This is a genomic window from Phaeobacter sp. A36a-5a, assembly GCF_037911135.1.
GTDB lineage: Bacteria > Pseudomonadota > Alphaproteobacteria > Rhodobacterales > Rhodobacteraceae > Phaeobacter > Phaeobacter bryozoorum.
This window is the reverse complement of record NZ_JBBLYU010000003.1, coordinates 56,494-112,633: the sequence shown is the minus strand read 5'-3', so window position 1 is coordinate 112,633 and position 56,140 is coordinate 56,494. Positions and strand designations below refer to the sequence as shown.

Here is a 56,140-nt window from a genome sequence, read left to right as displayed (position 1 = left end):
TCGTGAGGCAGGGCACCGGTGGGATCCACCATACCCCAGAGCATTTCCGGCACGTCAAAGTCGCGCAGCAACACACCGAGGGCGAAATCCTGCTCTTCGTCGGATTGAGCAATCGGCATGGTCAGTTTGAAGGCGGCTTCGGCCATGGACAGCGCCAGCGGGAACGGCAGGTCCGAGCTGGTGATATTGGTTTCGGTGCGATTCTGTTTGACGTCATAGGTCAATCCGTCGAGACCCATGCTGAAGCCAATTGCTCCGCCTTCTGAGTTGCTATCCAGCGCAAAGGTATCGGTACCATCCTGGCCGCTGATTGCGCTGTTGCCACTTACAAAGTCAAATGTACCTTCAGCGTTGAAGCCACCGCGCAGCAGCGCCGCCATATCGTTGGTTTCCAGCCCTTCGGGAACAATTGTCGTGCCCGCGAAGCGCACACCCTGCATCGCCCCTTTGAAAGAGCCGCCATCGTTGGTTTCAGGCACCGTGATCGTCGCGTCAAAATTCAGCGATTCACTGGTCATTGTCTGGTTGTAGGCGCGGACGTCAGAGTTGGTCATGACCGTTTTTGTCACAACATCCGCCAGCGTCATGGTCAGCTGTACGGTTTCGGCAGCGATGTCTTCGTCCGGGATCTTCAGATCCGTCAGCGAGATTTTCATCAAGCTGCTGGCATAATCATAGGTCATCTCATCCGTGTCGCCGGAAACCAGCATCGGGCTGCCGTCGTGGGTGTAAACAATGGTCCCGCTGGCGACACCCTCTGGGCCGTCCATTTTGAACATCATCGGCATGTCTGCGGGCAGCATGATATTGACTGTGCCATCACCGTTTTCGACGAACTTGATGTCGGGGAGGGTCAGCGTGCCGCTGGTGTTTTCCTCCATGATTGGCATGGCCATAGAGATGTCAGAGACGGTCAGCGTATCGCCGGACATAGTCTCGGTGCCATTCACCGTATAACCGGTGGCCGTCATGTAGGACTTCCAGTCCGACCAGACATCTTTTGCCGTTACATCTGCCAGGGCCGCCTGCGCAGAAAACGCCATAACAATCGCAACACCGCTGCTGCGGGCGAGGAAAACGGACATAAGTATACCTTTCGTGGTCTATTTTGCGCCATGGTTGGCCGGAGGAGGTGCCGGGTCAAGGGGGCATCCCACTGGACCGTTCCCCCTAACCAGTCTACCACATTTCAAAACAGGGATTTGGAGATTAATAGTATGGAGATCAAGGGCAAGACAGTTGTGATAACCGGCGCGAGCCGGGGTATCGGTGCCGATACGGCCCGTGTGTTTGCCGCTGCCGGGGCCAATGTGGCCTTGCTGGCAAGGAGTGAAGACAGCCTCGCCGAGCTGGCAAAAGAGATCGGCGGAAATGTGCTGACCTTCGCCTGTGACGTGGCCGACTACCAGGCTGTAGCGGCCGCTGTCGCGCAAACCGAGGCGCAGTTTGGGCGGATTGATATACTGATCAACAATGCCGGTGTGGTCGATCCGATTGCCCGTCTTGAAGCGGCCGATCCTGACGACTGGGCCCGGCTGATCGACATCAATGTGAATGGTGTATTCAACGGAATGCGTGCGGTCCTGCCGGGGATGAAAGCAGCGGGTGGTGGAACAGTCCTGACCGTCAGCTCGGGTGCTGCGCATAACCCGGTGGAAGGCTGGAGTGCCTATTGCGCCTCCAAGGCGGCTGCCGCGATGCTGACCCGGTCCCTGCATCATGAAGAAGCGGCAAATGGGATTCGCGCCATGGGGCTGTCTCCGGGCACCGTAGCAACGGAAATGCAGCGGGTGATCAAGGCCAGCGGCGTCAATCCAGTCAGCCGGTTGGATTGGTCAGATCATATTCCGGCCGAGTGGCCGGCACGGGCTCTGCTGTGGATGTGCAGCGCGGCGGCGGACGACCTGGTCGGAACCGAAATCTCGTTGCGTGATGACGGCATCCGCAAGCAGGTCGGCCTGATATGATCGACCTCGACATCGGAGAGGACGGTCTTTGGACGGTCACCTTGAACCGGCCGGACAAGGCCAACGCATTGACCGTTCAAATGCTGGAGCAGCTCTGCGATATCGCGGACCGCGCGCAAGGCGCGCGTGGGCTGATCATCACGGGGGCTGGCCGTGTTTTCAGCGCCGGTGCGGATCTGGATGCGGCGCGGGCCGGTCTTGCCACATCGCCATTGTGGGAGCAGCTGTCGGGAGCCATTGCCGACCTTCCCTGTCTTACCATTACGGCGTTGAACGGCACTTTGGCGGGCGGGGCAAATGGGATGGCACTGGCCTGCGATCTGCGAATCGCCGTGCCAACTGCGAAGGTGTTTTACCCGGTCATGAAGCTTGGCTACCGCCCGCAACCCTCTGACGCGCGGCTCATGTCGGCGTTGATCGGTCCGGCGCGCACGAAGCTGATCCTGGCCGCTGGACAGAAGATCTCCGCCGAGGAGGCGCAGCAGTTTGGGTTGATAGACCGGATCGTGCAGCCTGAGGACTTGATGGAGACAGCCCGTGACCTGATGGCGGATAGCCTCGCCGCCGAGATGGATATGGCGCAGGCGATCCTGTCCGATTGCACACGAGTCTAAACGCCGGCTAGTCAGCGTTTCCGCCGTCCTCCCGGTACCCGCGACTGAAAGGACGGCGGGCGTTTTTGCACCCAGGCGATGAATTTTGCTAGCCGGGGATGTTGGCGCAGGGCTTCGACCGTATGGAAGGACCGCGCCAGTTCCGCTTCGCTGAGTGCCGAATGGATTTCCTTGTGGCAGATGTGATGCAGCAAAACCGTTGGTCCGCCCTTACCGCCCTTCAGCTTGGGGATCAGGTGATGCAGGCTTTGTGCGACCTCTCTTGGGATCGGACGGTGGCACAGCGGGCATATGGGATCGGCGTCGGCAGACGGTGACATTGGCGCAGTCTCTGAGTATGGCTGGTTCAACCGTAGGACATGCGCCTGTGTCGGTCATCGGCAAGGGCAAGCGCGCAAGGAACCGTCTATTTGGGACAGGAACTGGAAAACTGGGACGCCGTGATCATCGGTGCTGGACCTGCGGGTTTGCGGGCTGCCGAAGAGCTCGGGGCAGCTGGTCACCGGACGCTTATAGTTGATGCCAAACCGTCGGTTGCCCGAAAATTCCTGATGGCCGGTAAATCGGGCCTCAACCTGACGAAAGACGAACCACGTTCGATGCTGCTCAGCCACTACGGCGCGGCGGCGGACTGGCTGGCGCCGATGATCGCGGAATTTGATGCGGCAGAGGTGATGGATTGGGCGACGGGGTTGGGCAGCACCTTGTTCACCGGCACCACAGGACGGGTTTTCCCCAGCGAAATGAAAGCCTCTCCGCTGCTGCGGGCGTGGCTGGCCCGGTTGGACGGATACGGGGTGGAGCGCCGCACCCGCTGGCGCTGGCTGGGGTGGCAAGGTGACGCTCTGCAGTTCGACACACCGGACGGCCTGCGGCAGGTCACGGCCGGGGCGACAGTTCTGGCCATGGGGGGCGCCAGCTGGGCACGACTGGGATCCGACGGCCGCTGGGCAGAGACACTGGCCGCCGACGCTGTGCCGCTTGCACCCTTCCAGCCCGCCAATGCCGGGCTCTTGATCCCTTGGTCAGATCACATGGCCCAGCATTTTGGCGCACCACTAAAGGGTATCGCATTATGCGCCGGTGCGGTTCGCACCCGTGGTGAGGCGGTGATCTCCCGGCAAGGGCTCGAAGGGGGAGGGGTCTATATGGTCTGCGCCGCTGTGCGCGAGGGCGCAGCGCTGCATATGGATCTGCTGCCCGATCTGTCGCTGGATCAGGTCATCGCACGTCTGACCCGCCCGCGCGGCAAATCCAGTTTGTCGACCCATCTGCGCAAGGTACTGAAACTGACACCGCCGCGTCTGGCGGTGATGCAGGAATTCGCGCGGCCATTACCAGCGGAGCCCGAGACGCTGGCCCGGCTGGTGAAGGCTGTGCCGATCCGCCATGCCGGGCTGAGGCCGATGGATGAGGCGATTTCCACCGCTGGCGGTGTTCAGGCCCGGGCTGTTGATTCAGGATTGATGTTGCATGCGCGTTCCGGCGTGTTCTGCGCCGGGGAAATGCTCGACTGGGAAGCCCCAACGGGAGGGTATCTGCTGACCGCCTGCCTGGCGACAGGGCGTTGGGCGGGGCGGTCAGCCCTTGACTATCTGGCCGGTAGTTACGCTACCGATGCTGCTACCGCCTGAAAGGCGGGACGTGCGCGCATGCGCTTGCTATAGGCCAGAAGGACGTCGCTCTCGATTGGGAACTTGGCGCTATAGGCCCAGTTCAGGCAATGGGTGCAGATGATGTCAGGTATGGTGAACTCCTCGCCCATCATAAATGGACCAGCCATCATGTTTTCAAGCCGCGCGAGATTGCGGGAAAATTCCCACTTCAGACTGTCTTTGACCTCGGGCACTCGTTTGTCTTCGGGCAGAATGAAACTGTGGCGCGCCCCGGTCCACAGCAAAGCGTCCAGCTCGTCCAGAAGAAGATGTGTCATTGCATCCTGCTTTGCCCGCGCAATCGTGCCGGCAGGGGCGGTCAATTGCCCGTGCTTGTCCGCCAGATAGGTGATGATCGCTGTCGAATCGGTGATCACATCGTCCCCGTCCTTGAACACAGGGACCTTGCCGGAGGCGTTGAGGGCTAGAACCTCCTCGCTTTGCGGAGAGGCCGGGTTCAGCTCATAGGGCTGGCCCATTTCCTCAAGCGCCCAAAGCACGCGGTAACTGCGGGTCAGCTGTTTGCCGATAACGGTGTACATTTCGAGATCTCCCTGCGGTTTCTGTCCGAAACGGAACCGGGTTCCGGCTGTGGGGTCAAGCCATTCTCAAGCAGCCGTGATCTGGACGCAGCGTCTGGACCCGCCCGACAGCCAAGGGCTCACCCGACGCGGCTGAGACGCGCCAGTTGGATCAAGGCGCGTTCCATCAACGCAAGAGCCGGTGCGGTCTGTCCGGCTGAGCGCAGCTGTAGATCGGTATCGGTCAGCAGGGTCAGCGCAGTTTCAAGTTTGAAAGCGCCCCAGCTCTGGGCCTGTCGCAGAAGCCGGTCGCGACGTTTTCCGTAGGCCGGCGGCCGCAAGCGCCCGATGCCCTGTGCTGGACCTCCGGGATCGGAGGCAATTGTGTAGAGGGTCCGAAAATGCCGGGTCGCGCCGATGCAAAGCGTTACGGCGTTGGTGCCCTGTGCCTGCAGACGACCCATGAGCGGGCCAATTTCGGCACCGCGCCCCTCTGCCACGATATTGAGCATATCATCGACTGCAGCTTCGGTGGATTGCGGCGCGATCGCCTGAATGTCTTCGAGCGTCAGCTGCGTGCTGTCCTCGTATTTGTAGAGTGCAAGTTTCTCAACCATGCGGGAGAAATCACCGGGTCCAATATCATTCGCGATATCGACCAGCGCAGACATACTGTCCACAGGGACGTCACGGATCCGGGCTTCGATCAGGATACGTTCGATTTCGCTGCGTGATGGCGGATCATCATAGATCCCCGTGGCATAGGCGTTCCGGTGATTTTCAAAAGCCTTGCGCAGCTTGGACGTTGCCTTCAATTGTCCGGCCGTCACCACAATCTGCGCGTCGCCCGGCTGCCAGGCCTCAAGCGCTGCGATAATAGCTGGTGCTGCGGTGTCATTGGCTTCTTCGACAAATACCGCGCGGATGCCGGGAAAGAACCCTACGGCCTTGACCGCATCCATCAACAGGGCTGCGTCCTTGCGCAGATCCGCAGCCGACATCCGCGTCAGACGCATCTCTTCTTCTGCGGTTGGTCCCAGGAGTGCCGCCAGCATCTGCTGTCGCTTCAACGACACCCGCATGGCGTCGGGGCCGTAGATCAAAAGACCTGTCTTCGCCGGATCCGGTTTGGCGAAATATCCGTCCGCCTCGCGCGGGCTCAGTTTCATTTGGAAGCAGCCGGGGTCTGGCTCCCGCCGGTCTGGCCGAGATCAGCCGTGCTCAGCAGATCAGTCGTGATCTGATCCGCGAGGATCATCATGAGCCGCCGGTGAGCATCACGCTCACCGGCAAGAGTTTCAACAGTGGTTCCGGTTGCGGAATAGCCGGTGAAATTCTCCACGTCACCACTTGCGACGATGGTGCCGTCGGACTGCCGGGTCAGCACATAGGCTGCCTGCCCGACGATGGAATAGCGGGTGATTTCATTGTCGGCGGTGATCGCCTGACCTTCGCTTCGGGTGCGCAGTTTCAGGTCCAGTGCATAATCTGCACCAGATCCGCGTCCCAACCGGCTTTCGAGATTCTGGACCAGGAAATAAGCGTCGGTATCATCCGTAGCGCCCAGCGTTTCCGGGGCTTGCACCCTTACCGCGCCATAAAGCACGGATCCGCTGCCACCGGGCGCGTAAACCGGAGTGAAACCGCAGGCCGCCACCAACAAAGAAGCGGCCAATGCGATGAGGTATTTTGGCCTACGCCACGACATTCACAATCCGACCCGGCACGACAATCACCTTCTTTGGAGCGGCGCCATTCAGCGCCTTTTGCACAGCTTCATGCGCGAGGGCGATTTTTTCAACCTCATCCTTGCCGAGGTCTTTGGCAACGGTGATTTCACCGCGGCGTTTGCCGTTGACCTGAATCGGCAGGGTGACGCTGTCTTCCACCAGCATCGATTCATCCGCAACTGGCCAAGGGGCAGTTGCGCACAGGCCTTCGCCCCCCTGATGGTTCCAGATGTCCTCAGCCAGATGCGGCGTCATCGGAGACATCAGCTGGGCCAGTGTCATGATCGCCTGCTTCTGCGCGGCAGCCCCGGCCTTGGATTTGGCAAGGGTGTTGGTGAAGCTATAGAGCTTCGCAATCGCCGCATTGAAACCAAAGGTTTCGATGCTGAGGGTAACATCGCGGATTGCCTTATGCATATCGCGCAGCAGCTCATCGTCGCCCTCACCGCCAGCGCTCGGGTCCATCTCGCCGATGCGATCGCAGAGATTCCAGACGCGGTTCAGGTGCTTATGCGCGGCTTCTGCGCCAGAGGCCGTCCATTCCACATCTCGTTCAGGCGGTGAGTCGGAGAGCACAAACCAGCGTGCGGTATCCGCCCCATAAGACGAGATGATGTGCAGCGGATCGACAACGTTGTTTTTGGATTTCGACATCTTGGCCGAGGGGATGACCTTGACCGTTTCGCCGGTTTCCTTGACCACAACCGCACCGTCGCGCTCCTCGACCTCTTCCGGGTAGTGGTAGATCGGGCGGTCATTCTCAGTGCGGCGTTCCGCGTTTTCATAGATTGCATGTGTCACCATGCCTTGGGTGAACAGCGCGTCAAAGGGTTCCTTGGCCTTCTCGGGCAGGTGACCGCAGATCTGCATGGCACGGGCAAAGAAGCGCGAATAAAGCAGATGCAGAATCGCGTGCTCGACGCCGCCGATATACTGATCGACGTTCATCCAGTAGTTGGCATCCTCCATCCGAGTCGGTGTTTCGGCGTCGGGCGCGGTGAAACGGGCGAAATACCACGACGAATCAACGAAGGTATCCATTGTGTCGGTTTCGCGCTGCGCAGGCTTGCCACAGGCAGGGCAGGCACAGTTGCGCCAGCTGGGATGACGATCCAGCGGGTTGCCGGGGATCGAGAAGTCAATCGCCTTGCCGTCTTCGTCATAGGGCAGCGCGATGGGCAGGTTTTCCTTCTTCTCCGGTACCACGCCGCAGTCCGGGCAATGCACCACGGGAATCGGGCAACCCCAGTAGCGCTGGCGCGACAGACCCCAGTCGCGCAGGCGGAATTTGGTGACACCTGCACCCCAGCCTTCGCGTTCGGCCTTGTCGACGGCGGCATTTACGGCCTCTTCACCAGTTTGCTCATCCGCACCGGCGAAGCCTTTGACATAGCGAACCTTCTCGGCCTTGGTCGGGACATAGGCCTCGGTCAAGGGGCTGTCATCTTCAGGGTTCTGGAACACCGGAATGATGGGCAGGCTGTATTTGGTCGCGAATTCGAAGTCGCGCTGGTCATGTGCAGGGCAGGCAAAGATCGCGCCGGTGCCGTAGTCCATCAGAATGAAGTTCGCGATCCAGACCGGCAGCTCCCAGTTCGGATCCAGCGGATGCTTCACGCGGATACCGGTGTCATAGCCCAGCTTCTCGGCGGTCTCGATGGCCTCTTCGGTCGTGCCCCCCTTGCGGCATTCGGCGACAAAGGCGGCGACTTCTTCCGAGTCGGCTTCCAGCGCCTTGGCAATCGGGTGATCGGGAGAGATGCCCACGAAAGATGCGCCGTTCAGCGTATCGGGGCGGGTTGTGTAAACCTCGATCGGATCGCCGCCGTCGCTGCGGGTAAAGCTGAACTGAAGGCCGCGTGATTTTCCGATCCAGTTCTCCTGCATCAGACGCACCTTGGCGGGCCAGTTTTCCAAAGTGTCCAGCGCGGTCAGCAGCTCATCCGAATAATCGGAGATCTTGAAGAACCACTGCGTCAGCTCGCGGCGCTCGACCAAGGCGCCGGAGCGCCAGCCTCGGCCGCCTTCGACCTGCTCGTTCGCCAATACGGTCATGTCGACCGGATCCCAGTTCACCACGGCATTTTTGCGGTAGACCAAACCTTTTTCGAGGAAATCGAGGAACAGAGCCTGCTGCTGGCCATAGTAGGATTCGTCGCAAGTGGCGAACATCCGCGACCAATCCAGCGACAGGCCCAGCGGTTTCATCTGTTCGACCATCGTGTCGATATTCGCGTAGGTCCAGTCCTTGGGGTGACCGCCGCTGGCCATCGCGGCGTTTTCAGCGGGCATACCAAAGGCATCAAACCCCATCGGGTGCAGTACGTTATGGCCGGTCGACAGTTTGTAGCGCGCGATCACATCGCCCATGGTGTAATTGCGCACGTGCCCCATGTGCAGTTTGCCCGATGGATAGGGGAACATCTCCAAGACGTAATACTTCGGTTTGTCAGCCGAGCGTTTCGCCTGAAAGATCCCGGCTTTTTCCCATGCGTCCTGCCAACGCGCTTCGATTTCCGGGGCAACATAACGGGGCATCAGAGCTGTCCTTCGTAGATAAAAACGCCAGGTTTGGGGCCTGGCGCTTGTGATAGTGATGTTTGCCCGCCTGTTCCAGAGGGCAGAAGAGGGGGATGCGCCGGGTTAAAGCTTGCGGTCGGCGATGCGCAGCTGGCGGGCCCGAGAGAGAATCGCATCCTCGATCGCGCGTGCTGTACTGGCGCTGACTGGGCCGTTGCGGGTCTGAAGCGACACGTTTAGCGAGCGGGCATCCAGTGCGGGATCCTTGATATGAACCGTTGCACGATAGGCGCGCCCGCCACCCGGGGGAGTACCGTAACCTGTGACGATCACACCGGTGTAGGGTTCGACGGTTTGCAGCGGCAGGAAGTCCAGCACATCCAGCGTTGCGGTCCAGAGGTAACGGTTCACCTGAACAATCTGTTCGGCCTTCGTGGGTTTGAAGGCATCCCAGATTGTCGTGCCTTCTATGTTCTCCGGGTTCCGCGGGTTGCCGCCAATGACGTTTTCATTATAGGCCGACGGGCCGCCGCGGTTCTTGCCGCCGAATGCGCCACAGCTGGCGGTGACAGCCAGAAGCGAGATGAGTCCAAGTTTCGTGAGCCAGCGCATGATGGGCAAGATCCGTTGCTATTCCGGTTGCGGACTAGTCCTAGCCAAGCGATAGGGCGGCAACAAGCCTATTCTTTAATAGACTCTCTCTGTGCGAAGCCGTTGATGCCGCTCGGGTTAAGATACTGTGACATGGTTGCATCAACTTCGGGCCGAAAGGATTTGCCGCCTGCGCCCAAGCTTGCGTAACGACCCCAAAAAGAGCGAAACGGAGGGCGTACTCAGACTTGTGCCACTCAGCGCCTGTTTGAGCTTGGACATTTAAACCCGAGGGAAAAACATGAAAAAGATTCTCTTCGCTTCGACTGCGCTGGTCGCCACCGCTGGTGTTGCAGCAGCAGACGTTTCGTTCGGTGGCTACGGCCGCTTTGGTATCGGCTACGTTGAAGATCGTACCGTTGGTGGCACTTCCGACACCGTGATCGTCAGCCGTTTCCGCATGAACATCGATGGCTCCGCTGAAACCGACGCAGGCGTGAAGTTCTCCGCTCGCGTTCGTATGCAGGCTGACGAAGATGCAGCTTCCGGCGAAGCAAACGCAGCTGGCCTGAACGGCGCGCGTTTCTCGGTTGAGTACGGCGGTCTGCGTGTTGACGTAGGTAACGTTGCTGGCGCAATCGACAACCTGCCCAACTACTACGGCAACGAGCCGGGCCTGGAAAACTTCGTTGGTCAGTACTCCGGCGTTAACTACGACTTCGTTGGTTACTCCTCCGGTGGCGCAGGCGTGAACGGCGTTTACGCTCGTTACGCAGTTGGTGACTTCGCTGTTGCTGCGTCCTACGACCAGGCGGCAAACGGTGGCGACGGCGACCGTTTCGACATCCACGCTGCTTACACCTTCGGCAACATCACTGCCGCTCTGGCATACGGTGAAACCGACAACGGCGCAGCAGACGACGACGACATCGTTGTTCTGTCGCTGGGCGGCACCTGGGGCGCATTCTCCGGCACCCTGCTGGTTGGTGATGAATCCATCGCGGGCAACGTTGCTCAGTCCGACACCTTCTACGGTATCTCTGCTGCTTACGACGTAAGCTCCGCGACTACCCTGACCTTCGCTTACGGCGACGGTTCCGGCGACGGCGACACCCGCAACGTTGGTCTGGGCGTGATCCACGACCTGGGCGGCGGTGTCTCCCTGCGCGGTGGTATCGGCGAGAGCAAAGTGGGCAGCGCCGACGGCCAGATGCGTGCCGACTTCGGTGCTCAGTTCAGCTTCTAAGCTGACCTGAACCACTACGGTTCTTGGGGCGGGCTCTTACGAGCTCGCCCTTTTCTTTTGTGCAGAAACTGTGTTTTTCTGCGGCAACATCTGACCATAGTGAGACTGCCCCATGTCGCTTCAGGAGATCCAATCCCGCATTCATACCGCCGAAGAAAAAGCTGGCCGCCCTCGAGGGTCGGTGCAGCTGATCGCGGTATCCAAGGTTCAACCCAACGACAGGGTCGCGGCGGTTCTGGAAGAGGGGCATCGCTGTTTTGGCGAGAATCGTGTGCAGGAAGCCGCCGGAAAATGGCCGGACTTCGCGACGCGCTACTCGGAACTGGATCTGCACCTGATTGGCCCGCTGCAAACCAACAAGGCGCGGCAGGCGATGGATCTGTTTCAGAACATTCATACTGTTGACCGCGCGAAACTGGCCAAGACCATCGCGCGGCTGGCGCAGGAACTGGGCCATTGTCCAAAGCTGTTCGTCCAGGTCAACACCGGCGAGGAGCCGCAGAAAGCCGGGATCCCTCCGGGTGAAGCAGATGCCTTCATTCGCGAATGTCAGGATATGGATCTGCCCCTCGAAGGTCTGATGTGTATTCCGCCCGCAGCTGAGGAACCGAGCATGCATTTTGCTCTTCTCCGCAAGATCGCAGAGAGAAATGGCCTAACGGGCCTGTCGATGGGCATGAGTGGTGATTTTGAAACTGCTGTTGCGTTAGGCGCGACCCATGTGCGTGTTGGATCGGCCATCTTCGGTGCGCGCGCTTACGAGCTCTGATAGCCTGCGCGGCAACGTCTCAGCGCGCCAGCGGTGGCACCACAAGGCGTGTACCGGGCAGAACCAGTTTGGCCAGCCAGTGTAAATCCTGACGCGAAAAAGCGATGCAGCCCTCGGTCGGGAAGCCGGGGCGCCGCCACTGATGCAGGAAGATTGCCGACCCACGGCCGGGCTCGGCAACCGGCCAGTTCCAATCCGTGACCAGGACCAGATCATACAACGGGTCAGCACGTCTGAGGGCTTCATGGCTGTCGGAGTATGGCGCGCGGACGTGTTGGTTGTAATCCTCGGCGTCGGAAGCGTCGGACCACAGGTCGCCGGGCCCGATCGGCTCAGCCCAATCGGTTGGTGATGCCATTCGGTCCGGTCGATAGAGCATACCGACGACAAGATGGCAGCCGATTGGCGTTGCACCATCGCCCTCGACCTTGTTCGGACTCAGCCCACCGCGCCCGATTGAACAGGGCAGGGTGCGTCCAGCAAAGCGCAGGCCCCTTGGGGTGAGCAGCATATCGGTTGACCGCAGGTCACGCGGGATGCCCGATCTCATAGCATGTGACCGGATTTGGCGGCTTTTGTCGCGAGATATTCGCGGTTGAACGTGGTCTCCCCGACCTTCAGCGGTACCCGTTCGGTGACTGTGATACCGGTTTTTTCCATCATGGAAATCTTGTTGGGGTTGTTGGTCAGCAGTCGCACCGAAGAAAAGCCCAGCTCCTTCAGGATTGCCGAGCCTAGGCGAAAATCTCTCTCATCATCTTCGAACCCAAGGCGATGATTGGCCTCAACCGTGTCAAACCCCTGATCTTGCAGGGAATATGCGCGCATTTTATTGGCTAGGCCAATGCCGCGCCCCTCTTGGTTGAGGTAGAGCAGTACGCCCTGTCCTTCGGCGCCCATCTGGTTCAGCGCTCCATGCAGCTGGGGGCCGCAATCGCATTTGAGCGAGCCAAGAACATCGCCTGTGAAACACGCGGAATGCAGTCGGGCAAGGACTGGAAGGCTACGGTCAGGTTTGCCGATTTCGATGGCATAATGTTCTTCCGCGCCATCTTCCGGGCGAAAGATGTGCAGCCGCCCGGCTTCGGCTGCAGCGATTGGAAGACGAGCCGCGGCGACGGGATGAAGCGGCGAACTTTCGACCATCAGCGGTGCAACTGCGGCGAGCGGCAGGGTTGTCAGCCCATGGCTCTGGGCGAATTGTGCGGGATGTTGCAGGGGGCAAACCACCGCGGCAGGCAACAGGCGGGCCGATTTGGCCAAGGCAATGGCCAACCGGTGCAGCTCTGCATTGCCTTCGCGACCGCTTTGCAGCGGGCCCTTCATCGGTGTGCTCAGATCGTCAGCGGGGTCGGCAACGGCCTGAAGCCAAGACAGATCCGCTGAATTTGGAACGCTGATGCGGGCAACATCGCCATCATAGGCACGGGCCTTCAGAGTACTCGCCCGCCGGGCTGTCACGGCCAATGTCAGTGGGCCAAGCGTGCGCAGGCTCGCCAGTCGGGTGCTGTCCAATGGTTCAACCGCGACGGCCAATACCGCCTGATCGGGCGTGGTCAGGACGACCGGCAAGCCCATACGCAGGTCCACCCGCGCGCGGGCCAGTAGGTCGATCATCGTGGGCATCAGACTCATGCGGAAATCCTGTGGGTCATTGACGTCTTGGGGCGCGGCACCGCTGCGGTGAACAGTCTTTAAGTAGTCATAAACTGTGGGAAAGTGAAACAATTCCCGCCCCATGGACACGTCGGCGTGAAACTCTTGCAGCATAACTTGTGATCGGGCGGCGGACTGCGCATCTGTTGTGCACGGCACAGGAGGACAAGGTTATGGCCCAACTGAAGAAAATTCTGCTTGTAGACGATGATGAAGATCTGCGCGAAGCCCTGAGCGAGCAGCTGGTTATGACCGAAGACTTCGACGTGTTCGAAGCCGAGAACGGTCAGACAGCTATGGAGCGCGCAAAAGAGGCGCTTTATGACCTGATCATCCTGGATGTTGGCCTCCCCGATACCGATGGCCGCGAACTCTGCCGCCTGATGCGCAAACAAGGTGTGAAAGCACCGATTCTGATGCTGACCGGGCATGACAGCGATGCGGATACGATCCTCGGGCTGGATGCCGGGGCGAATGACTATGTTACCAAACCGTTCAAGTTTCCGGTCCTGCTGGCCCGGATCCGCGCGCAACTGCGCCAGCATGAACAATCCGAAGATGCCGTATTTGCACTTGGTCCTTATACGTTCAAACCGGCGATGAAACTGCTTCTGACCGAGGACGATCGCAAGATCCGCCTCACCGAGAAGGAAACCAACATCCTGAAATTCCTGTACCGCTCTAACGAGGGGGTTGTGCAACGCGATGTGCTGCTGCACGAGGTCTGGGGCTACAATGCCGGGGTTACAACCCATACGCTGGAAACCCATATCTACCGACTTCGCCAAAAAATTGAACCAGATCCGTCAAATGCACGTATACTAGTCACAGAGTCGGGTGGCTACAAACTGGCCATCTGACACCTCAGCGCCACAGAATCGCCCGGACTGGGAGGTATGGTGGTCATTGAGACAAGTGCGACGGCACTGACGAGAGATCCCGTGCATGTCCGGGTTATGACATGTTCCTCCCTGTTGGACTGCCGGGCCTAGTGCCCGGCTTTTTTTCGTTCATAGCAGCGCGAATGATGAAGACACGGCGATGATTTCGCCGTTCTCTCGATGCCATTTGTGCACTGGTATCACCGCGCCAGAGCGGGCAGTATCCGGCCAACAGCACAGACATTTGAGAAAGAGGCGCGCGATGTCGTTTACCCTAGCCACCTGGAATATCAATTCGGTTCGCCTGCGGGAGCCGATTGTCTGCAAGCTGTTGGCAGAGGAGGGGCCGGATGTACTCTGCCTGCAGGAGTGTAAGAGCCCGGTCGACAAGATTCCCTTGGAGCAATTTGCCGAGCTGGGCTACGGCCATATGATCGCCCGCGGCCAGAAGGGTTACAACGGCGTCGCAATTCTCTCCCGGCTGCCGATCGAGGATGTCGGTGACAAGGATTTTGCCGGTCTTGGCCATGCCCGCCACATCGCGGGCCGTCTCGAAAATGGCGTTACCATCCATAACTTTTATGTCCCCGCTGGCGGCGATGTGCCTGACCGCGAGGTCAATGAGAAATTCGGCCAGAAGCTCGACTATCTTACTGATATGCGGGATTGGTTTCACTCTGAGCGGCCGGAGAAATCCATCCTTGTCGGAGACCTCAATATCGCGCCGCGCGAAGATGACGTCTGGGATCACAAGAAGCTGCTGAAAGTGGTGAGCCACACTCCGATTGAGGTCGAACATTTCGCCGATGTCATGGAGGCGGGTGGCTGGTCGGATGTCACCCGCAATGATATCCCGGATGGGCGGCTCTACAGCTGGTGGAGCTACCGTGCCAAGGATTGGGATGCGGCGGACAAGGGGCGCCGACTGGACCATGTCTGGGCCAGCTCCGACATCAAAAACTCCTCCCATTCCAGTCGGGTAATGCGGGATGCGCGTGGATGGGAGAAACCAAGTGACCATGCGCCTGTCTTCGCGACATTTGACCTCTGACCGCCGATGATCGGTGGCGCTGGTCCGGGACAGGTTGCCGGCGCCACGGAATAGTGATTTTCACGCCGCTCGTGATTAGCTACACTGCCGCCAAAATACGCCCAGTGATTTACAAGAGGCAGAGGCAATGAGCAGAATCATAGGCGCCATGATCCTATTGCTGATCGTGGCATCCTGCGGAGGTGGCGGTGGCTCACCGCCGCGCAATCTCGACAATGCGTGCAGCATCATCAAGCAACGGCCCGAGTATCTGAAGGCGTTCCGCGCCACAGAGAAGCGCTGGGGCGTTCCCATGCATGTGCAGATGGCCATCATCCATCAGGAAAGCCGTTTCCGGTCCGACGCGCGCACACCGCACCGCTTTGCACTAGGGGTGATCCCGATGGGGCGGCAGTCCAGCGCTTATGGCTACAGTCAGGCGCTCGATGGCACCTGGGACGATTATCGCAAATCTGCCGGCCGCCGCGGCGCCAAGCGCAACCGGATCAAGGACGCCACCGATTTCATGGGCTGGTATATGAACCAGACGCGGGACCGCAACGGTGTGTCGCTCTATGATGCGCGCAACCAGTACCTAGCCTACCATGATGGCCATACCGGTTTCGCCCGCGGAACCTACCGATCCAAACCATGGCTGCTGCGGGTTGCTGCCAAGGTGCAGGCGCGGGCTGAGATGTATCAGACACAGCTTGCCACCTGTCGCCGCGCACGCTGACTGTTGCGATCATTACGACATGAGACCCCCCGTCCGATTGTTCGGGCGGGGGGTCTCATGTCTGACGTCGCCGCTCTTTAGCGCGACGGGGCTGAACTGGTGTTGAACAGTTTGGAGGACAGCTTGACCCCGGTTTGCAGCCCGCCAAGGATCACCGTGGTCTTGCCGCCGGAACCATCGTGGATCACCCATTTCCGCAGCTCAACCGGGTTGTCGGTGAACATCATTTCGATACTGCCATATTCCGGGTTTTTAGGATCCTGCGCGCGGATAATCGTGGAGGTGCCATCGAAGCCGTGACCCACCACCATATTGGCGCGGCCCAGGTTCACATTGCGGGCCAGGATCAGCGAAAGTGGCGTCCGGTTGAGTGGATAGGTCTCGGGCGGCTGGTTTGACTTCGGATCCTGAATCAGAACAGCGCCCGCGCCTGCAACCACAACCCCCTTGTTGGGTGGATCATATTCGAACCGCATCCGTCCGGGCCGGTGCATATAAAGCTTGCCGGTAGAGAGGCTACCATCGTCATTAATCTGGCTGAACGGGGCTGTCGCAGTAGAGATCCCGTTCAAATATTGCGAAACGTCGTTCAGGCTCAGTTTCTCGGCTGCCCATGCAGCCGGGGCACAGAGCGTCAGCGCTAGGGCGTAGGCAAGTTGTTTCATGGTTTCTAGATAGGGAGACATTGGCAAATGTGAAGAGGCGGGACCAATTGGCCCCGCCGTGAAACGACTATTGCTCGGGAACCAGAATTTCCCTTTTTCCGACGTGGTTTGCAGGAGAGACGAGCCCTTCTTCCTCCATCTGCTCAACAAGACGTGCTGCCTTGTTGTAGCCGATGGCCAGTTTTCGCTGGATATAGGAGGTCGAGCATTTGCGATCCTTGATGACGATCTGTACCGCCGTATCGTATAGCGCGTCCTCGGTATCGGTATTGCCACCGGTAGAGAGACCCAGCACCGCATCAATATTGTCGGCCTTATCGTCATCCGGGCCGTCAAGCACATTGCCGATATATTCGGGCGGTCCGAATTGCTTGAGGTGGTTGACCACCTCTTCGACTTCTTCATCTGACACAAACGGTCCGTGGCAGCGGGTTATCTTCGCGCCGCCCGCCATATAGAGCATGTCGCCCATACCCAGCAGCTGCTCGGCGCCCATTTCGCCGAGAATGGTCCGGCTGTCGACCTTGGAGGTCACCTGGAACGAAATCCGCGTCGGGAAATTCGCCTTGATCGTACCGGTGATCACGTCGACCGAGGGCCGTTGCGTGGCCATGATCAGGTGAATGCCCGATGCCCGGGCCATCTGCGCCAGACGCTGGATGCAGGCCTCGATCTCCTTCCCCGCAACCATCATCAGGTCGGCCATTTCATCGACGATGACCACGATATAGGGCAACGCCTCGGGCGCGAATTCTTCGGTTTCAAAGACCGGTTCGCCCGTGTCGTCGTCAAATCCGGTTTGCACGGTGCGGCTGAACATCTCGCCTTTGTTAAGCGCTTCTTTCACCCGGCCATTGTAGCCCGCAATATTCCGCACGCCCATTTTCGACATCTTGCGATAGCGATCTTCCATTTCGCCGACTACCCATTTCAGGGCGACGACGGCCTTTTTCGGATCTGTCACCACAGGCGAGAGAAGATGCGGAATGCCATCATATACGGAGAGTTCCAGCATCTTAGGGTCGATCATGATCAGACGGCATTCTTCGGGCGTCAGCTTGTACAGCAGCGACAGGATCATGGTGTTGATCGCCACCGATTTACCCGAGCCGGTGGTCCCTGCGATCAGCAGGTGAGGCATTTTCGCAAGATTGGCGACCATGCTGTCACCGCCAATATCCTTGCCAAGCGCCAGTGGCAGCGCATGGGTGCCATCGCCAAAATCGCGTGACGCAAGAATTTCGCGAAGGACAACTTTCTCACGCTTGTCGTTGGGCAGTTCGATACCGATCACGGTGCGACCCGGCACGGTAGAGACCCGCGCGGACAGTGCCGACATGGAGCGTGCGATATCATCGGCCAGACCGATCACGCGGCTGGCCTTGAGACCCGGTGCCGGCTCCAGTTCATACATGGTGACAACAGGACCGGGGCGCACCGAGACGATGTCACCCTTGACGCCATAGTCATCCAATACCGATTCCAGCATTCGCGCGTTTTCTTCCAGCGCCTCGTCACTCAGGTGGTGGCGTTCGATCTGTGCCGGGCTGGTCAGCAGCGAGAGCGGCGGCAATTCGAAATCACTGCTGGCATCTTCAAAGGCCAAGGGGGGCTGTGCTTCGGCCTTTGCGCGGGCCGATGGCTGCGGCGGCTTGCGGACTGGCTGTTCCACAACAGCCCGACGTGGCTCTGCCACCGGAAGTGTCACAGGGGGCGTTACGGGCGGGGCGACCGTCGCCGCTGCCGCATGAGATGCGGCGGCGCTTTCTGCGGTACGGCGCAGAACCTGCGCACCGCTGGCGTCTGGGGTCGGAGCGCTTGGCAGCCCTTCGGAGGCGACATGGTCGACGAACCCAGCGGACGCCGGATGCTCATATGCAGCACTATTGTACCCCTGGTGCGGCTCAGCATCGGGGGAATATCCGACCTCTGGTGCGGGTGGAACAGGCGGGACCGTTCCCATCGCCGCCTCCATAGCGTCCATCGACGCACCGGTCAGCGGTGGTTCGGGCGGAAGACCTTCGACGTTGTGATTAGGGTTAAAAATCAGGGGTTCCGGTCGACGTCCACGGCCCTTGGTCAGCGGGAAATCCACTTCGGGTGCCACATCAGCAGCGCGGCGCACGCGTACGGCACTGGCAATTTTTTCGGCGATCCGCTCATCGCCGGGAAGGGTGTCCAGATCCGCTGCCCTGCTCGCCTCACTCAGGACGGGTTCAACAAGTTCCGGTTCGGGCATCACTGGTTCGGCCCGGCGGATGAGGTTCGGCACACGGGCAAACAGGCCAGTCTTTTCCTTGACCGGTTCGGGCTCATCTTCGTGGCGCATGTCAAATGCCGGTTCTACCCGGCCATAAGGGGCGGCTGCCGGCCCAAGCACCGGAGCACCAAGCGGCGGCGCTGCTGTGGGCCCGTCGTCGAACTCCAACGGCTCGAACATCTGCGGGTCGGTTTCGGTGCTGTCGACGACATCTGCCATCGCGACCGCTGCTGCTGTACGTTCGGCGCGGCGGCTTCGATAGTTGAGCGCTGCCTGCATGCCGCTTGCTGCGCCCCGGCCAAGGACACCGGCGATCGCACCGTAGATCAGAATGAGACCGACCAATACGAACCGCAGACCACGGGTGACTTCAGCGCGGGTAAAGCCGAGGACGGTGGCGCCCAGGCCCAACATTCCAAGCGCGGTGAGGAGTGAGAGGAATTTGACCAGAAAGATCAGCCCAACTGGCAGCAGGGCCAACAGCATCCCCAGAAAGGTATATCCGATCATACCGCCGAGACCGAAGGTATGCGCCGATTTCCAGGCGTCGGATGGGACCAGCGTTTCCAGATGCAAGGAGACCAGCAGCAGCCAGGGCAGCGACAGCAGCAGCGGCCACAGGAACCGGTCTTCGCCGCGATGCAAGATGCAGCGTCCACCCCAGACGGTCAGGAAGAGCGCGATCGCCCAGCTGGCCTTGCCAAAGAGCGTGATCAGAATGAAGGCCAGCGATGCCCCGGTGCGACCCAGCATATTTTGCACCGGGGCATCAGTCGAGACCATCCAGTTCGGATCATCTGCCGAATAGCTGCCGATCATCAGGGCAACCATCAGGCCGAGGCCAATCAGCAGTGCGCCAATCAGTTCCTTGCCACGCTTCTCGATGGCCGCCTGCATGTTACTGTCCAGCAATGGATCGCGGCTGCGCGTCTGAAATGCCATGCCTACCTCGTTTCATCTTGTCCGTCGGGGCGTCCCGCTTCTTATGCGCGGGTTTGGGCCCCATGACTTTTTTATTTTGGCGCCGCTCGTTGAAAGGGGCGCATCGAATGGGTCATCAGTAGAGGCAGTTGCGCAATTTGCGCAGGGCTACCTCGGTCTGATCTGCGGGGGCGACCAGTGCCACCCGAATATAACCGGCGCCCGGGTTCTTGGTGCCGTTGCCCTGGGCCAGATAAGATCCGGGCAGCACCCGTACGCCGGTGTCCAGCCACAGTTTCAGTGCCGCCGCCTCTCCGTCCTCGACCGGTAGCCAGAGGAAAAAACCTGCCTCAGGTGCCATGTAACCGTCCAGCCCGTCAAAAACCTGATCCGCAATCCGGTATTTTGCCTGATAAAGCGCGCGGTTCTCCACGACATGCGCTTCATCCGCCCAAACTCGGGCTGCAGCGGCCTGTAGCGGTGCGGGCAGCGGGGCGCCGGAATAGGCGCGCAGCTGATGCACCCGCTTTAGCGTTTCCGATCCGCCGGCGATGAGGCCCGAGCGGAGACCAGCAAGATTGGAGCGCTTCGAGAGCGAATTGAACAGCACCACCCGTTCCGGGTCCGCACCCATTTCTTGTGCGACGCTCAGGGCACCCACCGGTGCGCTATCCCGGTAGATTTCAGAATAGCATTCATCGGCAAAGATGCGGAAATCATACTGCTCGGCCAGTTGGATAAGCTGGGTCCAGTAGTCCCGGCTGGCTACGGCACCCTGCGGGTTGGCGGGCGAACAGATATAGGCGACAGCAGTGCGGTTCAGCACCTCGGGCGGCAGGCTGCTATAATCGGGCAGATGACCCGTCGCAGCCGTCGCGGGTAGAAAAACCGGCTCTGCTGCAACCGAGATCGAGGCAACCATGTAGACCTGATAGAAGGGGTTCGGGATCAGCACGACTGGTTTCTGGCCGTTTTTCTGTTCCGGGCAGAGCGCCATCGCTGCATTGTAGAGCCCTTCTCGGGTGCCGTTCAGCGCCATGACCTGTGTCATTGGGTCGACGCTGACATCATAGCGGCGCTTGATCCAGTCGCTGATGGCGCCGCGCAGCTCGGTGCTACCCTCGTTGGGAGGGTAGCTCTGAAAGCCGGCGGCGTTTTCGACGATCACATCCGTCACCCAGGCCGGGAAATCATGTTTGGGTTCGCCGATGGTCATATGCACCACATCGCCGCCCGGCGTGTGATGGTCCAACAGGGCCCGCAGTCGCGGGAACGCGTATGGCGGCAGGTTTGAAAACCGCTCCGGAAAATTCATGTGTTTGGCCTCAGGTCCGGGATCGTTAATGCCCCGTTCACAAACAAACTACAGAGCGGATCCCCCTGCGTCCAGCCGCGCGAAGGTGGGCTTGGCAAAATGTGGCTTTCACGCCAATGCCCGCTCCACAGCTGCGCCGACGCGCAAGAGGGCCTCTTCGCAGTCAGGTTGCCCCAGGATCTGCAAGCCACATGAGGGGACGCCAGTGGGCAGTGACAGGCCACACAGTCCCATCAGATTGCCAATCCGGGTGTTGCGCAAGGCCATCAGATTTGAATGGATGTAGTAGTCGTGATCGTTCTGAAGCCGTTCGACATCAGGTGGCAGGATCGGAGAGGTCGGGCAGAGAACGCCGTCAAACCCTGCGGTGGCCAGATCCCAGTCCATTCGATACTGCTCCAGCTTGGCCCAGGCGGCGACATAGTCCGGACCGCTGAAACCGGCCCCGGAGCGGAACCGCTCCAGAATCTCGGGAAACATCATATGTGGTGCTGCCTCGATCACATCTTTCCACAGGCCGTAGGCCTCCGCTGTAAAGAGGATCGCACTGAGCGACATGGCCTCCTTCAGCACAGGAACCTCCAGCGGGACAATATCTGCTCCGGCTGCGCGTAGTTTATTCAGGGCGTCGCTGTAGGCCTCGGCAATCTCAGGGGCCAGATCCTCCTGCGCCACGGTCCGCAGGTCGGCAAAGCGACGTCCCTCCAAGGTGGTTCCGCGCAGATCGGGGCCATGGGTGCCCTCCAGGATACCTAGACAAAGCGCGGCGTCCTCGACCGATCGTGCCAGAGGGCCGACGGTATCAAACCTGAGGCAAAGCGGGACAACCCCTTCCAGGCTGATCCGGCCGGAGGTCGTCTTTAGTCCGACAAGATCATTCCAGGCCGAGGGAATTCGTACAGATCCCCCAGTATCAGAGCCTATTGCACAGGCCGCCAGACCGAAGGCGACGGAAGCTGCCGCACCGGAGGACGATCCGCCAGGGGCTGCCTGATCACCATGGATGCAAGGCGGTGTTGCCTTCACCGGATTGAGACCAAGCCCGGAGAAGGCCAGCTCGCTCATATGTGTTTTGCCGAGGCAGACAGCGCCCATTGATGTTGCCGTCTGCAGAACCAGCGCATCGCGTTCGGGGACCCGCTCGGCCAGCAGATTGGACCCGGCTTCGGTTGTGATATCAGCGCTGTCAAAAAGATCCTTCCAGCTGATCGGAACGCCGTCTAGCAGCGACAACCGCTGTCCCTGCGCCGCGCGCAGCTTTGCCGCCTCGGCCTCGGCAAGGGCGCGGTCATGGGTGACGATGGTGTAGATCCGGTCGCGCTTGGGATGGGCGTCAATGGCCTCCAGATAGGTTCTGGTCAAGGCAACCGGGCAGATTTCACCTGCCTCAATGCCACGGCCCAGATCCGCTGCGGTCTGCGTCAGCCATTCTTGCATGTGCGCCTCTCCAAATTGCTCGGGATGAGGCGACGGTAGCGGCACCGCGCCCCATGGACAATCCCAATCGCAGGCGCATATTGCGGGGCATGAAAAACACAACCGACATCCTGATTGTGGGCGGTGGCCTGAATGGTCCGGCCCTGGCATTGGCGCTGGCCCAGACAGGCCACACGGTGACGCTGATCGACGCGCTGCCGCGGGATCTGCGCGACGATGACGGCTTTGATGGGCGCAGCTATGCGCTGGCGCTCGCATCACAGCGGTTGCTGGAGCAGATTGGCGTCTGGTCGCAGGTCGCGGACAAGGCCCAGCCGATGCTGGACATCAAGGTCACCGATGGTCGCGCGGGTCAGGGACCATCGCCGTTCTTCATGCATTTCGATCATGCCGAGATCGAAGATGGTCCTATGGGATACATGATTGAGGATCGCTATCTGCGTCGTGCCCTGCGCCGCGCGATGGAGGCGGATTCCGCAATCACGCTGGTGGATGAGCAGACAGTCGTCGCGCAGCATGTCGACGCCACTGGTGTGACCCTTACGCTGGCCTCTGGTGACGCGCTGCGTGGGGGAATGATCGTCGGGGCGGATGGTCGGCGCAGTGGCACCGCAGCACGCGCAGGTATCAAACGGACCGGCTGGGATTATGGTCAGACGGCGCTGGTTTGCGCCATTCAACACGAGGCGCCACACAACGGCGTCGCCCATCAATTTTTCATGCCCGCTGGCCCATTGGCGATTCTGCCGTTGCCGGGCAATCGGTCTTCCATCGTCTGGAGTGAACGGAGCCGGGTTGCTGAAGCGATCCAGGCCCTGGACGAGGCGGACTACCTTGCGGCGCTGCGCCCCCGATTTGGCGATTTTCTGGGCGAGATCAGCTTGGCCGGTGACCGTTTCACCTACCCTTTGAACCTGACCCTCGCCAATGCGTTTGTGGCTGACCGGCTGGCGCTGGTTGGCGATGCCGCCCATGGGGTCCACCCGATTGCAGGGCAGGGGCTGAATGCAGGGCTTCGCGATGTCGGCGCATTGGCGGAGGTGCTGACGGAGGCAAAGCGCCGGGGCGAAGATATTGCCTCTCCGCTTGTGCTTGCGCGTTATCAACAGTGGCGTCGCTTCGATACCGCCAGTCTGGCGGCAGCTACCGATGCGTTCAACCGGCTGTTTTCCAACGATAACCCGCTACTGCGCTTGGGGCGCGACGTTGGGATGGCCGTGGTTGGCGCCTTTCCGGGGCTGCGCCGCACCTTTATTCGTGAGGCAGCCGGACTGACCGGGGATCTGCCGAGATTGCTTCAAGGGCTGCCGATCTGAAGCTGGCCATGGTGCGGGTGCAAATCAAATTGGCCGGACAAAACTTGCCCGGCCACATCAAGATTTCAGCTTCAATCGCATTGCGGCAGGTATCGGCCTAGTCCAGAACGCGCGCCTCGCCCTCAAGCATGACAGGAATGCCATTGCGGATCGGAAAGGCCAGATTGGCCGCGCGCGATATCAGCTCCTGCGCTGAGGCATCGTATTCAAGGACCGTCTGCGTGCGCGGGCAGACCAGTGCCTCAAGCATCCGGCGGTCAAAGGGCGCCTCACTGGCTCCGGTGGAAGACGGTTCAATGCTCATTGCAGAATTTCCTCATGCGAGCCGCCGCGAAGGGCGAATTCGATCAATGTGATTAGGGTCTCGCGCCTTGTGGCAAGGCAGGGCGCTTCGAGCAAGGCCTGTTTGTCTTCGGGGTCGAAATCGAGCATCATCGACAAGGAGTTGATCAGTAGCTCGTCCTCTGCGTCCTTCAGGGCATCCCAATCTGTCGAAAGGTTGCGCGATTCAAAGAAACGTTCGAGCAGCTCTAGAAAGCGGGCGCGGTTGAAATCGTCGTCCGCCTCAACCCGGCCCAGATCGCGATGAAACCCGTCCCAGTCGACATCGCACCGCCGATATGGCGTGAACCCATTGATCTCGGTCTTGATCCGAAACCGTGAGACGCCGGACAAGGTAATCAGATAGCGGCCATCTTCGGTTTCCGAAAACTGCGTCACCCGTCCGGCGCAGCCGATGCTGTGCAGGCTATTGTCGCCGGTTTTCGACGGGAACGGCTGTATCATGCCGATCATCCGGTGTGGCGTCTTGAGCGCATCCTCCAGCATTTGCAGGTAGCGCGGTTCGAATATGTGCAACGGCAATCGCGCCCGGGGCAAGAGCAACGCCCCGGGCAGCGGAAACACCGGCAGAGTGTCGGGCAGATCAGCAACCTGTATCATGCTAGGGACTGTAGCGCTGGCGCCGCCCTAGGCAAATATGATGGAGCTGAGTTTGCGCCGACCATTGAGGACAATCGGATCGTTTGGCTTCAGAGCGTCGAAAATTGTGAACAACTGTGCTTTGGCCGCTCCGTCGTTCCACTCTTGGTCTTTGCGGAACAATGTCAGGAGTTCATCCACTGCGGCTTGGGTGTCGCCAGCTGCGTGCAGGGCCTGTGCCAGATCAAACCGGGCCTGATGGTCCTCGGGGTAGGCGTCCACGGTTGCGCGCAATTCCGTCACGGGACCTGCATTCTCGGCCTGACGAGCCAGGGCGATCTGGGCATGAGCGGCCTCGATTTCTGCGGCATCGGAGATATCGGCAGGTGCGCCATTGAGCACCGCCTCCGCCTGGTCGAGATCTCCCATGGCGACATGGGCGCGTGCCAGCCCCCCGTAGGCGGCGGCGCTGTGATCATCTTCGCCAAGCACGGCGGCGAAGGTCTGCGCCGCATCCGCGAAATCACCATCGGCCAGCATCTGCTCGGCCGCTTCGACAGCTTCGCCCAGCCCGCCGTCCGCGCTGCCACCGGCTGCTTCGATTGCACGTTTGATGAATGCGTCGATTTCAGACGGCGCTACCGCGCCCTGAAACATGTCAATGGGCCGCCCCTGAACAAAGGCGACAACCGTCGGGATTGACTGCAAAGGAAGTCCTTGCTGCGAGAGTGCCTGAACCAGACGTTGGTTCTGATCCACGTCGATCTTCGCCATGGTGACGGCGCCTTTTGCCTTGGCCACGGCAGCTTCCAGCGCGGGTCCAAGTGTTTTGCAGGGGCCACACCAAGGAGCCCAGAAATCGACGATCACCGGCGCGTGCATCGACGCATCGACAATGTCCTGCATGAATGTTGCCTCGGTCACGTCTTTGACCAGATCACCTGCGGGGGCCATATCTCCCGCGCCGCCAAGAATATCGATCATGCGCTTGCTCTCCATTTCCAACTTGCCCCCTATATGAAAGCTGGCTGCCCAGAAACCAAGGGTTCATCTGCGCAAAGCCCTGCACCCGAGCGCTATCGCGGCTGTTTGCCGAGGGCTCAGAAGGCGCAGGTATATGGCGACAGCATTGTTCTATCGTGAATGACACAGTGTTTCCGGCGAAACCGGGCCGTGGATTCGACATTTTCCCTTGTCGCAGAGTATCATGAGGCGATAGGAACAGCATTCATGCTTAGAACGCGCGCAAAATATAATCTGGGACAGGTTGTCCGTCACCGCAAACATCCCTTTCGCGGAGTTGTGTTCGACGTCGATCCAGAGTTTGCCAATACCGAGGAATGGTACGAGGCCATTCCCGAAGACAGCCGCCCGGTGAAGGACCAGCCGTATTACCATCTGCTGGCGGAAAACGATCAGACCTACTACGTGGCCTATGTGTCGGAACAGAACCTGATCGCCGACTATTCCGGCGAACCCGTGGGGCACCCCGATATTCCAGAGATGTTCGGCAGTTTTGACGAAGGCAGCTATGAGCTGCATTATCAACTGAACTGATATAAGCGGCAGGCCTCTGGACCTCAGCCTTATGAACTCCGCACTGGCGCGGCCAAAGTGCGAAGATCCATTTCTCTCAATTGCGGTCTTGTCGTGCGGTTTAATACCCCAGAGCGCAGCCATCTTTCCGAGGGTCGCTGGCACCTTCCAGCACACCTGAGCGATGAATCTGGATCGCTTGTGCTCCGCCAATTGCGGTCTCCGGTATCGCGATGTTGTGTCCCATATCCGCGAGCTCTTGTCTCACCGCATCGCTGTAGCCGCGTTCGACCTTCAGGGTGGCGCCATCGGCAAAGGCGCGGGGCAAATCGATCGCCGCCTGGGGATCCATGCGAAAATCCGTCATGTTAGAGACGAATCGCGCGTGACCATTGGGCTGATAGGCACCACCCATCACGCCAAAGGGCATGGAGACCGCGCCTTCCTTGCACAGCATTCCCGGAATGATGGTGTGCATTGGCCGCTTGCCGCCTGCCAGCATGTTGGGGTGGCCCTCTTCCAAGGTGAAGCCTGCGCCGCGGTTTTGCAACAGAATGCCAAACTTGTCGGAGGCGATCCCCGATCCGAAACCGTGGAAGATCGAATAGATCAGCGAAACGGCCATGCGGTCCTTGTCGACGACGGTGATATAGATCGTGTCTTTATGCACTGCCTCGCTGATCGGAGCAGGTGCAGCCATCGCGCGCTTCGGATTGATCAGCTCGGCCAGGCGCACCGCCGTTTCCGGCGCCAGCATATGGTCCAAACGGGCCGTGTGATCTGGATCCGCAATGAACCGGTTGCGCGTATCATAGGCGAGCTTTGCGGCTTCGGCTTCGATGTGAATACGTTCTGCGCCAACTGGGTTCATGCCTGCCATATCGAAATGCTTCAGGATATTCAGCATCAGAATAGCGGTGGCCCCCTGACCATTTGGCGGGTGTTCGACCAGCTCGATATCCTTGTAGCTGCCGACAACCGGTATGGTGACGTCAGCCTGCGTAGCGGCAAAATCCTCGCTGCGTTGCAACCCGCCGCGGGCTTGCAACGCAGCAATCATATCTTCGGCGACCTCGCCCGTATAAAACGCATCACGCCCGTCTTTGGCGACGCGCCGCAATACCTCGGCCTGACCTGGAGCGCGAAATATCTGCCCGATCCGCGGTGGCTCACCATCAAAAAGATACTGGTCGCGGGCGCTGCCCTGAAGCGTGTCGGCATCGTTCTGCCAGTCAAAGGCCACTCGCGGAGCCACCGGAACCCCAACTTCCGCATAGTGGATAGCAGGGGCAAGGATGGCATCCAGCCCCAACCGCCCTTCGGTATCGGAGAGTTTGCAGAAGGCATCGATTGCACCGGGTATGGTCACTGCATGGGCGCTGGTCAGGGGAATCGCGCTCAACCCATTCGCCCGCAGCCCGGCCGCGTTGGCGGCCGCGGCGGCACGCCCCGATCCGTTCAGGGCCATAACCGGCGAGCCGGGGCGGGAGTAAAGAACAAAACAATCGCCACCAATCCCGGTCATTTGCGGTTCACAGATGCCAAGCAGCACCGCGCCAGCGATTGCGGCATCCATCGCGTTGCCGCCGCGTTTCAGAATGTCTATGGCCGCGCCCGCCGCCAGCGGATGAGATGTGGCGCAAAGACCATTTTCGGCAAAGACCGCCGACCGTCCGGGGAAGTGAAAATCGCGCATGGTGCCTCCTGTAACTGGAAGGCAGCTTAGGTCGCACGGACGCAAAGGCAACGACAAAGGAGGATGAATGAGTCGCCGCTGTCGCTACGGCGCAATGCGGAATGGCGCCGTTCCGGCGCAGATCATCTGCACTGGCGCCGCCTGTAGCCCGATGAACCGAGCGATAAAGAGGAGAGAGGAGGTCTGGTGTTCGCCGCCGGGTGGCCAATGTGCCGTCCGCATGGTAGCGATGGATGCCGGAACTCGGGCGCTAGACGTCACGCGCTATTGGCGTTGCGCATCTGAATTTCGAAACACAGGGAAAGGTTGTTGCCGCTGTCATCTCGCTTGTATTGCACATCTGAGGTGAGTTCGCGGATCAGCAGCCAGCCAAAGCCGCCTTCTGGCAGCTGGTCGGTCTCAACAGTCAAGTCATGCGCGGTCGCGATCGGCAATTCGCCATCCTTGAACGGAGCGCCGCCATCGCCAATCGAGATCCACAGCTGGTCAGGGTGCAGATTGCACCGTATGCGGACATCCCCGATGTCCATGCCGGCATAGGCATGTTCGACAACGTTGTTCACCGCCTCAGTCAAGGCGATCTGCACCTCATCCGCCCGGGCTTCCGGGATGCCCATTTTGCGCAGCCGCGCCACAACATCCTGTACACCGGATCTGGCATCCAGTTCCGTTGCCGTGAACGTGCAGGAAAAGGTTTCTACCATAGTCTTTTCGCTCCGCGTTACAATCACGCGTGGGGTCAAGAATCGATGCGGGTGGCAGTCGTTGCGTCGCTCAGTGACGCATACAAATCAAAAACAGTATCCATTCGCGTCAGTCGAAACACCTTGTCGACCATCGGCGTCAGCCCGGCGAGGTCCAGTTTCCGGCCCTGTCCGAGCTGCTTCATAGCAGCTACAATAGCACCAAGACCGCTGGAATCGATGAATTTTACTTCGGACAGATCAAGAATGACGCGATCAGGGCCATTTTCGGTGGTCGCGCGCATGTCTTCTTTGAATTGGATGGCCATCGCTGCATCAATGCGTTCGGCATTGACGGTCACGATCTGTGTACCATCTGCTGTTGTGCTCGTCAGGCTCATGAGTGTCCCCGCGTCAATATGTGTTGACGATCAAACTAGACGTCAATCCTTACGATTTTGTATGCACTATTTCGAGATTAGGAGGAATATTAGATGAAAAATGTAGTGATCGCAGGCGCGGCCCGAACCCCGATGGGAGGTTTTCAGGGCATGTACGACGGCGTCGCGGCCGCCGACCTCGGCGGCGCTGCAATCCGCGCAGCTCTTGAGGGGGCAGGCGCCAGCACGGTGGATGAGGTCCTGATGGGCTGCGTCCTTCCGGCGGGCCAGGGCCAGGCGCCCGCGCGACAGGCCGGGTTTGCGGCTGGCCTCGGAGAAGAGGTGCCTGCAACGACGCTGAACAAGATGTGTGGCTCCGGGATGAAGGCCGCGATGATTGCTTATGATCAGATCGCGCTTGGGCAGACCGATACCATGGTTGCGGGCGGTATGGAGAGCATGACCAATGCGCCTTATCTTCTGCCGAAGATGCGCAATGGCGCGCGGATCGGGCACGGGCAGGTGGTTGATCATATGTTTCTCGACGGCCTCGAGGACGCCTATGACAAGGGCCGCCTGATGGGGAGCTTTGCCGAGGATTGCGCTGAGACCTATCAATTCACCCGTGAAGCGCAGGACGAATACGCGCTGACATCGCTATCCAATGCGCTGGCCGCACAGGAAAGCGGTGCGTTTGCCGGTGAAATCGCGGCTGTCACCGTAAAAACTCGAAAAGGCGAGGTCGTGACGGATGCCGATGAGCAGCCGAAATCGGCGCGCCCCGACAAGATCCCGACGCTCAAACCGGCCTTCCGCAAGGATGGCACCGTAACGGCAGCAAATGCCTCCTCGATCTCCGATGGCGCGGCGGCCTTGGTTCTGGCCTCGCAGGAGGCTGCCGAGGCGCAAGGCTTGACCATACGCGCCCGGATCATGGGGCATGCAAGCCACGCACAGGCGCCGGGTCTGTTCACAACTGCTCCAGTCCCAGCAGCGAAGAAGCTGATGGAGAAGATCGGCTGGACCACCGATGATGTCGACCTGTGGGAGGTGAATGAAGCCTTCGCAGTTGTGCCCATGGCCTTCATGCGTGAAATGGGGCTGCCGCGCGACAAGGTGAATGTGAACGGCGGTGCCTGCGCGTTGGGGCATCCGATTGGGGCCTCTGGTGCGCGGATTATTGTAACCTTGCTCAACGCGCTGGAAAAACGCGGTCTCAAACGGGGGATCGCTGCCATCTGTATCGGCGGCGGCGAGGGAACGGCAATCGCGATCGAGCGGGTGTGAATGTCACCTTTACCAAAATACTCTCGGGGGTGAATTGACCTGAAGGTCAAGAGGGGGCAGACAGCCCCCTCTGCTACACTTGAGGAGGGCTGCTCTTGCAGGTCGAGTACGAAACACTTGCCAAGACTATCGCTGCACTGACTGAGGGCGAGACTGACGAAGTTGCGCTGATGGCAACCGTGAGCTGTGAGGTCCACCACAGCGATGATCGGTTCAACTGGACTGGGTTTTATCGGGTAGTGGCGCCGCAATTGCTGAAGATTGGCCCCTATCAGGGTGGTCATGGATGTTTGCAGATCCCGTTTTCACGCGGCGTCTGCGGAGCAGCGGCGCGCAGCGGTGAGGTGCAGCTGGTCGCTGATGTTGACGCCTTTCCGGGCCATATCGCCTGTGCGTCATCGACACGGTCCGAGCTGGTGCTGCCGGTATGGAACCGCGACGGAGCGCTGATCGGCGTGTTTGATATCGACAGCGATCAGCCGGATGCCTTCACGCAAGAAGACGCAGAGCAGCTGACGCTCATATTGAAGCAGGTCTTCAGCCGCGCCGATTGATTCGGTGATCAAGGGGCGTTGCCCCTCGGCCTGACGGCCTCACCCCAGAGTATTTCTGGAAAGATGACGAAGCCGGGCGCCTTTATGGCCCCGGTTTTTGTTTGTCGGGGCCGTTCATGAAAAAAGGCTTTGAAATTTCACAAAGCCAGTGCATCGTGAAAAAATGACCCGCTTTTTCATGGAGCCCCTGTGACAGATCAATCACCATATCACGCAACACTCGGTGCGGATCTGCGCGCCTTGCGTAAGGCGCGTGGCGTGACGCTTGCCGATCTTGCGGGGCGTCTTGGTCGGTCTGTTGGCTGGTTGAGCCAGGTCGAGCGGGATATGTCGGAACCGTCGATTTCTGATCTTAGAGCGATTGCCAGCTCGTTGGATGTGCCGATGTCGATGTTGTTTGCCCATTCGGCGGCGCCGGTTTCAGAACAGGGGTACATTGTCCGCGCAGGCGCGCGCCGTCCGATGGGGTCGGGCGACGAAGGTCTGATCGAAGAACTGCTGTCGCCCGATCTGACCGATGACTTCGAGATGGTGCACTCCACCTTTCGTCCGCATTCGCGGATGCAGACCCCCGCCGACCGCCCGACGCAGGAGGTTGGCTACATGATTTCAGGCCGGTTGGACCTGCTGATCGGGGGGCGCAGTTTCACCGTGGGGCCCGGCGACAGTTTCCGGATCAAGGAAGAGCCGTACCAATGGGCCAACCCCTATGACACGCCGGCCGTCGCGGTCTGGGTTATTGCTCCGCCGGTGTATTGATGAGTATTGATGCCTGGATCATATTTGGGTTGTTCTGGGCTGTCTTCGTGACCACACCCGGGCCGAATGCGGTGAATTGTATCTCCAACGGAATGGCCTTGGGGTTTGGGCGTGCAATGGTCGGTGTTCTGGCGATCCTGACGCAAGCGACGTTGTTCCTATTGCTGTCGGCCCTGGGGGTGACGACTCTGATCGCAGCCTCGCCCACCGGATTTCTGGTGGCCAAGCTGATTGGCGCCGGGTTTCTGATTTATCTGGGTTGGCGTGGTTGGCGCAACGCGACACGCCCGGTTCCGGCCACTGTCCGGCCCGCCCGTCACATCTACCTGCACGCCTTGGCGGTGGCCGTGATCAATCCGAAGAGCGTGGCGGGTTATCTCGCCGCGTTCTCGCAGTTCATCCAGCCGGACGTGCCGGTCTGGGACCAGATGCTGGTGATCGTGCCCACTGCCTTGGGCCTGACCACTCTGAGTTACACCGGTTTCACCCTGCTGGGTGCCAGCCTGGGAAAAGCTGCAATGAAAGCCGTCTTCAGCGTCTGGATCCGTCGCCTGCTGGCAATTTGTTTCATTGTTTACGGCGTTCTGCTCGGCGCGAGCAGCGCTCCCAACCTGGAGGTTGCAAGATGATCAAGGGGTCCTGTCTTTGCGGGGGTATTCATTATGAGACATCCGCCCAACCGCAGGGCGCCTCGATGTGTCACTGCGGCCAATGCCGTCGGCAATCCGGGGGTATATGGTCGTCGGCTCGCGTGCCGGAGGCAGAGCTGATGATCTCCGGCGAGGTGAGCTGGTACGCGGCCAGTCCGGTGGCGAAACGGGGTTTCTGCGCCCGTTGCGGATCGTTTCTGTTCTGGAAAGCTGAAGATGGGGACGCGATCTGTTTTTCGCTTGGCTCGGTCGAGGCACCTACCGGTGTCTCCCTAGAGAAGCATATCTTTGTTGCGGACAAGGGCGACTACTACGACATCGCGGACGGCGTGCCGCAAGAGGACTGACATCAGGGAGCAATCATGTCCGATTTTCCAAACAAGGCCCGTGTGGTCATCATCGGCGGTGGCGTCGTCGGCTGTTCGGCACTGTATCATCTTGGGAAGAAGGGATGGACGGATTGCGTCCTCCTGGAAAAGAACGAACTGACAGCCGGTTCGACATGGCATGCGGCGGGCAATGTTCCGACATTCTCGACCTCTTGGGCGATCATGAACATGCAGCGCTACTCGACCGAGCTGTATGCCCGCCTCGGTGAAGAGGTCGACTATCCGATGAACTATCATCAGACCGGCTCTATCCGTCTGGCCCATACCAAGGAGCGAATGCAGGAGTTTGAACGCGCCTGCTCCATGGGCCGCTATCAGGGCATCGGGATGGAGATATGGACGCCTAAGCAGGCCAAGGAGCGTTATCCGTTCCTGGAGACCCACGACCTGAAAGGTGTGCTGTGGGATCCGTCAGACGGCGACATCGACCCGGCGCAGGTGACGCAGGCGTTGGCCAAGGGCGCCCGCGACATGGGCGCGAGGATCATCCGCTTCTGCCCGGCAACCGGCGTCAGCCAGAAGGAAGACAAGACCTGGATCGTGCATACCGATAAGGGCGATATCGAATGCGACTATGTCGTGAACGCCGCCGGTTATTATGCCCAGCGTGTCGGAGAGTGGTTCAAGCCCTATGGCGGGCGCACCGTGCCGATGATGGTGATGAGCCACCAGTATCTGCTGACCGAGCAGATCCCCGAGATCGAAGAGCACACCAAGAAGACCGGCAAGAAGCTCCCGCTGATCCGCGATGTGGATGTGTCCTACTACCTGCGGCAGGAGAAAAACGGCTACAATCTCGGGCCATATGAGCCGAACTGCAGGGGCCACTGGATGACCGAGGACGACCGGATGCCGGACGATTTTTCGTTCCAGCTGTGGTCGGATGATCTGGACCGGATCGAGGATATCGTCACCGACGCGATGGAGCGGGTGCCGCTGATGGCGTCCACCGGCGTCTCCAGCGTGATCAACGGCCCGATTCCCTATGCCCCCGACGGTCTGCCGCTGCTGGGCCCGATGCCGGGCGTGGACAACGCGTTCGAAGCCTGTGTCTTTACCTTTGGCATCGCCCAGGGCGGCGGTGCCGGCAAGGTGCTGGCGGAGTGGATCGCCGACGGCCAGACCGAGTGGGACATGTGGTCCTGCGATCCGCGCCGCTACACCGACTACACCGACCAGGAGTACTGCAACAAGAAAGGCATGGAGGTTTACGGCAACGAATACGCCATGCACTTCCCGCACCACGAATGGCCCGCTGCGCGAGACAAGAAGGTCAGCCAGGTGCACGGCAGGATCAAGGAACTGGGCGGCCAGATGGGCGCCTACAACGGCTGGGAGCGCGCCAACTGGTTTGCAAAGGATGGTGACGACACCTCCGAGGAGGCCACTCATACCTGGGGCCGCTCCGGCCCGTGGCAGCAGCGGATCAAGGAAGAATGCGAAGCGGTCCGCGACGGCGTCGGCGTGCTGGACCTGCCGGGTTTCTCCCGTTTCAACCTGAGCGGCGACGGCGCTGCGGAATTCCTGCGCGGCATGATCACCGGCGGTCTGCCCAAGGCGGGCCGGATGAACCTGGTCTACTTCGCAGATAACCGCGGCCGCATCCTGACCGAGATGTCCTGCATCCGTCATGGCGAGGACCACTTCACCCTGATCACCGCGGGCTCGGCCCAGTGGCACGACTTCGAGATCCTGAAGAAGGCGCTGCCCGAGGGCCTGACCCTGACCGACCGCACCACCGAATTTGCAACCATGATCGTCACCGGCCCGAAATCGCGGGAGCTGCTGGCGGGCATCTCGGATGCCGATCTGTCGCTGGGCTGGCTGACCCATCAGGAAGCCACGGTCGCGGGCAAGCCCGCCTTCCTGGCGCGGGTGTCCTTTGCTGGCGAACTGGGCTGGGAGGTCCATTGCGCCAACGCGCATCAAACGGAGATTTACGAGGCCCTGCTGGCGGGCGGCGCCAAGCCGTTTGGCATGTACGCGCTGAACTCCCTGCGCATCGAAAAGGGTTACCGCACCTGGAAGGGTGACCTGTCCACCGACTACTCGCTGCTTGAAGGCGGGCTGGAGCGGTTCGTCAAGCTGGACAAACCGCAGGATTTCCCGGGCAAGGCCGCGATCCAGGCCGAAAAGCAGCGCGGGGTGAAGAAATCCTTTGTCACCCTGATTGTCGATGCCGGGGAGGCGGACGCGCCCTATATGTCCTGCATCTGGAAGGATGACGAGATCGTGGGCGAAACCACCTCTGGCGACTGGGGCTACCGTGTGAACGCCTCCATCGCGCTGGGCATGGTGCGACCTGAGTTGGCGGTGCCCGGAACCGAACTGGAGATCGAAATCTACGGTGAGAAATACCGTGCGGTGGTTCAAAAAGACGAACCACTGTGGGATCCGGGCAATGACCGGCTCCGGGCCTGACCCTCGCGCGACCTCCGGGGGCCCCGCCCCTGGGGGACGTCGGTGGCAGGTTGATATCCTGCTGAGCGAAGGTTTCGTCCTTACGGAATTTTCCGCCGTGGTGGAGCCGTTGCGCTTGGCCAATCGGGTGTTGGCGCAGCCACCGTTCTCCTGGACCATTCGCTCCGCAGCGGGTGGTCAGATCGGCTGCCGGGCGGGTGCCTTTGTCGAGACGGAGCCTTTTGCAAGCCGCGCCGAGGCGGATTGTGTTTTTGTTCTTGGCAACACGGATCCCGATTGCCCTGCGCTGTCGATGGGGCCGCTGATCAGCAAATATCGCGCGCGCGGAGCCAAAGTCTATCTGCTGGCTGAGGCGGCAAGCAGGTACATCCGCGACAGCGGAAAGCAGGGGGCGCTCCACACGACACATTGGGAAAACGCCACTTTGATGCGCGAACGTATTGGATTGTTTGACGCCAACTTCGCGCTTGCAAGCGAGGATGGTCAGGTTGTGACCTGTGCCGGAATGGGGTCGACGGTGGATATCGTTCTGGCCCTGATTGGACAGCTGACAACGGCCGCCGCCCAGGTGACGGTTGCCAATATCCTGCTGCATGACAAGATACGCGATTACGCATCGCTGCAACCCTTCTCAGGTGTGAAGCCAACGGTTACCGGTGATGCTGACCTTGATCAGGCCATTCGCGTGATGCAGGAGCACATCGAAGACCCGTTGCCGATCAACGAGATCGTGGATCAACTGGGGATTTCGACCCGATCGCTGGAGCGCAAGTTCAATACTTTTCTGGGCACCACTCCAAACGGGTTTTACCGCGAAATGCGGCTGAACAAGGCGAATAATCTGCTGCTCAACACCACTATGAGCGTGCGGGAAATCGGATTGGCCTGCGGATTCTCCAACGGGTTTTCGACCCTGTATAAGGCTTTTTTCGGCATTACCCCATTTGCCCTGCGAAAGTCACGACGCGCTTCCCAGTCCATGGAGCGACGTCGGAAACACGCCGATTAGCGGCGGAGAATACAGCGGCAAGATTGGCGTTTTTCATACATTTCCTGTCGCCTATCTGTGGCAGGGTCTGATCAAACGAGATCAGGAGACACAAGATGAGCGATCTTCCCAACAAGGCCCGTGTTGTCATTATCGGCGGCGGCGTGATCGGCTGCTCGGTAGCTTATCACCTGACCAAGCTCGGCTGGAAGGATGTGGTGCTGCTGGAGCGTAAGCAGCTGACCTCCGGCACCACATGGCATGCCGCGGGGCTGATCGGCCAACTGCGCGCGTCCTCCAACATGACCAAACTCGCCCGCTATTCGGCCGAGCTCTATTTGGGGCTTGAGGCAGAAACCGGAGTCGCGACGGGTATGCGTCAGGTGGGGTCGGTGTCCGCTGCCCTGACCCATGAGCGGCTTGAGGAGCTCTACCGCAACGCCGCCATGGCGCGCGCCTTTGGCGTGCCGGTGGAGGAGCTGTCGCCCAAGGAGGTGAAGGAGCGCTACGAGCACATCAATCTGGACGGCGTGACCGGCGGCGTCTGGCTGCCGACCGACGGGCAGGCGGATCCGGCCAACATCGCGCTGGCCCTGGCCAAGGGCGCCCGCCAGCGCGGCGCGCTGGTCAAGGAGCGCATCAAGGTCACCGGCATCTCCAAACAGGGCCGCCGCGTCACCGGTGTGGACTGGGTTAGCGACGATGGCGGGGCGCAGGGCCATATTGAATGCGACATGGTGGTGAACTGCGCCGGCATGTGGGGGCATGAGGTTGGCCGCATGGCAGGCGTCAACGTTCCGCTGCATGCCTGCGAGCACTTCTACATTGTCACTGAAGGTATCGAAGGCCTGACCCAGATGCCGGTGCTGCGGGTGCCGGATGAATGCGCCTACTACAAGGAAGATGCAGGGAAAATCCTGCTCGGTGCCTTCGAACCCAATGCCAAGCCCTGGGCAATGAACGGCATCCCCGACAGCTTCGAATTCGACCAGCTGCCGGAGGACTTCGATCATTTCGAACCGATCCTGGAGGCCGCCTGCAACCGGATGCCGATGCTGGCGGAGGCAGGTATCCACACCTTCTTCAACGGCCCGGAATCATTCACCCCGGATGACGCCTACCACCTGGGCCTGGCGCCCGAGATGGACAACTTCTGGGTCGCCGCAGGCTTCAACTCGATCGGCATCCAGTCCGCAGGCGGCGCCGGCATGGCGCTGGCGCAGTGGATGGAAGACGGCCAGAAGCCGTTTGACCTCGGCGATGTGGACATCTCCCGGATGCACCCGTTCCAGGGCAACAAGCATTACCTGTTCGAACGCTCGAAAGAGACCCTGGGCCTGCTCTATGCGGACCATTTCCCCTACCGCCAGAAGGCCACCGCCCGCGGCGTGCGCCGCACCCCGTTCCACTACCACCTCAAGGAACAGGGCGCCGTTTTCGGCGAAATCGGCGGCTGGGAGCGCGCCAACTGGTTTGCCAATGAAGGCCAGGAGCGTGAGTACCAGTACAGCTGGAAGCGTCAGAACTGGTTTGAAAACTCCGCTGCAGAACACCGCGCCGTGAGGGAAAATGTCGGCATGTACGACATGTCCTCCTTCGGCAAGATCCGCGTCGAAGGCCCGGATGCGGAGAAATTCCTGAATTACATCTGCGGCGCCAATGTCTCGGTTCCGGCGGGCAAGATCGTCTACACCCAGTTCCTGAACAGCCGCGGCGGGATCGAGGCGGATGTGACCGTCACCCGCCTGAGCGAGACCGTCTATCTGGTGGTGACCCCGGCGGTGACCCGTCTAGCGGATCAGACCTGGATGATGCGCAACAAGGGCGGTTTCAACGTCGTGCTCACCGATGTCACCGCAGGCGAGGGCGTGCTGGCGGTGATGGGGCCGAATGCCCGCAAGCTGCTGCAGAAGGTCTCCCCCAATGATTTCTCCAACGAGGTGAACCCCTTCGGTACCGCGCAAGAGATCGAACTGGGCATGGGCCTCGCCCGGGTGCACCGGGTCACCTATGTCGGCGAACTGGGCTGGGAGATCTACATCCTGGCGGAAATGTCCGGCCACGCGTTCGAAACCCTCTGGGAGGCGGGCCACGACATGGGGCTTAAGCTTTGCGGCATGCATATGATGGACAGCTGCCGGATCGAGAAGGGCTTCCGCCACTTCGGCCACGACATCACTTGCGAAGACAATGTGATCGATGCAGGGCTTGGCTTTGCGGTTGCCGTCGGCAAGGACGACTTTATCGGCAAGGCCGCGGTGCTGGAGCGCAAGGAGAGCGGCCCCAAGAACCGCATGGTTCAGTTCAAGCTGACCGACCCCGAGCCGCTCTTGTTCCACAATGAGCCGATCATCCGCGACGGCAAATACGTGGGCTATCTCAGCTCCGGTAACTACGGCCACACGCTGGGTGCCGCCATCGGCATGGGCTATGTGCCCTGCGAGGGGGAAAGCGCAGCGGATGTGCTGGGTTCGGTCTATGAGATCGACGTCTGCGGCGTGAAAGTGAAAGCCGAAGCTTCCCTGAAGCCGATGTATGATCCGAAATCGGAGCGGGTGAAGGCATAGGTCACCTCTAAGGATCCCAGGGGGGGGCGAGATCAGCGGGAGAATATGTGCGCAGTTCGCGCACTCTTTCCCCGCCGATCCGATAAGGCCGTCTACCATCGCCGACAGCAGTGTTTTTTGTGCTTCCGCTCTGTCAATTGCGCGCTGAGCTGTCATAAACGCGGCTCAGGGAGATTCCACGATGACCTCATCAGTTGAGAACAAAGACACGCCGCAGGGCCTTGCCTTTGCAGTTTCCGCCTATCTGATGTGGGGATTTCTGCCGATCTATATGAAAGCGCTGGCACATATGCCCGCCGCCGAAGTTGTCGCGCATCGGGTAATCTGGTCGGTGCCCGTGGCGGGTGTGCTACTCATTATCCTGCGTCGAACCCGTGATCTGCGCGCGGCGCTGACCTCGCCCAAGGTCTTGATGATGGGGGCGGTGACAGCGGCGCTGATCTCAGTGAATTGGGGCATCTATGTGTGGTCGATTGCAACTGGGCATGCGCTTGATGCGGCGCTGGGGTATTATATCAACCCGCTGTTCAGCGTTATGTTGGGTGCACTTTTGCTAGGAGAGAGATTGTTGCCGGCACAGCTGGTCGCAATCGGTCTGGCGGCACTGGCGGTGCTGGTGCTTGCCGTTGACGCCGGGCGCCTGCCGTGGGCTGCCATTGGTCTTACTCTCAGCTGGGGGTTCTATGCGTTCTTCAAGAAATCCCTGCCGGTCGGCCCCAATCAGGGTTTCATGCTGGAAGTGCTGATCCTGACGCCTCCGGCGCTGGGATATCTGCTCTATCTTACGGCCTCCGGTGACGCGCATTTCGCGGGAGCGTTCAGTGACACCGCGTTGCTGCTGGGCTGTGGTTTGGTCACAGCGGTGCCGCTGATCACCTACGCCAATGGCGCCAAACTGCTGCGGCTCTCCACCATCGGTATCCTGCAATATATTGCTCCGACGATGATATTTCTGGCAGCGGTGTTCATTTTTGGCGAAGACTTCGGTCGCGCGCGCATGATCGCCTTTCCGATGATCTGGCTGGCGCTGGTGATCTACTCGGTCTCATTGGTGCGGCAGATGCGCCGGGCCTGAGGGGCGGGCCGGGATGTGCAGGACAGTTCCGCGTTGATGGTCTCTGCTAAGGTTTCAGCCCAAAGAGAATAGGCGGCTGCCGACGGATGATAGCCGTCCTGCGCTGCCAGCGCTGGGTCGGGCGCCATCGTGAATGGCAGGTGGATGAGATCGTGATTCCCTGCGGCCAAGTTGGATAGAACCCGGTCCAGCCGCGCCGCGTGGCGACCCAGGACCCAAGCCAGCGGTTGGGGAAGGGCTGGAAAATATGCCATTGGTGGCACTCCTGACAAGACCACGAGCCTGACACCAAACCGGTCCCGCAGGAGCTTGATCAGCGCGCACTGTTCCATGTGAAACCGTCGCCGCCGCGCAAGCCGGGTCACGTCATTGACCCCCAATGCCAGAACCGCAACGTCAAAGGTCTGCGGCGGCAGCGCACGCACCCGCGCCAGAGCATCTGCGCTGCGATGCCCGGTTGTGGCCTCCAGCCGCCAGGTTAGATGCCGACCCTGCGTCAGGCGCGATGTCAGTTGACCGGAGAGCGCATCGTTCTGGCGACCGACACCGACACCAGCAGCTGAGCTGTCGCCGACAATCAACAGCCGTAGCGGCGTGCCCTGTCCCTGTTGGCCGAACCGAGGCCCCGAGGGTTCCGTCAGGTTCAGCGCCCTGCGCCGGACGTTAACTGCCTGCACCACCAGAAGCGGCAGCAGGACAATGCGGGCGATATGATCGATGCCGATCAGCTGAGCGCCTTTTGATATTGCAGAAATCGTGGGTCGGTGGTGACCCGTTCCATGATTGCAGCGCGCAGCACGCCGACGCTTTTATAGGGGCGCATGACTACCTCGAAATGGCTGATCAGGTCGTGCGAATTCAACGTGATCAGGTCAACGCCCACGGCATCGAACTCGCCGATCTTGCACTGGAACTCCAACGCCCAGTCGTTTCCGTTCCCCATGATCCGACGATAGCGAAAGTCACTGAATACCTGACCGACATGACCCAGAATCGCCGCCACTGGTGCGCGACCGGTCCATGTTTTCCAATAGGTCGGGGGCAGGAACTGCACATCCTCCGCCAGGAGATCTGCAATCTGGCTGTCGTCGCCTTTGGCAACAACCTCTTGCAGCCTGTTAATGGTCGGATGTGTCATGCTGCACCTCTCAGAACAGGGAGCCCGCGGTGAGGCAGGGGTTACCGCCACCCTGACGCTCCGCCAGATCCCGGGCAAGCACGACGTAGCGATACCTTGCCCTGCGGGCGCCGGATCGCTAGGGACGCGGGCATGACTGTTTCTAGCGATTATACCCCGCCGACGGATCCATTGGATATCCTGCATCATGACGCGCAGCTATTGGTGGTGAACAAGCCCCATGGTCTGCTGAGCGTACCGGGGCGCGGAGAACACCTTGCGGACTGTCTGCTCACCCGCTTGCAGGCAGTGTTTCCCGAGGCGTTGCTGGTCCATCGACTGGATCGCGACACCTCCGGCGTAATGGTGTTTGCGGTCACTCCGCACGCCCAACGCCATCTCTCGATGCAGTTTGAAAAACGTACCGCAAAGAAAGCCTATATCGCGCGCATCGGTGGCAGGCTAGAGCCGCGCAGCGGGACCGTCGATTTGCCGCTGATCGTCGATTGGCCAAACCGCCCGCGCCAGATGGTCTGCCATGACACTGGCAAGGAGGCGGTGACCGATTGGCGGGTGATAAAATATGAAGAGGCCGCAACACGTGTGCGTCTGACGCCAAAGACAGGTCGCTCGCATCAGTTGCGTGTGCATATGCTCTCGCTCGGACACGCCATTCTGGGCGATCCGCTTTACGCTCAGGGGGCTGCACTGGATCATCCACGCATGATGCTGCACGCAGAAGAGTTGCGTATCAAACATCCCGACAGCGGCGAATCGATGAAGTTCCGCGTCAAGGCGCCGTTCTGATCGCAGCAGTTGCTAGACGCTGATCCGCAGCCAGTCCGGTGGCAGGATATCGGGGTTGTTCAGCTTGGGGTCGCCGAACCATTTTGCCGGTCCTGCAACCCGGCGCTTCGCGTTCTGGTTCAACCAGGCGGCCCACCAGGAGAAGGAGCTGTTGCCAATGATGTTATGCCTGCACAGGCTCATCAGGCGCATGTCCTCGTAGTCGGTTTCCGCGCCATTGAAATCTACCACCACCTTGTCACAGGGGAGGGGGAGGTTGTCCTTGGCCCACTGCGGATCGTCCGAGAAGACATAGACCGTTGGCTGTCCCTCCAGCCCGTCTAGCACCCGTTGCAGCGCGGCTTCGTAATAAGACTGATCGCAAAGCACATGCGCCGCGAGCGTCAGATAATCGCCCCGCCGAACATGCAGCGAGATCGCGTTGCTCTCACTGATCCTGGCCGCCATCTCGGCGTTCTGCTGATTTGAGAAGTCAGGGAAGGTGAAGTCGCGCCTGATCCGTTCGGCGCACCCATTGAAATAGTGCTCGCTCTGCCAATAGCCGTGCAGATAGCTGTCGTCGCCCCAGTGTTCGAAATCTGCATTGTAGCCAAGGCCAGCTTCTCGCCGGAGTTTCGGTCCTGCACCCAGCCCCTGCCCGAGGCTGCGCCATACCGCATAGCGCAGTGGTTCGGTCTGGCGCAGCGGAGGCAATTTGTCCGGCGCTGCCAAATCAAGGTCGAAGACACGTGTCAGGACACCTTCGCCGCGCAGCTCCGCGCCACGGCTGTCCAGCGCCAGCGAGACCCCGAGCCGATCCGCCAGCGCGCGCCCGGCGGCATATTGGAACATCTGGTTGCCCAGTCGGCCGTGCAGGCGGGTGATAATCATCGTCGGTCCCTCGAAGAGCTACAGGGGCGTTCATATGCGTGAAGCAGTGTCGTGACCAGTCCCGCCCTCGCTCATCCGCCGTATCGCGCCTGCCAGTCACCAAGGGCTGCGATGCCGAAATCGGGATCCGGCTGATCCGGCATTGGTGCGAGGATCTCGATTGAATGCCCGTCAGGATCCTTGAAGTAGATCGAGAGCGCCGGCATCCAGCCCAGCACCACCGGCTCATCGGTTGGGCTGCCGTGAAAATCGAGCGGTATGATTCCCGCATCCGTCAACCGGTCACAGATGCCATCCATCGCCGCTAAGGTATTGCGAAACGCCATGTGCAGCCGCAGTCCCATCGGTGCGGATCCACTGGCCCAGAGCCCCAGCATTCCCTGAGACTGACCGCCCACCCAGTAGAATGCGACCTGTCGTTCCGGCAGATGGTGGGCCAGCTGCAAACCCATGGCCCCTCCGTAGAATGTCATCGCACGGTCTAGGTCTTTAACCGTCAGATGCGTCTCATAGATTCCGGTCAGTTCCGTTTCGATATGTGTTTTGCCGGTAGCGTTATCCTGTACATGGATCATCTTAAGGCTCCGCTGAATGGTCAGGTAGCGACAGCCTGCAATCTCAAGTCAGGTTTAGATCAAGCAAAAAATCACAGCCGCGTGGCTTCGCCAGACGGATATCTGATGTCATCTGCTGATGGGGCCGGGGCGTGACAATCAGGCCAGCACCTGTTGTGCAGGCTGCCTTGGGTCTTGACCTTGGCCGATTGAACGGCCTAAGGCTGACGTTAGGGTCGGGGCCCTGCCGCTCGCGGTTGAGAAGACCATGGTGAATCCCCGCGCTGAAACTCCTGTCTTTCGCCCATCCATGTGATGCGCCAATGGCAATGCGGGCCCCATTTATCCGGCGCAACTTGTTGATTGGACAAGAGGCAAGAATGACAAATAGCCAGACAGATCTCCCGCCCATTGGGAGCCTCAAGCAGCAGGCCCGCAATCTGCGCGCTCAGTTGCAGGCACGTAACCACACACTCTCGCATAGCGCCGCGCTTGAGATGGTGGCCCGGCAATATGGCTACAAGGATTGGAACACGATCAGCGCCAAGGCTGACAGGCCACGCCCGGATGTTGCGCAGCAGGCGTTGCAGATCGGGCAGATCCTGAGGGGCAGCTACCTTGGCCAGGCCTTCACAGCCGAGCTGCGAGGGTTGCAGGTGTTTGCTGGCGGCGCCCGACGACGCGTTACCCTGCATCTGGAACAACCGGTCGATGTTGTGAAATTCGACAGTTTCTCAGCGCTGCGCCAGCGGATCACCGGAATCATCGGCTGGGATGGCCGCTCAGCTGAGTGTACCTCCGACGGCCTGCCCCAACTGGTGCTTGAACTGCCCAATTAGAGCCTGTTTTGCACCAGCATGAGGCGCCAGCAAAGCCCTGGTCCCAGCAAAGCCCTGATGCAGGAAAGCAAGGAGCCGCCCTCTGGGGGCGGCTCCTGTTGTTATGACCCTGAAAAATAGGCCTATTCTGCGGCCCAGCCGCCGACGGCTTTGACTTCCAGGAAGTCCTCGATGCCCCAGCTGCCGCCTTCGCGGCCGTTGCCAGATTGCTTCATCCCACCAAAGGGAGATCCGGCGGAGCGGGATTTGCCGTTCATCTCGATCATGCCGGCGCGCAGTTTGCGAGCCATGCGATTGGCACGGGCCGCATCCTGTGTCTGCACATAGTTGGTCAGCCCGTAGGGGGTATCGTTGGCGATTTCGATCGCTTCTTCTTCGGTCTCGAAGGGGATAATCGACAGCACCGGGCCAAAGATCTCTTCGCGGGCGATGGTCATCTGGTTGTTCACATCAGCAAAGACGGTGGGCTTGACATAAAAACCCTGGTTCAGCCCATCAGGACGGCCGGTTCCACCTGCGACAAGGCGAGCGCCTTCGTCGATGCCTTTCTGGATCAGATCCTGGATCTTAGTCCATTGCAGTTCGTTCACAACCGGCCCGATGTGGCGGCCTTCGCTGGAGGCGGGGCCAACCTCCACCTTGCCGGCAACAGCAGCAGCTTCTTCGACAGCTTTGTCATAGATGCTTTTCTGAACCAGCATCCGGCTTGGGGCGTTACAGCTCTGGCCGGTGTTGTTCATCATATGCAGGACACCGCGCTTGACGGCCTTGTCATCGGCATCTTCGAAGATGACGTTGGCGCCTTTGCCACCCAGCTCCAGATGAACTTTTTTCAGCGTGTCGGCTGCGGCCTTGGAAATCGCCGTGCCTGCGCGGGTCGACCCGGTAAAGGACACCATATCCACGTCCGGGTGGCTGGACAGCTGAGTGCCGACACCGGCGCCGTCGCCATTGACCAGATTGAATACGCCCGCAGGGAAACCGGCCGCATCCATCATTTCGGCAAAGATCATTGCATTGAGCGGGCTCTGCTCTGAGGGTTTCAGAACCATGGTGCACCCGGCAATGGCCGCCGCGCCAACTTTGAGCGTGACCTGATTCATCGGCCAGTTCCACGGCGTGATCAGCGCAGCGACACCAACCGCCTCGTGGATGATACGATCATTCGGGGCATGGTCGCCCAGCGGCGCTTCGAAGGAGAACGCCTTGGCCGCCTTGATGAAATTGCGCAGATGCCAGCTGCCAGCGCCTGCCTGCTGGGTGCGGGCCATATCAATTGGCGCCCCCATTTCGATGCTCATTGCCTGCGCCAGATCTTCAGTGCGGCTCTCATAGATCTCGATCAGCTTTTCGACCAGCGCGATGCGCTCTTCTACCGGAGTGGCCATCCAGCCCGGCAGCGCCGCCTTTGCAGCCGCGACGGCAGCATCTGTATCCGCCGCACTGCCAAGCGAGATGACCGCGCAAGGCGCTTCGGTCGATGGGTCGATCACTTCGAAATCATTCGGGGCAGCCGGGGCGACCCATTGGCCGTTGATGTAAAAATCACGTTTCTCGATCATCTGTCGATCTCCCGATTGTCAGGGTGTGACGGGGCGGTGCCCGCTATTGGCGGACACTCTGTCACTGGCGTTTCGGATGAGCAAGGGGGGGAATTCATAATTTGATCAAATTTTGCAGCGGAATAATTTTCGCCACTTTGACCCTATATGGAACGGCGGTATGATGCCCGGCACCAATCCGTGCAGATGTTCCGATGGGGGCAGATTGACGCGTGGGGCGATCTTTTCGTCTGCCTGTCGCCCATCAAGGGTTTAACCTGCGCGCCGAGTGGTTAGGTTACTCACCAGATAGCATTCATTTGACAGCAGAGGAGAGACCCATGGGTTTGCGTATCAATGATGTGGTTCCGGATTTCACCGCAGAAACCGATCAGGGCACCGTCTCGTTTCATGATTGGATCGGCGACAGCTGGGCGATCCTGTTTTCCCACCCCAAGGATTTTACACCGGTTTGCACCACAGAGTTTTCTGCCGTGGCGCAGCTGGCTGATGAATGGGCTGCACGCAACACGAAGGTGATCGGTGTGTCCGTGGATGGTGTCGAAGACCACAAGAAATGGAAAGGCGACATCGAAAGCTACGGCAAAGCTGCGGCAGGCTTTCCGATCATCGCGGATGAAGGTCTGGCTGTCTCCAAGGCTTTCGACATGCTGCCGGCAGAGGCCTATCTGCCTGATGGCCGCACACCCGCAGATAGCGCCACGGTGCGGTCGGTCTTCATCATCGGACCTGACAAGCAGCTGAAGCTGTCGATGACCTACCCGATGACCGTCGGGCGCAATTTTGCGGAGATTCTGCGCGCGCTGGATGGCCTTCAGATGTCCGGCAAAGGTGTAGCAACTCCGGCAAACTGGGTTCCGGGCGAAGATGTCATCATCCCCCCCAGCGTCTCGAACGAGGATGCGAAGGCTAAATTTGGCGAGTTCGAAACGATCTTCCCCTATCTGCGCAAGACCAAAGCGCCAGAGTGATCTGTAGGAAGGCGTAGCGGGGCACGTAAGCGGCCCTGCTGACATGTCGTCATGAACAGGGGCCGTCTGGCCCCTTTTCTATTGCGGGTCTAACCGGGCTTTTGCGATCGCAAGGCGACCTGTGTCCGGTAGAGCGCGCGTTTCAGCTCCCGCGCAAGCTTGCCACCTGCTGGACGGGATTGGATGGTTGATCCGCCCAGGGCCTCGGTCAGCTCAGATGCGCCGTTTGGCCATATGGTATGTACTGGCTGGCGGTGAACCCAGTGCATCTGAAGGAAGGTGTCAACCGGCCGGTCCAGCGTCTCGCTTGCTTCCAGCAATCGGGCGGCGGCGGTCTTGCCCACCACCTGTGCCACGGTTTGCAGTCCGATGCGCCTTGGCAGAAACATGCGCGCCGCGCCTGTTTGCGCTACGACCTGCCGCGCTGACTCGCGCTGTTTGGCAGGCAGGCGGATGAAGTGATCCTTGTCGGCATGGTTGCCGACAAGCGCCATCGCGTCGCGCCAGAGGTTGGGCTCAAACGCCAGATCGTCCTCAACGATCAGTCCGAAATCATCCATGCCTTCCGCGATTTTCTGCCAGCACTTGCGATGGGATAGAAAACATCCGACTTCGCCTGCCCGGAGCGCGAAGGGGTAATGTGGCCGGTGCAGATCCCCATCGCAGAGAGGCACAAGCCCCGCCTGAAGCGCCGCCCGGCCGTTGACCGCCTCGACCACTTCCGGCTGCGGCAGCTGCGCCATCAGACGCGCCACATTGGGCGCGCGTTTCTGATCGTCGGCCATATGAATGATGTAGGATCTCATGGTCCCAGAGGTAGCGATCTTGACCGGTGGTGAAAAGAGGCGAGCAGGAACCAGCTGCCACTGAAACAAAGAAACCCCGCCATCTCTGGCAGGGTTCCGGGTGCTTGGAAAGGGAAGGCAGATTACTCTGCGTCTTCTTTCTTCTCGGCTTTGATTTCTTCGCCGGTTTCCTGATCCACGATTTTCATGGACAGGCGGACCTTGCCGCGATCATCAAAGCCCAGCAGCTTTACTTTCACTTCCTGGCCTTCCTTCAGAACGTCCGAAGGGTGGTTAAGGCGGCGGTTTTCGATCTGGGACACATGCACCAGGCCGTCACGCTTGCCGAAGAAGTTCACGAAGGCGCCGAAGTCGACGATCTTCACAACCTTACCGGTGTAGATGGCGCCTTCTTCCGGCTCTGCCACGATCGAGTGGATCATGTCGTAGGCCTTCTGGATCGCGGTGCCGTCGGCCGATGCGATCTTGATCACGCCGTCGTCGTTGATGTCGACTTTCGCGCCGGAGGTTTCCACGATTTCGCGGATGACCTTACCGCCGGAGCCGATCACTTCACGGATCTTGTCGGTCGGGATCTGCATGGTCTCAATGCGGGGCGCATGGACGGAGAACGCGTTGGTTTCCGACAGTGCCTTGGCCATTTCGCCGAGGATGTGCAGACGGCCGTCTTTGGCCTGATCCAGTGCTTTTTCCATGATCTCAGGCGTGATGCCTGCAACCTTGATGTCCATCTGCAGCGAGGTGATACCGTTCGCAGTACCGGCCACCTTGAAATCCATGTCGCCCAGGTGGTCTTCGTCGCCCAGAATGTCCGACAGGATCGCGTAGGAGCCGTCGTCTTCCAGGATCAGACCCATCGCGACACCGGCAACCGGTGCCTTCAGCGGCACGCCGGCGTCCATCATGGACAGCGAACCACCACAGACCGACGCCATCGAGGAGGAGCCGTTCGATTCGGTGATCTCGGACACCACGCGGATGGTGTATGGGAAATCGGTCGGAGCAGGCAGAACAGCCTGCAGCGCGCGCCATGCCAGTTTGCCGTGGCCGATTTCGCGGCGACCGGGCGAGCCGACACGACCAACTTCACCCACCGAATAGGGAGGGAAGTTATAGTGCAGCAGGAAGTTGGATTTGAAGTTGCCGTGCAGCGCGTCGATGAACTGCTCATCGTCGCCGGTGCCGAGGGTGGTCACGGCCAGGGCCTGGGTTTCACCACGGGTGAACAGGGCCGAACCATGGGTCCGCGGCAGCAAGCCGGTTTCCGATTCGATCGCGCGCACATCGGTGGTCGAGCGACCGTCGATCCGCTTGCCGGTTTTTACGACGTCGCCGCGCAGAATGGCTGCTTCCAGCTTCTTCATGGCGGAGCCGAGGTTGGCGTCTTCTAGCTGTTCTTCGGTCAGCGATGCCTTGATCGCCTCACGCGCGGCGGCAACAGCGGCGGTGCGCTCCTGCTTGTCGGTGATCGCAAATGCAGCGCGCATCTGCTCTTCGCCTGCGGCTTTCACTGCGGCGAACAGCTCCGAATAGTCAGCAGGCTGGAAATCGAACGGCTCTTTGGCCGCGTCTTCCGCCAAGGAGATGATCAGGTCGATCACCGGCTGGATCTGTTCGTGAGCGAATTTCACCGCACCCAGCATCTCTGCTTCGGTCAGTTCGTAGGCTTCGGATTCAACCATCATCACGGCGTCTTTGGTGCCGGCGACAACCAGATCCAGACGCTGATCAGGGTTCAGGCGCAGATCCTGCATGTCGTCAACGGTCGGGTTCAGGACGTACTCGCCGCCCTCAAAGCCAACGCGCGCAGCCGCAATCGGACCCATGAAGGGTGCGCCGGACAGGGTCAGCGCTGCGGAGGCCGCGATCATCGCAACCATGTCGGGATCGTTGACCAGATCGTGGCTCAGCACGGTGCACATCACCAGGACTTCATTTTTGAAGCCGGGGACGAACAACGGGCGGATCGGACGGTCGATCAGACGCGCGGTCAGGGTTTCTTTTTCGGTCGGGCGTGCTTCACGCTTGAAAAACCCGCCGGGGACCTTGCCCGCAGCGTAGTATTTTTCCTGATAGTGAACCGTCAGGGGGAAGAAGTCCTGACCCGGCTTCTGCTGGCGGGCAAAAGTGACGTTTGCCATGACCGAGGTTTCGCCCAGGGTGGCAATCACTGTGCCATCGGCCTGACGGGCAACCTTGCCGGTCTCCAGTGTGAGCGTCTCTTCGCCCCACTGCATTGATTTCTTTGTAACGTTAAACATTCAGCTTATCCTAGCTGGGAGCACTCCCGGGCGTATCCCGGGTCTCCCGTTTGATGTGGCGGCCCCATTGCCGCCGACCCCTCTCTATCTTTCTTTCGACTGCCGGGGTCTTGGCAGCACGTCTCAGATAGGCCGCCCTTACAGGATTTTTCCACAGATTGAAAGAGCAAGCGCCAGGAGCCGTCGCAGCCTGTGCCCCGTTTGTCGGCATCGTTCGTGTCGATCCTCCGCTATCTGGGCGTGGTTGGTGAATTGCGGCCTGCGTTAACCGGATCCTCAGCGTTTTTATGGAAAATTTGCGCAATCCAGAAGGGTAAGACGACGTCGACCCCAACACTTAGAACAGGTGCTGAATGAACGATTGGACTTCCGGCTATGTCGCCGAACTCGACTATACGCACGACTTTTTTCACGAGATGACGCCCTCCCGCCTTGCCTTCAGCGCCGTGTCTCGGGGACATCGGCATGGGCTGGACAGCGATGAACTGACCTATTGTGAGCTGGGCTGTGGTCAGGGCTTCACAGCCAATCTTCTGGCCGCAGCCAATCCGCATATCGATGTCCACGCGATGGACTTCAACCCGGCCCATATCGCCGGTGCCAATCGCCTGGCCGCGGAAGCAGGACTGGCAAACGCCCACTTCTACGAAAGATCCTTTGAGGATTTTGAAGAAGAGGCGGAGCTGCCAAATACCTTTGACGTCATTGCGCTTCACGGTGTCTACAGCTGGATTTCGCGAGAGAACCAACAACGGATCACCGGGTTCATCTCCCGTCGTCTGAAACCCGGTGGGTTGGTCTATATCAGTTACAACACGCAGCCGGGCTGGGCGCCATCTATGCCGCTGCGCAGGATTCTGACCGATCGCGCCGCGCAGGGCAGCGGTCCGTTGGAGCAACGTATAGAAGACGCATTGAATTTTGCCGAGCGGTTGAAACAGGTCGGAGCCGAATTTTTTGTCTCAAACCCCGGCCAGTTGAGACGGCTGAGTGAAATGAAAACCATGCCGCGAAACTATCTGGCGCATGAGTTTTTCAACAAGGACTGGACGCCATTCCACTTTGCCGATGTGGCGGAGGATATGGCGCAGGCCAAACTTGAGTTTCTCGGTGCTGCGAACCCGCTGGATCATGTCGATGACATCTGCTTGAGCAGTCCGCAACGTGCGCTGTTGGCGGAGGAAAGCAATACAAACAGGCGCGAGGGGCTGCGTGATGTTCTGCTGAATGAACAGTTCCGGGCCGATATCTTTTCGCGTGGGCATGTGCCGCATACGGAACGCGGCAGCGTTGGCGCATGGTTTCAGACTGGCTTTGCCCTCGCACGTCACTATGGATCCGGCCCGTTGAAGATCAGCTGGCGCAATGGGGATGTTGCGCTTGAGGCCGGTCAGTATGAACCTGTCCTGAGAGCTTTGGCCGAGGGGCATAAAACAGTTCGGGCGCTGCTGGAGCAGGGCGTGTTTGCCGATATGACCTGGGGCGAGATCACGCGGCTGCTGACGATCCTGACGGGGGCGGGTCATATCGTTCCCTGTCTGCCTTCAGAAGGCTATGCGGATCGCGCGGCGCAGTGCCAAGCATTTAACCTTGCAGTGTGCAAAAATGCTGAAGACAGCGAAAGACTGGGCTTCCTGGCCTCTCCTGTCACCGGTGGGGGGGTCGCGGTGGATCGCATGGAACAGCTGTTCCTCCTGGGCCAAAGCGAAGGGCAAACGGCGCCCAATGACTGGGCCGAATTTGCGTGGCAGATCCTTGGGCCGCAGGGGCAGCGGTTGGAGCAGGACGGGCGCGTTCTGACCCAGCCTGAGGAAAACCTGGCGGTCTTGCGCGCCCGGGCTCATGCCTTTGCCGCGCGCCGACTGGGCATTCTTACCGGGCTTGGCGTGAGCTTGATTGCCGCCGATCCGTTACTGTCTGACGCCGTTGCGCCAAAGGCTGCGCTATCAGGGCGCAGCACGGCGGCCTAGTGACCGGGCAATTGTATAATCGGCCTGTGTCTCAAACACGAAAAACGCCCGCTTCCGATAGGAGCGGGCGTTGAATTTCAACCGTCTGGTCGTCGCTATTAGCGACGGATGCCCAGGCGTTTGATGAGGTCCTGATAGCGGGCCACGTCTTTGCCTTTGGTGTAGTCCAGCAGCTTACGGCGCTGAGCAACCATCTTCAGAAGGCCACGACGACCGTGGTTGTCCTTCTTGTGGGTTTTGAAGTGCTCGGTCAGGGTGTTGATGCGCGAGGTCAGGATTGCAACCTGGACTTCCGGGGAACCGGTGTCGCCTTCTTTGGTTGCGAATTCTTTCATCAGGCGGGCTTTTTCTTCAGCAGTGATCGACATCGGGGTCTCCTTTGAAGGTTTGTGTGAATGGCGCAGGCCGGGATGTCGTCCAGCACAGGCCCATGGAGGCGTCTCAGGCTCGGCCGCCTTCCGCAGAAAGCGGCATAACCATTGAACAGGTCGCGCCTATACGCAGATTCTCGGGAAATAGCAAAAGGTTTCGGTCGGGTGTGGGCCGGGGATGGGCGTCGGGGCTAAATGAACGGCACCTGATCAGCCGAGTGTCAGCCCGCTGCTGGCGCTGTTGGTGGCCAATACGCCAAACCGGAGCGCGGCATCCTGATCGACGACCAGAATGTCCGATGCCGACAATTGTTCTGGCCCGGTGACGCGCAGCGCCTCGATCCCGTCAATGGTCACGATATGCTCACCCGGTGCATCCGGGTTGCTGGTGACTTCCACGGTGGGCGCCTCTGGGCCGAATTGATCCCAGATCACAACCAGTTGATCCTCATCGACGTTGAAATCCGACATGTCGATGGCGGCAGTGGGATCAGCCTCGTTACCGTCGCTGACTGCGCTCGCGTGGAACTCACCTGCTGCAAAAATGAGGTGGTCGGCCCCATCCCCTGTCGAAACGATATCACCGGCGCCCGCCAAAATCGTGTCATCCCCGTCGCCACCGTTGAGATAATCCGTGGTCATGCCATCGTCGCTGCCGATCAGGCGATCATTGCCGGTGCCACCAAACAGCGTATCCTTGCCCAGGCCACCAGTCAGGTGATCGTCGCCATCGTTGCCATGTAGCGCGTCTCGCCCGTCCGCCCCGGTCAGCGTGTCATTGCCCTGGCCGCCATGGGCCACGTCATCGCCATCACCACCATCGAGCTGGTCATGACCGAAATGGCCAAACAGCGTGTCGTTGCCGCTGTCTCCGCTCAGACTGTCGTCCCCGCCCTCTCCGTGCAACAGATCGTCACCGTGATGCGCCTCAAGCGTGTCGTCACCCTCGCCACCGTAAAGGCTGTCGTCGCCCTCACCGCCCTGGACGGTGTCATCTCCATCGCGGCCGTTCAGCTGATCGTTGCCGCCCAGCCCCTGCAGGTCGTCATCCTGATCGCTGCCGCCGAGCTGGTCGCTGTCCTCTGTGCCGGCCTTCACGAAATCATCAAGTGAAACCATATCGGTTGCTGTGTCATCGGTCGCCCCGTCATTGTCTGCAGACCCTGTCTCAGAGGCGTCTGGATCATCGCCGCCCTCGTCAATCAACAAGATACCACCGACGGCGGCGACTCCCAAAATTGCAGCCAGCATCAACATTCCGGCGACCCCTCATGACAACACGCGGAACACCCGCATTATCAAAGTCGCACACGTATTGGTTGAATATCAAAGCAATTCAGAAGCGATGGTTAGCGAGGCCTTACCCGATCAAGGGCAGCCAGCGTTCCGGCTGCTGGGTATAGCGGATGTAAAGCGGGTGCTTTGGGTGGCCGGCCTTGCTCAATCCCAGGTGAAACAGCGGTTTACCGGTTTCGGCGAGAGCACCAGCAACCCTGACCCCTTGCTGGCGAAACGCGCCATGGGTGCCCCAGGCGCAGATAACCTGATCCGCCCAGCCTGCGCCGTCCAGGATCATCGCCAGATTGTCAGGACCGACCGGGTCCGCCGCCCGTTTCATGTCACGTGGATCGGTGGCCCGAAAGGCAAAGATATTGGCTGCGCGGAACCCGCCAAACCCAAGGGCTCGCGCGCGCCGCTCGCAGCGTTCAATAGTGGGGTCATTCTGCACTTCCGTCGCGGTTGACGGGTTGAGCATGACAAACATCACACGCGGTCCCGCCGGGTCCCAGACACGGCTGAGACTATAGCGGTAGTGCTCACAGTCGGAATAGACCGCGCTGGAGGGGGCATCGCCCTTGGTGTGGCTGCGGTGGATCATGCTTTCCTGAGGTGGCGGGCGTCCGGGCCTGTGTCAACCGTGGTTCAGCGTACGAACACACGGCTGGGGTGTAGCTCGCCGGATTTGTAATGACCAACTGCGACCGCAAGCCCATCCAGCGAGGCCCAAGCCTCTTCCCCGTATCCCACATCAGAGGCAAGCACCATTCCGGGATTGCCATTGCGCAGTTTCGCCGCGCCTTCGGGAGTACAGGTCAGCTGCGGCAGATCCGCGAGACCTTCCTCCAGCGGGCGCAGAAACCCATCCAGATCCGGGGATTTGGCCATCTCATCCAGAGTTTCCAGGCTGATGCCATCCTCGGCATCAAACGGCCCGGACCAGATACGGCGCAGACATTTCACATGGCCATGACATCCAAGTGCCGCGCCCAGATCCCGCGCGATCGACCGGACATAGCCGCCCTTGCCACAGGTCATCTCAAGCACGACATGGTCCGCATCCGGCCGGTCCACCAGGATCAGCTCCTCCACCCAGAGCGGGCGAGCTGCGAGCTCGATATCCTCGCCGTCGCGGGCGAGTTTGTAGGCGCGCTGGCCGTCCACCTTCACGGCTGAGAACTTCGGCGGCACCTGCATGATATCACCTAGGAATTGCGGCAGGGCCGCAATGATATCTTCGTCGCTCGGGCGGGTGTCGCTGCTGGCGATTACCTCGCCTTCGGCATCATCGGTATTGGTCGCCTGACCAAGCCGCACGGTAAAGGTATATGCCTTAAGTGCGTCGGTGATATAGGGCACGGTCTTGGTCGCTTCACCTAGGGCCACCGCCAGGACGCCGGTCGCCTCGGGATCGAGCGTGCCGGCATGGCCCGCCTTCTTGGCGTCAAAGGCCCAGCGGACCTTGTTCACAACCGCAGTGGACGTCAGCCCCGCGGGCTTGTCGACCACCAGCCAGCCGGAAATATCGCGCCCTTTGCGTTTGCGTCCCATGTCATACCCCAATGTCATCGTCGGTGAGAGAGGCGCGCGGGGTAGCCCAGCTGTCAGGGCCTGTCAATCGCGCGCAGCTCCGAAATCCACCCGCGTGGGGCCCGGTTTGCGTCGGCGCCCTGTACGGTCTCAGTTCGTGGTCGCGTCCGGCTGCGTCCTGTCGGCCACGACGCCAACCACCGGCCCCATCATGAAGCCGGCATCACTCCGGTTGATCTGGGGCGCGTGCAGCCGTGAAATATTGCCGTCGAAATACAGCGCGCTCGGCAGGCCCAGGTGGTCTCGGAACAGGCTGCCGAACTGGTGAAAGGTGACAGCGTTACGCGAAATCGCAAAAACCACCCGCTGCCCGTCGGCACTGGTCCCGACCCCATTGCGAATGAAATATGAGGTCGAGTCCGGTAGAAACCGCGGATGCAGCGCACCTTCAATCACCAGCATCGGGCCCGATTGCGTGGCATAGCGGCATTGCGGGCCGGTTTTGGCAAAGGTCAGCGTTTCGATCACATCCGTGCGGGTTTCGCCGATGCACAGCACGCCATTTGGCAGCAGACCAAAATTTCCGGGGCCGGGCGTGGTGACCAGCCGCATCTCTTCGGCATCGCCGTCCTGATACAATCCAACCGGCGAGCGATCGCGGTGGTACATGCCTGCATTGGTGGCAAAGGGCAGCGTCTGCCCCTTGGCCTCCAGCTCGCTTTCGATTGTAGAGAAATGCCCGTAGATCTCGCCTGCATCATTCTTCAGAAACAGGCGTAGTTCGTCTTTCGTCACATCGACGTCGCAGATCGTGTAGCGGTTGCCGTCATAGGCGATGTCGCGGCAGTCCACTGCCGCAGCAGGCGCTGCCCAAAAGGCCAGCGCCACACCCATCGCCCAGCGAATCACTCGCCCGTGTCGCGGCGCACCGCGTCCTGCGACAGCATCCTGCGGGTGTCATCCATCCGGTCAAAGGTGTCGTCCAGCTGAAACCGCAGTTCCGGCGTGAACTTCAGCGCCAGCTTCTTGCCGATGATCCGGCGCAGTTCACCCTTGTTGCGGGCCATCAGCTTGAGCGTTTCCTCCTGCCCCTTGCCGCCCAGTGGCAGCACATAGGCGGTCGCAATACGAAGATCGGGTGAGGTGCGGACCTCGCCGACGGTGATCGACAGCCGGTTCAGTTCGGGATCATGCAGGTCGCCGCGCGCAAAGATCTCGGACAGGGCGCGGCGAATCAATTCGCCGACGCGGAGCTGACGTTGTGAGGGCCCGGTGCCCTCGTGGAGTTTGTTCTTAGCCATATATCCGATTTATGCCGAAAGCAGGGCTTTGCCAAGCGCAGCACAAGCGGTTAGGACAAAACCTGCACGAAACAGATCATCCGCGATCCAGCGCACAGACGAGGACCCCTGACATGGCAGATAGCAGCACGGACACACCCGGCATCGTGATCACCGGTGCCTCTGGT

At 60.1% G+C, this 56,140-nt stretch carries 56 protein-coding genes (2 of these 56 running past the window's edge); 24 read left to right on the top strand and 32 right to left on the bottom strand.

Annotation, left to right across the window (positions count from 1 at the left end; translation table 11 throughout):
* Positions 1-1,085: the 5' portion of a DUF2125 domain-containing protein gene (locus tag WLQ66_RS13970; RefSeq protein WP_340546947.1), read on the bottom strand. Its footprint begins 439 nt before the window's first position; only the first 1,085 of its 1,524 coding nucleotides appear in the window; the start codon lies at positions 1,083-1,085; its stop codon lies beyond the left edge, outside the window.
* A 132-nt stretch (positions 1,086-1,217) separates the two neighbouring features.
* Here WLQ66_RS13970 and WLQ66_RS13965 point away from each other — a divergent pair, with 132 nt between their 5' ends.
* Both WLQ66_RS13965 and WLQ66_RS13960 read left to right on the top strand, forming a co-directional pair.
* The gene (locus WLQ66_RS13965) at positions 1,218-1,967 is read left to right on the top strand and encodes an SDR family oxidoreductase (protein WP_340546946.1); all 750 of its coding nucleotides are present in this window, start codon (positions 1,218-1,220) and stop codon (positions 1,965-1,967) included.
* Complete coding sequence (locus tag WLQ66_RS13960) at positions 1,964-2,581, top strand: enoyl-CoA hydratase/isomerase family protein (RefSeq protein WP_340546945.1); 618 nt, start codon at positions 1,964-1,966, stop codon at positions 2,579-2,581. The genes WLQ66_RS13965 and WLQ66_RS13960 overlap by 4 nt, the downstream gene beginning before the upstream one ends.
* 11 nt (positions 2,582-2,592) lie before the next feature.
* Here the strand turns inward: WLQ66_RS13960 and WLQ66_RS13955 are convergent, their stop codons facing one another.
* Positions 2,593-2,901, bottom strand: coding sequence for an HNH endonuclease family protein (locus WLQ66_RS13955; RefSeq protein ID WP_340546944.1), 309 nt, complete (start codon positions 2,899-2,901; stop codon positions 2,593-2,595).
* 90 nt (positions 2,902-2,991) lie between these two features.
* On the opposite strand from WLQ66_RS13955, the gene WLQ66_RS13950 reads away from it, so the two are divergent.
* Positions 2,992-4,215 (top strand): TIGR03862 family flavoprotein, encoded by a 1,224-nt coding sequence (locus tag WLQ66_RS13950; protein WP_340546943.1) that lies wholly within the window; start codon positions 2,992-2,994, stop codon positions 4,213-4,215.
* Here the strand turns inward: WLQ66_RS13950 and WLQ66_RS13945 are convergent.
* The 5 genes from WLQ66_RS13945 to WLQ66_RS13925 all read right to left on the bottom strand — a co-directional run bounded on the left by WLQ66_RS13945 (position 4,188) and on the right by WLQ66_RS13925 (position 9,619).
* On the bottom strand, positions 4,188-4,778 hold the full coding sequence (locus WLQ66_RS13945; RefSeq protein WP_340546942.1) for a glutathione S-transferase family protein: 591 nt from the start codon (positions 4,776-4,778) through the stop codon (positions 4,188-4,190). The two genes, WLQ66_RS13950 and WLQ66_RS13945, sit on opposite strands and share 28 nt — an antisense overlap.
* A gap of 119 nt (positions 4,779-4,897) precedes the next feature.
* Positions 4,898-5,926, bottom strand: coding sequence for a DNA polymerase III subunit delta (holA, locus tag WLQ66_RS13940; protein ID WP_340546941.1), 1,029 nt, complete (start codon positions 5,924-5,926; stop codon positions 4,898-4,900).
* Positions 5,923-6,465 (bottom strand): LPS assembly lipoprotein LptE, encoded by a 543-nt coding sequence (gene lptE / locus WLQ66_RS13935; RefSeq protein WP_340546940.1) that lies wholly within the window; start codon positions 6,463-6,465, stop codon positions 5,923-5,925. Before lptE ends, holA begins: the two co-directional genes overlap by 4 nt.
* Positions 6,452-9,025 (bottom strand): leucine--tRNA ligase, encoded by a 2,574-nt coding sequence (gene leuS, locus WLQ66_RS13930; protein WP_340546939.1) that lies wholly within the window; start codon positions 9,023-9,025, stop codon positions 6,452-6,454. Before leuS ends, lptE begins: the two co-directional genes overlap by 14 nt.
* A gap of 105 nt (positions 9,026-9,130) precedes the next feature.
* Complete coding sequence (locus WLQ66_RS13925; RefSeq protein ID WP_340546938.1) at positions 9,131-9,619, bottom strand: DUF3576 domain-containing protein; 489 nt, start codon at positions 9,617-9,619, stop codon at positions 9,131-9,133.
* A 280-nt stretch (positions 9,620-9,899) separates the two neighbouring features.
* Here WLQ66_RS13925 and WLQ66_RS13920 point away from each other — a divergent pair, with 280 nt between their 5' ends.
* Together WLQ66_RS13920 and WLQ66_RS13915 are read left to right on the top strand one after the other, a co-directional pair.
* Positions 9,900-10,844, top strand: coding sequence for a porin (locus WLQ66_RS13920; RefSeq protein WP_340546937.1), 945 nt, complete (start codon positions 9,900-9,902; stop codon positions 10,842-10,844).
* Positions 10,845-10,956: 112 nt separating this feature from the next.
* Positions 10,957-11,613 carry a YggS family pyridoxal phosphate-dependent enzyme gene (locus WLQ66_RS13915; RefSeq protein ID WP_340546936.1) on the top strand — a complete coding sequence of 219 codons (657 nt, stop codon included), beginning with the start codon at positions 10,957-10,959 and terminating at the stop codon, positions 11,611-11,613.
* Positions 11,614-11,632: 19 nt separating this feature from the next.
* Here the strand turns inward: WLQ66_RS13915 and WLQ66_RS13910 are convergent, their stop codons facing one another.
* Complete coding sequence (locus WLQ66_RS13910) at positions 11,633-12,124, bottom strand: L,D-transpeptidase family protein (RefSeq protein ID WP_340547248.1); 492 nt, start codon at positions 12,122-12,124, stop codon at positions 11,633-11,635.
* Between the two features lie 35 nt (positions 12,125-12,159).
* On the bottom strand, positions 12,160-13,248 hold the full coding sequence (gene ribA, locus WLQ66_RS13905) for a GTP cyclohydrolase II (protein WP_340546935.1): 1,089 nt from the start codon (positions 13,246-13,248) through the stop codon (positions 12,160-12,162).
* A gap of 194 nt (positions 13,249-13,442) precedes the next feature.
* Between ribA and WLQ66_RS13900 the strand changes: the two genes are divergently transcribed.
* The 3 genes from WLQ66_RS13900 (at position 13,443) to WLQ66_RS13890 (ending at position 15,916) form a co-directional block, all read left to right on the top strand.
* Positions 13,443-14,129, top strand: coding sequence for a response regulator transcription factor (locus tag WLQ66_RS13900; RefSeq protein WP_340546934.1), 687 nt, complete (start codon positions 13,443-13,445; stop codon positions 14,127-14,129).
* Between the two features lie 283 nt (positions 14,130-14,412).
* Positions 14,413-15,201, top strand: coding sequence for an exodeoxyribonuclease III (locus tag WLQ66_RS13895; protein ID WP_340546933.1), 789 nt, complete (start codon positions 14,413-14,415; stop codon positions 15,199-15,201).
* A 127-nt stretch (positions 15,202-15,328) separates the two neighbouring features.
* A complete protein-coding gene (locus tag WLQ66_RS13890; RefSeq protein ID WP_340546932.1) occupies positions 15,329-15,916 on the top strand; it encodes a transglycosylase SLT domain-containing protein in 588 nt (195 codons plus the stop codon).
* A gap of 77 nt (positions 15,917-15,993) precedes the next feature.
* Here WLQ66_RS13890 and WLQ66_RS13885 read toward each other — a convergent pair whose 3' ends face one another.
* The 4 genes from WLQ66_RS13885 to WLQ66_RS13870 form a co-directional block, all read right to left on the bottom strand.
* Entirely contained in the window at positions 15,994-16,581 is a 588-nt protein-coding gene (locus WLQ66_RS13885; RefSeq protein WP_340546931.1) for a LolA family protein, read from the bottom strand.
* 67 nt (positions 16,582-16,648) lie between these two features.
* Positions 16,649-19,783: a DNA translocase FtsK gene (locus WLQ66_RS13880; protein WP_340546930.1), complete on the bottom strand. Its 3,135-nt coding sequence runs from the start codon at positions 19,781-19,783 to the stop codon at positions 16,649-16,651.
* Between the two features lie 115 nt (positions 19,784-19,898).
* Complete coding sequence (locus WLQ66_RS13875; RefSeq protein WP_340546929.1) at positions 19,899-21,077, bottom strand: aminotransferase class I/II-fold pyridoxal phosphate-dependent enzyme; 1,179 nt, start codon at positions 21,075-21,077, stop codon at positions 19,899-19,901.
* A gap of 108 nt (positions 21,078-21,185) precedes the next feature.
* Entirely contained in the window at positions 21,186-22,514 is a 1,329-nt protein-coding gene (locus WLQ66_RS13870) for an amidase (protein ID WP_340546928.1), read from the bottom strand.
* Positions 22,515-22,603: 89 nt separating this feature from the next.
* Between WLQ66_RS13870 and WLQ66_RS13865 the strand changes: the two genes are divergently transcribed.
* Positions 22,604-23,830, top strand: coding sequence for an FAD-dependent monooxygenase (locus WLQ66_RS13865; RefSeq protein ID WP_340546927.1), 1,227 nt, complete (start codon positions 22,604-22,606; stop codon positions 23,828-23,830).
* A 97-nt stretch (positions 23,831-23,927) separates the two neighbouring features.
* On the opposite strand, the gene WLQ66_RS13860 is transcribed toward WLQ66_RS13865, so the two are convergent.
* Genes WLQ66_RS13860 through WLQ66_RS13850 form a run of 3 tightly spaced genes read right to left on the bottom strand, consistent with a single transcriptional unit; the run spans position 23,928 to position 25,735 of the window.
* Positions 23,928-24,134, bottom strand: coding sequence for a Trm112 family protein (locus WLQ66_RS13860; RefSeq protein ID WP_340546926.1), 207 nt, complete (start codon positions 24,132-24,134; stop codon positions 23,928-23,930).
* Complete coding sequence (locus tag WLQ66_RS13855) at positions 24,131-24,772, bottom strand: LON peptidase substrate-binding domain-containing protein (protein WP_340546925.1); 642 nt, start codon at positions 24,770-24,772, stop codon at positions 24,131-24,133. Before WLQ66_RS13855 ends, WLQ66_RS13860 begins: the two co-directional genes overlap by 4 nt.
* A 27-nt stretch (positions 24,773-24,799) precedes the next feature.
* Entirely contained in the window at positions 24,800-25,735 is a 936-nt protein-coding gene (locus WLQ66_RS13850; RefSeq protein WP_340546924.1) for a tetratricopeptide repeat protein, read from the bottom strand.
* 246 nt (positions 25,736-25,981) lie between these two features.
* On the opposite strand from WLQ66_RS13850, the gene hspQ reads away from it, so the two are divergent.
* Positions 25,982-26,308 (top strand): heat shock protein HspQ, encoded by a 327-nt coding sequence (gene hspQ / locus WLQ66_RS13845; RefSeq protein ID WP_340546923.1) that lies wholly within the window; start codon positions 25,982-25,984, stop codon positions 26,306-26,308.
* Positions 26,309-26,408: 100 nt separating this feature from the next.
* On the opposite strand, the gene WLQ66_RS13840 is transcribed toward hspQ, so the two are convergent.
* From WLQ66_RS13840 to WLQ66_RS13830, 3 genes are all read right to left on the bottom strand, one after another.
* Positions 26,409-27,983, bottom strand: a complete 1,575-nt coding sequence (locus WLQ66_RS13840) for a gamma-glutamyltransferase family protein (protein WP_340546922.1) — start codon at positions 27,981-27,983, stop codon at positions 26,409-26,411.
* Positions 27,984-28,240: 257 nt separating this feature from the next.
* A complete protein-coding gene (locus WLQ66_RS13835) occupies positions 28,241-28,687 on the bottom strand; it encodes an ATP-binding protein (RefSeq protein WP_340546921.1) in 447 nt (148 codons plus the stop codon).
* A 35-nt stretch (positions 28,688-28,722) separates the two neighbouring features.
* Positions 28,723-29,067: an STAS domain-containing protein gene (locus WLQ66_RS13830; RefSeq protein ID WP_340546920.1), complete on the bottom strand. Its 345-nt coding sequence runs from the start codon at positions 29,065-29,067 to the stop codon at positions 28,723-28,725.
* Between the two features lie 93 nt (positions 29,068-29,160).
* On the opposite strand from WLQ66_RS13830, the gene WLQ66_RS13825 reads away from it, so the two are divergent.
* The 9 genes from WLQ66_RS13825 (at position 29,161) to rarD (ending at position 39,736) form a co-directional block, all read left to right on the top strand.
* Positions 29,161-30,333 carry a thiolase family protein gene (locus tag WLQ66_RS13825; RefSeq protein WP_340546919.1) on the top strand — a complete coding sequence of 391 codons (1,173 nt, stop codon included), beginning with the start codon at positions 29,161-29,163 and terminating at the stop codon, positions 30,331-30,333.
* 95 nt (positions 30,334-30,428) lie between these two features.
* Positions 30,429-30,887, top strand: coding sequence for a free L-methionine (R)-S-oxide reductase MsrC (msrC, locus tag WLQ66_RS13820; protein ID WP_340546918.1), 459 nt, complete (start codon positions 30,429-30,431; stop codon positions 30,885-30,887).
* A gap of 189 nt (positions 30,888-31,076) precedes the next feature.
* A complete protein-coding gene (locus tag WLQ66_RS13815; RefSeq protein WP_340546917.1) occupies positions 31,077-31,646 on the top strand; it encodes a helix-turn-helix domain-containing protein in 570 nt (189 codons plus the stop codon).
* On the top strand, positions 31,646-32,275 hold the full coding sequence (locus WLQ66_RS13810) for a LysE family translocator (protein WP_340546916.1): 630 nt from the start codon (positions 31,646-31,648) through the stop codon (positions 32,273-32,275). The genes WLQ66_RS13815 and WLQ66_RS13810 overlap by 1 nt, the downstream gene beginning before the upstream one ends.
* Positions 32,272-32,643 carry a GFA family protein gene (locus tag WLQ66_RS13805; RefSeq protein WP_340546915.1) on the top strand — a complete coding sequence of 124 codons (372 nt, stop codon included), beginning with the start codon at positions 32,272-32,274 and terminating at the stop codon, positions 32,641-32,643. Before WLQ66_RS13810 ends, WLQ66_RS13805 begins: the two co-directional genes overlap by 4 nt.
* 15 nt (positions 32,644-32,658) lie before the next feature.
* The gene (locus WLQ66_RS13800) at positions 32,659-35,106 is read left to right on the top strand and encodes a GcvT family protein (RefSeq protein WP_340546914.1); all 2,448 of its coding nucleotides are present in this window, start codon (positions 32,659-32,661) and stop codon (positions 35,104-35,106) included.
* Entirely contained in the window at positions 35,087-36,115 is a 1,029-nt protein-coding gene (locus tag WLQ66_RS13795; RefSeq protein ID WP_340546913.1) for a GlxA family transcriptional regulator, read from the top strand. The genes WLQ66_RS13800 and WLQ66_RS13795 overlap by 20 nt, the downstream gene beginning before the upstream one ends.
* Before the next feature lie 95 nt (positions 36,116-36,210).
* Entirely contained in the window at positions 36,211-38,661 is a 2,451-nt protein-coding gene (locus tag WLQ66_RS13790; RefSeq protein WP_340546912.1) for a GcvT family protein, read from the top strand.
* Positions 38,662-38,842: 181 nt separating this feature from the next.
* Positions 38,843-39,736, top strand: coding sequence for an EamA family transporter RarD (gene rarD, locus WLQ66_RS13785; protein WP_340546911.1), 894 nt, complete (start codon positions 38,843-38,845; stop codon positions 39,734-39,736).
* Here the strand turns inward: rarD and WLQ66_RS13780 are convergent.
* Both WLQ66_RS13780 and WLQ66_RS13775 read right to left on the bottom strand, forming a co-directional pair.
* Entirely contained in the window at positions 39,697-40,416 is a 720-nt protein-coding gene (locus WLQ66_RS13780) for an SGNH/GDSL hydrolase family protein (protein ID WP_340546910.1), read from the bottom strand. The genes rarD and WLQ66_RS13780 overlap by 40 nt on opposite strands.
* Positions 40,417-40,460: 44 nt before the next feature.
* On the bottom strand, positions 40,461-40,874 hold the full coding sequence (locus tag WLQ66_RS13775) for a nuclear transport factor 2 family protein (protein ID WP_340546909.1): 414 nt from the start codon (positions 40,872-40,874) through the stop codon (positions 40,461-40,463).
* A gap of 132 nt (positions 40,875-41,006) precedes the next feature.
* Here WLQ66_RS13775 and WLQ66_RS13770 point away from each other — a divergent pair, with 132 nt between their 5' ends.
* Positions 41,007-41,660, top strand: coding sequence for an RluA family pseudouridine synthase (locus WLQ66_RS13770; protein ID WP_340546908.1), 654 nt, complete (start codon positions 41,007-41,009; stop codon positions 41,658-41,660).
* Between the two features lie 12 nt (positions 41,661-41,672).
* On the opposite strand, the gene WLQ66_RS13765 is transcribed toward WLQ66_RS13770, so the two are convergent.
* Together WLQ66_RS13765 and WLQ66_RS13760 are read right to left on the bottom strand one after the other, a co-directional pair.
* The gene (locus tag WLQ66_RS13765) at positions 41,673-42,530 is read right to left on the bottom strand and encodes an alpha-1,2-fucosyltransferase (RefSeq protein ID WP_340546907.1); all 858 of its coding nucleotides are present in this window, start codon (positions 42,528-42,530) and stop codon (positions 41,673-41,675) included.
* 71 nt (positions 42,531-42,601) lie between these two features.
* Positions 42,602-43,105, bottom strand: coding sequence for a VOC family protein (locus tag WLQ66_RS13760; protein WP_340546906.1), 504 nt, complete (start codon positions 43,103-43,105; stop codon positions 42,602-42,604).
* 359 nt (positions 43,106-43,464) lie between these two features.
* On the opposite strand from WLQ66_RS13760, the gene WLQ66_RS13755 reads away from it, so the two are divergent.
* Positions 43,465-43,923, top strand: coding sequence for a glyoxalase superfamily protein (locus WLQ66_RS13755; RefSeq protein WP_340546905.1), 459 nt, complete (start codon positions 43,465-43,467; stop codon positions 43,921-43,923).
* 122 nt (positions 43,924-44,045) lie between these two features.
* On the opposite strand, the gene WLQ66_RS13750 is transcribed toward WLQ66_RS13755, so the two are convergent.
* The gene (locus WLQ66_RS13750; RefSeq protein ID WP_340546904.1) at positions 44,046-45,485 is read right to left on the bottom strand and encodes an aldehyde dehydrogenase family protein; all 1,440 of its coding nucleotides are present in this window, start codon (positions 45,483-45,485) and stop codon (positions 44,046-44,048) included.
* Positions 45,486-45,805: 320 nt separating this feature from the next.
* On the opposite strand from WLQ66_RS13750, the gene WLQ66_RS13745 reads away from it, so the two are divergent.
* Positions 45,806-46,456 carry a peroxiredoxin gene (locus WLQ66_RS13745; protein ID WP_340546903.1) on the top strand — a complete coding sequence of 217 codons (651 nt, stop codon included), beginning with the start codon at positions 45,806-45,808 and terminating at the stop codon, positions 46,454-46,456.
* 89 nt (positions 46,457-46,545) lie between these two features.
* Here the strand turns inward: WLQ66_RS13745 and WLQ66_RS13740 are convergent, their stop codons facing one another.
* Together WLQ66_RS13740 and pnp are read right to left on the bottom strand one after the other, a co-directional pair.
* A complete protein-coding gene (locus WLQ66_RS13740; RefSeq protein WP_340546902.1) occupies positions 46,546-47,262 on the bottom strand; it encodes a glycosyltransferase family 25 protein in 717 nt (238 codons plus the stop codon).
* A 122-nt stretch (positions 47,263-47,384) separates the two neighbouring features.
* The gene (gene pnp / locus WLQ66_RS13735; protein WP_340546901.1) at positions 47,385-49,523 is read right to left on the bottom strand and encodes a polyribonucleotide nucleotidyltransferase; all 2,139 of its coding nucleotides are present in this window, start codon (positions 49,521-49,523) and stop codon (positions 47,385-47,387) included.
* Between the two features lie 353 nt (positions 49,524-49,876).
* Between pnp and WLQ66_RS13730 the strand changes: the two genes are divergently transcribed.
* The gene (locus WLQ66_RS13730) at positions 49,877-51,493 is read left to right on the top strand and encodes a class I SAM-dependent methyltransferase (RefSeq protein WP_340546900.1); all 1,617 of its coding nucleotides are present in this window, start codon (positions 49,877-49,879) and stop codon (positions 51,491-51,493) included.
* Positions 51,494-51,591: 98 nt separating this feature from the next.
* On the opposite strand, the gene rpsO is transcribed toward WLQ66_RS13730, so the two are convergent.
* The 6 genes from rpsO to rbfA all read right to left on the bottom strand — a co-directional run bounded on the left by rpsO (position 51,592) and on the right by rbfA (position 55,973).
* A complete protein-coding gene (gene rpsO, locus WLQ66_RS13725; protein WP_340546899.1) occupies positions 51,592-51,861 on the bottom strand; it encodes a 30S ribosomal protein S15 in 270 nt (89 codons plus the stop codon).
* A 213-nt stretch (positions 51,862-52,074) separates the two neighbouring features.
* Positions 52,075-53,115: a calcium-binding protein gene (locus tag WLQ66_RS13720; protein WP_340546898.1), complete on the bottom strand. Its 1,041-nt coding sequence runs from the start codon at positions 53,113-53,115 to the stop codon at positions 52,075-52,077.
* Between the two features lie 109 nt (positions 53,116-53,224).
* Entirely contained in the window at positions 53,225-53,743 is a 519-nt protein-coding gene (locus WLQ66_RS13715; RefSeq protein ID WP_340546897.1) for a DUF1643 domain-containing protein, read from the bottom strand.
* Positions 53,744-53,787: 44 nt separating this feature from the next.
* Complete coding sequence (gene truB / locus WLQ66_RS13710; RefSeq protein ID WP_340546896.1) at positions 53,788-54,693, bottom strand: tRNA pseudouridine(55) synthase TruB; 906 nt, start codon at positions 54,691-54,693, stop codon at positions 53,788-53,790.
* A 129-nt stretch (positions 54,694-54,822) separates the two neighbouring features.
* A complete protein-coding gene (locus WLQ66_RS13705; RefSeq protein WP_340547247.1) occupies positions 54,823-55,566 on the bottom strand; it encodes a phosphodiester glycosidase family protein in 744 nt (247 codons plus the stop codon).
* An 11-nt stretch (positions 55,567-55,577) separates the two neighbouring features.
* Positions 55,578-55,973: a 30S ribosome-binding factor RbfA gene (rbfA, locus tag WLQ66_RS13700; protein ID WP_340546895.1), complete on the bottom strand. Its 396-nt coding sequence runs from the start codon at positions 55,971-55,973 to the stop codon at positions 55,578-55,580.
* A gap of 113 nt (positions 55,974-56,086) precedes the next feature.
* On the opposite strand from rbfA, the gene dapB reads away from it, so the two are divergent.
* Positions 56,087-56,140, top strand: the beginning of a protein-coding gene (gene dapB / locus WLQ66_RS13695) for a 4-hydroxy-tetrahydrodipicolinate reductase (protein WP_340546894.1). It continues 768 nt past the right edge of the window; the window shows 54 of its 822 coding nt (coding positions 1-54); the start codon lies at positions 56,087-56,089; its stop codon lies off the right edge, out of view.

Coding starts and splice junctions, on each gene's coding strand:
- WLQ66_RS13965 (WP_340546946.1), top strand. CDS start 1,218: ATGGAGATCAAGGGCAAGACAGTTGTGATAACCGGCGCGAGCCGGGGT.
- hspQ (WP_340546923.1), top strand. CDS start 25,982: ATGCTTAGAACGCGCGCAAAATATAATCTGGGACAGGTTGTCCGTCAC.
- WLQ66_RS13825 (WP_340546919.1), top strand. CDS start 29,161: ATGAAAAATGTAGTGATCGCAGGCGCGGCCCGAACCCCGATGGGAGGT.
- WLQ66_RS13730 (WP_340546900.1), top strand. CDS start 49,877: ATGAACGATTGGACTTCCGGCTATGTCGCCGAACTCGACTATACGCAC.
- WLQ66_RS13955 (WP_340546944.1), bottom strand. CDS start 2,901: ATGTCACCGTCTGCCGACGCCGATCCCATATGCCCGCTGTGCCACCGT.
- WLQ66_RS13860 (WP_340546926.1), bottom strand. CDS start 24,134: ATGAGCATTGAACCGTCTTCCACCGGAGCCAGTGAGGCGCCCTTTGAC.
- WLQ66_RS13925 (WP_340546938.1), bottom strand. CDS start 9,619: ATGCGCTGGCTCACGAAACTTGGACTCATCTCGCTTCTGGCTGTCACC.
- WLQ66_RS13885 (WP_340546931.1), bottom strand. CDS start 16,581: ATGAAACAACTTGCCTACGCCCTAGCGCTGACGCTCTGTGCCCCGGCT.
- WLQ66_RS13740 (WP_340546902.1), bottom strand. CDS start 47,262: ATGAGATCCTACATCATTCATATGGCCGACGATCAGAAACGCGCGCCC.
- WLQ66_RS13900 (WP_340546934.1), top strand. CDS start 13,443: ATGGCCCAACTGAAGAAAATTCTGCTTGTAGACGATGATGAAGATCTG.
- rbfA (WP_340546895.1), bottom strand. CDS start 55,973: ATGGCTAAGAACAAACTCCACGAGGGCACCGGGCCCTCACAACGTCAG.
- WLQ66_RS13870 (WP_340546928.1), bottom strand. CDS start 22,514: ATGCAAGAATGGCTGACGCAGACCGCAGCGGATCTGGGCCGTGGCATT.
- WLQ66_RS13810 (WP_340546916.1), top strand. CDS start 31,646: ATGAGTATTGATGCCTGGATCATATTTGGGTTGTTCTGGGCTGTCTTC.
- WLQ66_RS13850 (WP_340546924.1), bottom strand. CDS start 25,735: ATGATCGATATTCTTGGCGGCGCGGGAGATATGGCCCCCGCAGGTGAT.
- WLQ66_RS13945 (WP_340546942.1), bottom strand. CDS start 4,778: ATGTACACCGTTATCGGCAAACAGCTGACCCGCAGTTACCGCGTGCTT.
- WLQ66_RS13915 (WP_340546936.1), top strand. CDS start 10,957: ATGTCGCTTCAGGAGATCCAATCCCGCATTCATACCGCCGAAGAAAAA.
- WLQ66_RS13840 (WP_340546922.1), bottom strand. CDS start 27,983: ATGCGCGATTTTCACTTCCCCGGACGGTCGGCGGTCTTTGCCGAAAAT.
- pnp (WP_340546901.1), bottom strand. CDS start 49,523: ATGTTTAACGTTACAAAGAAATCAATGCAGTGGGGCGAAGAGACGCTC.
- WLQ66_RS13830 (WP_340546920.1), bottom strand. CDS start 29,067: ATGAGCCTGACGAGCACAACAGCAGATGGTACACAGATCGTGACCGTC.
- lptE (WP_340546940.1), bottom strand. CDS start 6,465: ATGTCGTGGCGTAGGCCAAAATACCTCATCGCATTGGCCGCTTCTTTG.
- WLQ66_RS13890 (WP_340546932.1), top strand. CDS start 15,329: ATGAGCAGAATCATAGGCGCCATGATCCTATTGCTGATCGTGGCATCC.
- WLQ66_RS13895 (WP_340546933.1), top strand. CDS start 14,413: ATGTCGTTTACCCTAGCCACCTGGAATATCAATTCGGTTCGCCTGCGG.
- WLQ66_RS13910 (WP_340547248.1), bottom strand. CDS start 12,124: ATGCTGCTCACCCCAAGGGGCCTGCGCTTTGCTGGACGCACCCTGCCC.
- WLQ66_RS13760 (WP_340546906.1), bottom strand. CDS start 43,105: ATGATCCATGTACAGGATAACGCTACCGGCAAAACACATATCGAAACG.
- leuS (WP_340546939.1), bottom strand. CDS start 9,025: ATGCCCCGTTATGTTGCCCCGGAAATCGAAGCGCGTTGGCAGGACGCA.
- WLQ66_RS13770 (WP_340546908.1), top strand. CDS start 41,007: ATGACTGTTTCTAGCGATTATACCCCGCCGACGGATCCATTGGATATC.
- WLQ66_RS13720 (WP_340546898.1), bottom strand. CDS start 53,115: ATGCTGGCTGCAATTTTGGGAGTCGCCGCCGTCGGTGGTATCTTGTTG.
- ribA (WP_340546935.1), bottom strand. CDS start 13,248: ATGAGTCTGATGCCCACGATGATCGACCTACTGGCCCGCGCGCGGGTG.
- WLQ66_RS13865 (WP_340546927.1), top strand. CDS start 22,604: ATGAAAAACACAACCGACATCCTGATTGTGGGCGGTGGCCTGAATGGT.
- WLQ66_RS13755 (WP_340546905.1), top strand. CDS start 43,465: ATGACAAATAGCCAGACAGATCTCCCGCCCATTGGGAGCCTCAAGCAG.
- WLQ66_RS13795 (WP_340546913.1), top strand. CDS start 35,087: ATGACCGGCTCCGGGCCTGACCCTCGCGCGACCTCCGGGGGCCCCGCC.
- WLQ66_RS13875 (WP_340546929.1), bottom strand. CDS start 21,077: ATGAATTTTCCGGAGCGGTTTTCAAACCTGCCGCCATACGCGTTCCCG.
- WLQ66_RS13880 (WP_340546930.1), bottom strand. CDS start 19,783: ATGGCATTTCAGACGCGCAGCCGCGATCCATTGCTGGACAGTAACATG.
- WLQ66_RS13750 (WP_340546904.1), bottom strand. CDS start 45,485: ATGATCGAGAAACGTGATTTTTACATCAACGGCCAATGGGTCGCCCCG.
- rpsO (WP_340546899.1), bottom strand. CDS start 51,861: ATGTCGATCACTGCTGAAGAAAAAGCCCGCCTGATGAAAGAATTCGCA.
- WLQ66_RS13855 (WP_340546925.1), bottom strand. CDS start 24,772: ATGATACAGGTTGCTGATCTGCCCGACACTCTGCCGGTGTTTCCGCTG.
- WLQ66_RS13800 (WP_340546914.1), top strand. CDS start 32,659: ATGTCCGATTTTCCAAACAAGGCCCGTGTGGTCATCATCGGCGGTGGC.
- WLQ66_RS13705 (WP_340547247.1), bottom strand. CDS start 55,566: ATGGGTGTGGCGCTGGCCTTTTGGGCAGCGCCTGCTGCGGCAGTGGAC.
- rarD (WP_340546911.1), top strand. CDS start 38,843: ATGACCTCATCAGTTGAGAACAAAGACACGCCGCAGGGCCTTGCCTTT.
- WLQ66_RS13775 (WP_340546909.1), bottom strand. CDS start 40,874: ATGACACATCCGACCATTAACAGGCTGCAAGAGGTTGTTGCCAAAGGC.
- truB (WP_340546896.1), bottom strand. CDS start 54,693: ATGGGACGCAAACGCAAAGGGCGCGATATTTCCGGCTGGCTGGTGGTC.
- WLQ66_RS13960 (WP_340546945.1), top strand. CDS start 1,964: ATGATCGACCTCGACATCGGAGAGGACGGTCTTTGGACGGTCACCTTG.
- WLQ66_RS13715 (WP_340546897.1), bottom strand. CDS start 53,743: ATGATCCACCGCAGCCACACCAAGGGCGATGCCCCCTCCAGCGCGGTC.
- WLQ66_RS13805 (WP_340546915.1), top strand. CDS start 32,272: ATGATCAAGGGGTCCTGTCTTTGCGGGGGTATTCATTATGAGACATCC.
- WLQ66_RS13835 (WP_340546921.1), bottom strand. CDS start 28,687: ATGGTAGAAACCTTTTCCTGCACGTTCACGGCAACGGAACTGGATGCC.
- WLQ66_RS13745 (WP_340546903.1), top strand. CDS start 45,806: ATGGGTTTGCGTATCAATGATGTGGTTCCGGATTTCACCGCAGAAACC.
- WLQ66_RS13790 (WP_340546912.1), top strand. CDS start 36,211: ATGAGCGATCTTCCCAACAAGGCCCGTGTTGTCATTATCGGCGGCGGC.
- WLQ66_RS13765 (WP_340546907.1), bottom strand. CDS start 42,530: ATGATTATCACCCGCCTGCACGGCCGACTGGGCAACCAGATGTTCCAA.
- holA (WP_340546941.1), bottom strand. CDS start 5,926: ATGAAACTGAGCCCGCGCGAGGCGGACGGATATTTCGCCAAACCGGAT.
- WLQ66_RS13920 (WP_340546937.1), top strand. CDS start 9,900: ATGAAAAAGATTCTCTTCGCTTCGACTGCGCTGGTCGCCACCGCTGGT.